Source organism: Kosakonia sp. SMBL-WEM22 (genome assembly GCF_014490785.1).
GTDB lineage: Bacteria > Pseudomonadota > Gammaproteobacteria > Enterobacterales > Enterobacteriaceae > Kosakonia.
Map to the genome: position 1 here is coordinate 115,344 of NZ_CP051489.1, position 41,997 is coordinate 157,340.

General features: G+C 51.7%; 49 protein-coding genes and 1 pseudogene (1 of these 50 cut by a window edge). 12 read left to right on the top strand and 38 right to left on the bottom strand.

The genetic code is table 11. The features are described from left to right. The 11 genes in view from traC to HF650_RS24835 are tightly spaced (at most 32 nt apart) and all read right to left on the bottom strand, a layout consistent with a single transcriptional unit that may run on beyond the window. Nucleotides 1-2,392, bottom strand: the 5' portion of a protein-coding gene (gene traC, locus HF650_RS24785; protein ID WP_187802846.1) for a type IV secretion system protein TraC. 251 nt of this gene lie to the left of the window's left edge; 2,392 of the gene's 2,643 nt are visible here — the first part of the coding sequence; it begins with the start codon at nucleotides 2,390-2,392; its stop codon lies off the left edge, out of view. Between the two features lie 2 nt (nucleotides 2,393-2,394). Beyond that, entirely contained in the window at nucleotides 2,395-2,559 is a 165-nt protein-coding gene (locus tag HF650_RS24790) for a hypothetical protein (RefSeq protein ID WP_187802847.1), read from the bottom strand. Continuing rightward, nucleotides 2,556-3,101 carry a type IV conjugative transfer system lipoprotein TraV gene (traV, locus tag HF650_RS24795; protein ID WP_187802848.1) on the bottom strand — a complete coding sequence of 182 codons (546 nt, stop codon included), beginning with the start codon at nucleotides 3,099-3,101 and terminating at the stop codon, nucleotides 2,556-2,558. Before traV ends, HF650_RS24790 begins: the two co-directional genes overlap by 4 nt. Before the next feature lie 32 nt (nucleotides 3,102-3,133). Next, nucleotides 3,134-3,526, bottom strand: a complete 393-nt coding sequence (locus HF650_RS24800) for a hypothetical protein (RefSeq protein WP_187802849.1) — start codon at nucleotides 3,524-3,526, stop codon at nucleotides 3,134-3,136. Then, nucleotides 3,523-3,693, bottom strand: coding sequence for a hypothetical protein (locus HF650_RS24805; protein ID WP_187802850.1), 171 nt, complete (start codon nucleotides 3,691-3,693; stop codon nucleotides 3,523-3,525). Before HF650_RS24805 ends, HF650_RS24800 begins: the two co-directional genes overlap by 4 nt. Continuing rightward, nucleotides 3,690-4,130, bottom strand: a complete 441-nt coding sequence (locus tag HF650_RS24810) for a hypothetical protein (protein WP_187802851.1) — start codon at nucleotides 4,128-4,130, stop codon at nucleotides 3,690-3,692. Before HF650_RS24810 ends, HF650_RS24805 begins: the two co-directional genes overlap by 4 nt. Before the next feature lie 10 nt (nucleotides 4,131-4,140). Continuing rightward, nucleotides 4,141-5,559, bottom strand: a complete 1,419-nt coding sequence (gene traB, locus HF650_RS24815) for an F-type conjugal transfer pilus assembly protein TraB (protein WP_187802852.1) — start codon at nucleotides 5,557-5,559, stop codon at nucleotides 4,141-4,143. Next, a complete protein-coding gene (traK, locus tag HF650_RS24820) occupies nucleotides 5,556-6,296 on the bottom strand; it encodes a type-F conjugative transfer system secretin TraK (protein ID WP_187802853.1) in 741 nt (246 codons plus the stop codon). Before traK ends, traB begins: the two co-directional genes overlap by 4 nt. 13 nt (nucleotides 6,297-6,309) lie before the next feature. Next, complete coding sequence (locus tag HF650_RS24825) at nucleotides 6,310-6,882, bottom strand: TraE/TraK family type IV conjugative transfer system protein (RefSeq protein WP_346014261.1); 573 nt, start codon at nucleotides 6,880-6,882, stop codon at nucleotides 6,310-6,312. Between the two features lie 10 nt (nucleotides 6,883-6,892). Next, nucleotides 6,893-7,195: a type IV conjugative transfer system protein TraL gene (traL, locus tag HF650_RS24830; protein ID WP_187802855.1), complete on the bottom strand. Its 303-nt coding sequence runs from the start codon at nucleotides 7,193-7,195 to the stop codon at nucleotides 6,893-6,895. A gap of 2 nt (nucleotides 7,196-7,197) precedes the next feature. Further along, nucleotides 7,198-7,551, bottom strand: coding sequence for a type IV conjugative transfer system pilin TraA (locus HF650_RS24835; RefSeq protein ID WP_042718119.1), 354 nt, complete (start codon nucleotides 7,549-7,551; stop codon nucleotides 7,198-7,200). A gap of 197 nt (nucleotides 7,552-7,748) precedes the next feature. On the opposite strand from HF650_RS24835, the gene HF650_RS24840 reads away from it, so the two are divergent. Next, nucleotides 7,749-8,384: an Arc family DNA-binding protein gene (locus HF650_RS24840; RefSeq protein WP_187802946.1), complete on the top strand. Its 636-nt coding sequence runs from the start codon at nucleotides 7,749-7,751 to the stop codon at nucleotides 8,382-8,384. Between the two features lie 39 nt (nucleotides 8,385-8,423). Here HF650_RS24840 and HF650_RS24845 read toward each other — a convergent pair whose 3' ends face one another. Further along, nucleotides 8,424-8,819, bottom strand: a complete 396-nt coding sequence (locus tag HF650_RS24845; RefSeq protein WP_187802856.1) for a relaxosome protein TraM — start codon at nucleotides 8,817-8,819, stop codon at nucleotides 8,424-8,426. A 608-nt stretch (nucleotides 8,820-9,427) separates the two neighbouring features. Between HF650_RS24845 and HF650_RS24850 the strand changes: the two genes are divergently transcribed. Further along, the gene (locus HF650_RS24850) at nucleotides 9,428-9,952 is read left to right on the top strand and encodes a lytic transglycosylase domain-containing protein (protein WP_187802857.1); all 525 of its coding nucleotides are present in this window, start codon (nucleotides 9,428-9,430) and stop codon (nucleotides 9,950-9,952) included. A 32-nt stretch (nucleotides 9,953-9,984) separates the two neighbouring features. Here the strand turns inward: HF650_RS24850 and HF650_RS24855 are convergent, their stop codons facing one another. From HF650_RS24855 to HF650_RS24890, 8 genes and pseudogenes are all read right to left on the bottom strand, one after another. Next, the gene (locus HF650_RS24855; protein ID WP_187802947.1) at nucleotides 9,985-10,803 is read right to left on the bottom strand and encodes a DUF932 domain-containing protein; all 819 of its coding nucleotides are present in this window, start codon (nucleotides 10,801-10,803) and stop codon (nucleotides 9,985-9,987) included. 16 nt (nucleotides 10,804-10,819) lie between these two features. Continuing rightward, nucleotides 10,820-11,101, bottom strand: coding sequence for a hypothetical protein (locus tag HF650_RS24860; protein ID WP_187802858.1), 282 nt, complete (start codon nucleotides 11,099-11,101; stop codon nucleotides 10,820-10,822). 690 nt (nucleotides 11,102-11,791) lie between these two features. Further along, on the bottom strand, nucleotides 11,792-12,142 hold the full coding sequence (locus HF650_RS24865; RefSeq protein WP_187802859.1) for a hypothetical protein: 351 nt from the start codon (nucleotides 12,140-12,142) through the stop codon (nucleotides 11,792-11,794). Nucleotides 12,143-12,245: 103 nt separating this feature from the next. Further along, nucleotides 12,246-12,389, bottom strand: a pseudogene (locus tag HF650_RS24870) (succinate dehydrogenase flavoprotein subunit); the annotation flags it as partial. A gap of 164 nt (nucleotides 12,390-12,553) precedes the next feature. Further along, a complete protein-coding gene (locus HF650_RS24875; protein WP_187802860.1) occupies nucleotides 12,554-13,273 on the bottom strand; it encodes a plasmid SOS inhibition protein A in 720 nt (239 codons plus the stop codon). Further along, complete coding sequence (gene psiB / locus HF650_RS24880) at nucleotides 13,270-13,704, bottom strand: conjugation system SOS inhibitor PsiB (protein ID WP_187802861.1); 435 nt, start codon at nucleotides 13,702-13,704, stop codon at nucleotides 13,270-13,272. The genes HF650_RS24875 and psiB overlap by 4 nt, the downstream gene beginning before the upstream one ends. Nucleotides 13,705-13,746: 42 nt before the next feature. After that, nucleotides 13,747-15,753 carry a ParB/RepB/Spo0J family partition protein gene (locus tag HF650_RS24885; RefSeq protein ID WP_187802862.1) on the bottom strand — a complete coding sequence of 669 codons (2,007 nt, stop codon included), beginning with the start codon at nucleotides 15,751-15,753 and terminating at the stop codon, nucleotides 13,747-13,749. Between the two features lie 68 nt (nucleotides 15,754-15,821). Continuing rightward, nucleotides 15,822-16,109, bottom strand: a complete 288-nt coding sequence (locus HF650_RS24890) for a hypothetical protein (protein WP_187802863.1) — start codon at nucleotides 16,107-16,109, stop codon at nucleotides 15,822-15,824. 949 nt (nucleotides 16,110-17,058) lie between these two features. On the opposite strand from HF650_RS24890, the gene HF650_RS24895 reads away from it, so the two are divergent. The 3 genes from HF650_RS24895 to HF650_RS24905 all read left to right on the top strand — a co-directional run bounded on the left by HF650_RS24895 (nucleotide 17,059) and on the right by HF650_RS24905 (nucleotide 19,985). After that, on the top strand, nucleotides 17,059-18,282 hold the full coding sequence (locus HF650_RS24895; protein WP_187799111.1) for an MFS transporter: 1,224 nt from the start codon (nucleotides 17,059-17,061) through the stop codon (nucleotides 18,280-18,282). Nucleotides 18,283-18,502: 220 nt separating this feature from the next. Beyond that, the gene (locus HF650_RS24900) at nucleotides 18,503-19,393 is read left to right on the top strand and encodes a GNAT family protein (protein WP_187802949.1); all 891 of its coding nucleotides are present in this window, start codon (nucleotides 18,503-18,505) and stop codon (nucleotides 19,391-19,393) included. A gap of 244 nt (nucleotides 19,394-19,637) precedes the next feature. Next, on the top strand, nucleotides 19,638-19,985 hold the full coding sequence (locus tag HF650_RS24905) for a DUF6404 family protein (RefSeq protein ID WP_187802864.1): 348 nt from the start codon (nucleotides 19,638-19,640) through the stop codon (nucleotides 19,983-19,985). A gap of 229 nt (nucleotides 19,986-20,214) precedes the next feature. On the opposite strand, the gene HF650_RS24910 is transcribed toward HF650_RS24905, so the two are convergent. From HF650_RS24910 to HF650_RS24920, 3 genes are all read right to left on the bottom strand, one after another. Continuing rightward, nucleotides 20,215-20,529, bottom strand: a complete 315-nt coding sequence (locus HF650_RS24910) for a hypothetical protein (protein ID WP_187802865.1) — start codon at nucleotides 20,527-20,529, stop codon at nucleotides 20,215-20,217. Nucleotides 20,530-20,749: 220 nt separating this feature from the next. Further along, entirely contained in the window at nucleotides 20,750-21,262 is a 513-nt protein-coding gene (locus tag HF650_RS24915; RefSeq protein ID WP_187802866.1) for a GrpB family protein, read from the bottom strand. 58 nt (nucleotides 21,263-21,320) lie between these two features. Next, the gene (locus HF650_RS24920) at nucleotides 21,321-21,788 is read right to left on the bottom strand and encodes a helix-turn-helix domain-containing protein (protein ID WP_187802867.1); all 468 of its coding nucleotides are present in this window, start codon (nucleotides 21,786-21,788) and stop codon (nucleotides 21,321-21,323) included. Nucleotides 21,789-22,033: 245 nt separating this feature from the next. On the opposite strand from HF650_RS24920, the gene HF650_RS24925 reads away from it, so the two are divergent. Then, the gene (locus HF650_RS24925; RefSeq protein ID WP_187802868.1) at nucleotides 22,034-22,843 is read left to right on the top strand and encodes a chaperonin; all 810 of its coding nucleotides are present in this window, start codon (nucleotides 22,034-22,036) and stop codon (nucleotides 22,841-22,843) included. A 124-nt stretch (nucleotides 22,844-22,967) separates the two neighbouring features. Here the strand turns inward: HF650_RS24925 and HF650_RS24930 are convergent, their stop codons facing one another. The 4 genes from HF650_RS24930 to HF650_RS24940 all read right to left on the bottom strand — a co-directional run bounded on the left by HF650_RS24930 (nucleotide 22,968) and on the right by HF650_RS24940 (nucleotide 25,924). Next, nucleotides 22,968-23,405 carry a GNAT family N-acetyltransferase gene (locus HF650_RS24930; RefSeq protein WP_187802869.1) on the bottom strand — a complete coding sequence of 146 codons (438 nt, stop codon included), beginning with the start codon at nucleotides 23,403-23,405 and terminating at the stop codon, nucleotides 22,968-22,970. Nucleotides 23,406-23,593: 188 nt separating this feature from the next. Next, complete coding sequence (locus tag HF650_RS25480) at nucleotides 23,594-23,860, bottom strand: transposase (protein ID WP_249118881.1); 267 nt, start codon at nucleotides 23,858-23,860, stop codon at nucleotides 23,594-23,596. Continuing rightward, a complete protein-coding gene (locus HF650_RS24935) occupies nucleotides 23,754-24,551 on the bottom strand; it encodes a transposase (RefSeq protein WP_249118882.1) in 798 nt (265 codons plus the stop codon). Before HF650_RS24935 ends, HF650_RS25480 begins: the two co-directional genes overlap by 107 nt. 491 nt (nucleotides 24,552-25,042) lie before the next feature. Further along, nucleotides 25,043-25,924: a hypothetical protein gene (locus tag HF650_RS24940; protein WP_187802870.1), complete on the bottom strand. Its 882-nt coding sequence runs from the start codon at nucleotides 25,922-25,924 to the stop codon at nucleotides 25,043-25,045. Between the two features lie 251 nt (nucleotides 25,925-26,175). Here HF650_RS24940 and HF650_RS24945 point away from each other — a divergent pair, with 251 nt between their 5' ends. Next, nucleotides 26,176-26,508 carry a DUF6572 domain-containing protein gene (locus HF650_RS24945; RefSeq protein WP_094419634.1) on the top strand — a complete coding sequence of 111 codons (333 nt, stop codon included), beginning with the start codon at nucleotides 26,176-26,178 and terminating at the stop codon, nucleotides 26,506-26,508. A 174-nt stretch (nucleotides 26,509-26,682) separates the two neighbouring features. On the opposite strand, the gene HF650_RS24950 is transcribed toward HF650_RS24945, so the two are convergent. Further along, complete coding sequence (locus tag HF650_RS24950; protein WP_187802871.1) at nucleotides 26,683-27,030, bottom strand: DUF6404 family protein; 348 nt, start codon at nucleotides 27,028-27,030, stop codon at nucleotides 26,683-26,685. 287 nt (nucleotides 27,031-27,317) lie between these two features. Here HF650_RS24950 and HF650_RS24955 point away from each other — a divergent pair, with 287 nt between their 5' ends. Then, on the top strand, nucleotides 27,318-27,794 hold the full coding sequence (locus HF650_RS24955) for a GNAT family N-acetyltransferase (protein ID WP_187802872.1): 477 nt from the start codon (nucleotides 27,318-27,320) through the stop codon (nucleotides 27,792-27,794). 646 nt (nucleotides 27,795-28,440) lie between these two features. Here the strand turns inward: HF650_RS24955 and HF650_RS24960 are convergent. Beyond that, nucleotides 28,441-28,662 carry a hypothetical protein gene (locus tag HF650_RS24960; RefSeq protein ID WP_187802873.1) on the bottom strand — a complete coding sequence of 74 codons (222 nt, stop codon included), beginning with the start codon at nucleotides 28,660-28,662 and terminating at the stop codon, nucleotides 28,441-28,443. Between HF650_RS24960 and HF650_RS24965 the strand changes: the two genes are divergently transcribed. Then, nucleotides 28,598-29,191, top strand: a complete 594-nt coding sequence (locus HF650_RS24965) for a LysR substrate-binding domain-containing protein (RefSeq protein WP_187802874.1) — start codon at nucleotides 28,598-28,600, stop codon at nucleotides 29,189-29,191. The two genes, HF650_RS24960 and HF650_RS24965, sit on opposite strands and share 65 nt — an antisense overlap. A gap of 270 nt (nucleotides 29,192-29,461) precedes the next feature. On the opposite strand, the gene HF650_RS24970 is transcribed toward HF650_RS24965, so the two are convergent. Beyond that, nucleotides 29,462-29,866, bottom strand: a complete 405-nt coding sequence (locus HF650_RS24970; RefSeq protein WP_187802875.1) for a hypothetical protein — start codon at nucleotides 29,864-29,866, stop codon at nucleotides 29,462-29,464. A gap of 128 nt (nucleotides 29,867-29,994) precedes the next feature. Between HF650_RS24970 and HF650_RS24975 the strand changes: the two genes are divergently transcribed. Further along, on the top strand, nucleotides 29,995-30,759 hold the full coding sequence (locus tag HF650_RS24975) for a DeoR/GlpR family DNA-binding transcription regulator (protein WP_187802876.1): 765 nt from the start codon (nucleotides 29,995-29,997) through the stop codon (nucleotides 30,757-30,759). Nucleotides 30,760-30,800: 41 nt separating this feature from the next. Here the strand turns inward: HF650_RS24975 and HF650_RS24980 are convergent, their stop codons facing one another. The 6 genes from HF650_RS24980 to parM all read right to left on the bottom strand — a co-directional run bounded on the left by HF650_RS24980 (nucleotide 30,801) and on the right by parM (nucleotide 36,009). Continuing rightward, nucleotides 30,801-31,601 (bottom strand): Cof-type HAD-IIB family hydrolase, encoded by an 801-nt coding sequence (locus HF650_RS24980; protein WP_187802877.1) that lies wholly within the window; start codon nucleotides 31,599-31,601, stop codon nucleotides 30,801-30,803. Nucleotides 31,602-31,846: 245 nt separating this feature from the next. Then, a complete protein-coding gene (locus tag HF650_RS24985) occupies nucleotides 31,847-32,983 on the bottom strand; it encodes an MFS transporter (RefSeq protein ID WP_187802878.1) in 1,137 nt (378 codons plus the stop codon). Between the two features lie 12 nt (nucleotides 32,984-32,995). Next, on the bottom strand, nucleotides 32,996-33,793 hold the full coding sequence (locus HF650_RS24990; RefSeq protein WP_187802879.1) for an inositol monophosphatase family protein: 798 nt from the start codon (nucleotides 33,791-33,793) through the stop codon (nucleotides 32,996-32,998). Between the two features lie 592 nt (nucleotides 33,794-34,385). Further along, complete coding sequence (locus tag HF650_RS24995) at nucleotides 34,386-34,646, bottom strand: hypothetical protein (protein WP_187802880.1); 261 nt, start codon at nucleotides 34,644-34,646, stop codon at nucleotides 34,386-34,388. Next, nucleotides 34,646-35,044, bottom strand: a complete 399-nt coding sequence (locus HF650_RS25000; protein ID WP_187802881.1) for a plasmid partitioning/stability family protein — start codon at nucleotides 35,042-35,044, stop codon at nucleotides 34,646-34,648. Before HF650_RS25000 ends, HF650_RS24995 begins: the two co-directional genes overlap by 1 nt. A gap of 2 nt (nucleotides 35,045-35,046) precedes the next feature. Beyond that, nucleotides 35,047-36,009: a plasmid segregation protein ParM domain-containing protein gene (gene parM, locus HF650_RS25005; RefSeq protein ID WP_187802882.1), complete on the bottom strand. Its 963-nt coding sequence runs from the start codon at nucleotides 36,007-36,009 to the stop codon at nucleotides 35,047-35,049. Nucleotides 36,010-36,340: 331 nt separating this feature from the next. Here parM and umuD point away from each other — a divergent pair, with 331 nt between their 5' ends. Both umuD and umuC read left to right on the top strand, forming a co-directional pair. Continuing rightward, a complete protein-coding gene (gene umuD, locus HF650_RS25010; protein ID WP_187802883.1) occupies nucleotides 36,341-36,775 on the top strand; it encodes a translesion error-prone DNA polymerase V autoproteolytic subunit in 435 nt (144 codons plus the stop codon). Beyond that, nucleotides 36,763-38,037 carry a translesion error-prone DNA polymerase V subunit UmuC gene (gene umuC, locus HF650_RS25015; RefSeq protein WP_187802950.1) on the top strand — a complete coding sequence of 425 codons (1,275 nt, stop codon included), beginning with the start codon at nucleotides 36,763-36,765 and terminating at the stop codon, nucleotides 38,035-38,037. The genes umuD and umuC overlap by 13 nt, the downstream gene beginning before the upstream one ends. 990 nt (nucleotides 38,038-39,027) lie before the next feature. On the opposite strand, the gene HF650_RS25020 is transcribed toward umuC, so the two are convergent. Further along, nucleotides 39,028-40,005 (bottom strand): ParB family protein, encoded by a 978-nt coding sequence (locus HF650_RS25020; RefSeq protein WP_187802884.1) that lies wholly within the window; start codon nucleotides 40,003-40,005, stop codon nucleotides 39,028-39,030. Between the two features lie 7 nt (nucleotides 40,006-40,012). Then, a complete protein-coding gene (locus HF650_RS25025) occupies nucleotides 40,013-41,212 on the bottom strand; it encodes an AAA family ATPase (RefSeq protein ID WP_187802885.1) in 1,200 nt (399 codons plus the stop codon). Nucleotides 41,213-41,997: the final 785 nt, after the last annotated feature.

Genomic DNA, 41,997 nt, shown 5'->3' on the forward strand with positions numbered 1-41,997 from the left:
TGATGACCTCTTTTTCGATTTCAGTGAACTGATCGGGATATTCCGCCAGATACTGTTTGAAGGCCTTTGCATCCTGCAGGAGGGTGATTTTGGTGGAACTGTTGTTCCAGGCCGCTTCCGCCTGCTTACTGGCGGTAAAGTCCTTGATACCCTGGGTGATGGTGATGAATGCGCCACGGTGACGACGCACGGTACGGTAGCCGGTCTCAATAAAGGTGGCAGCGTGCGGGTTAGAGCCCCCGAGCAGTCGCCAGGCCTCATCGATGATGGCCACTTTTTTGATGTTACGCGGGCTGTGATACATCTTTTCCTGAATCGCCAGAATGAGCGAGAACAGGACGGCACTGAGCAGCTTCGGTTTGTTTTCCAGACTGAGCATCTCCAGCACGGCGAAGCGCGTATCTTCGTCGAGTGTCGGCTTCTCTGCGTTGAAGTATTCACCGTATGAACCCCAGCTGCAGTAGGCTTCCAGCAACAGGGCCAGCTCGGCAAGACGGGCCACAATCGTTGGCCGGTCCTGAAACCCGTTGTTGACCTCCGGGCTGGTGAGATAGGCATGGACGTCATCAATGCGCGCCCTGTTCCCTTTACTCTCCCATGCCTCGGTCACGGCTTTCTGCAGGATGGCTTCACATACGCCGTCCAGCGCCTCTGTCGGGCTGGCCAGTACGGCAAGAAGCCGTACAATCCCCTCAGCTGAAACCCTGATATCACGGATGTTGGCAAATGGGTTAAAGCGCAGTTCGGCCCCGTCGAGGTAGACGCCCCCGGCCTGCTTACAGTAGTTTTTGTAGCTGTCGCCCATGTCGATGACCCAGGCAAACCCGCCGGCATTCAGGACATCACGCAGTACCCCCTGAACGAAAAACGATTTTCCCGCCCCGGACGTGCCGGTCACCGCAATATTGGAGTTGGTGCTGCCGTTCGCCTCATCAAACATGTCGAAGAAAGCAGTCTGGTTGCGGTAGGTCGGCAGCGGCATGCCGCGCCGTGACAGATGACGTTCACCCACCACCGGCATCAGGTTGACGGCATTCCAGCTCTTGGCGCGCAGTGTGGCACCGGTGGCTTTCAGGTCTTCCCACATCCCTTCCTGCATCATGAACGGCATGGATGCCAGCCAGTTACGCATCTGCTGATACTGGATAGTGGTCAGCTCCAGCTCATTTTTACGGAAGACGTTAATGGCGGCCAGCTCGCAGGACAGCGCATCTGCGTCATTATCCGGCGTGAACAGGGTGAGGTTAAAATAGTACCGGCACAGGGACACCTCATTGGTGCCCAGCTCCATCTGCATTTTCCGCCATTCTTCCGCCTGTTTTTTCACCCCCGGAAACAGCATGGCGTAGGCCGAGCTGGCTTTTTTGCCGAGATCCATATTCTTGCGCAGCGCCTCGCCCTGGCTCCGGGTCTGCTCTTCCAGCTCAACGGTCCAGGTCAGCATGAAGGGACAGGGGATGCCGAGGTCAGGAAAGCGCAGGTTCTGAAGGTTGTCAGCGCCCTGCCAGAGTGCAAAACGCGTCGGGTTTTTGGTCAGCTGCATGTTCACCACGCGACACGATGAGGCCGCCACGCGCGTCTGCCGGACTTCCGTTGCGTTACCGTCGTTATCCCGCATCTGCTTTTCAATGATGGTTTCAGGTAGCGCAAGACTGATATGTGACGGGCGGACCTTGATATCGATACCCTGATCGACCACCTGACGGTTCATCTCCTCCTCGGTGTTCCACTCATCACCGGCAGGCATGACCTGTCCTGAACGGTAGTTAACAAGTTCACGCATGAGCGAGAGGAAGTCGTTTGCTGTGGTGTTCACCGAGTCGATACGCGCGGCGTTCAGTGACACGCGGATGGTATTGCGGATCTGCTTGAGTTCATCCGTTATTTTCGGGGTGAAGTGACGAGCCTTACGGCCGTACACAATAAATAAGCGGTAATTTCGCAGGTAAAGCGGATACTCCCGTTCATTGGCCAGTCCCTCCACCGCTGATTTTTCCCAGAATGCGCGGGTAATGCGGTTGAGATGTGCGGCCATCGGGCCTTTCCACATGTCGGCGCTGACGCCGCGCGAGATACGCTCCCCGACACACTTGCTGGCGACCATGATGACGGTCACCGGCGTTTTGCGCGGGAGCTTCTTACGCAGCATGTCATCCAGCGCGGCGACCACCTGCTCATTCGCGCCCGGCAGAGGGGCCGCCTCAACGATAAAACCCGCTGAGCCGGCATTGATAAACATGTCGTTGGCATCATCGTAATAACGCCACGGCAGGGCTGCGGTCAGGGAGGGATAATCCCAGGTCTGCTGCAGGTTGGCTTTCGCCGTCGCGGAGCCATCTTTCTGGCCGCCCTTTTTCAGCAAATCCATCATGCTTTCAACAAAGTCAGACATTATTAATTCCTTTCATTCTGGTGCAGGCGGGCTGCGATATCGCCTGGCTGCACCAGGCCTTTCGCAACAAGGGTGTCATACAGCAGGAAGCTTTTACCGGCAGCCGGTTTCCCGGTGCAGATAACGTTGCCGGTCCGGCAGCCACGCCGGGCTGATTTGCGGCTCATTCATCGCCCTCCCCGATAACGCGGAACCCCTCATCCCAGTGAGATTTGTTTTTCACAAACTCCACGACGGCGGGCTGATGAAAGTTGTCGTCGGTGTCAACCCACGGGGCAATCCACAGACGCTGTGTGGCGTCCGGAACACGCTGCGCCGTCACACGCCCTGCGCCGCTGACAGAGCTCGCCGGCGACACATACGGTGTGGTCGGTGCAGTCTGGCCGGTCAGGGTGCTGCGCACCGGTGACGATACGGTGGCGATCGGGCGCGGGGCGATGACACCGGTTGCTGCGACAGAAACGGGGCGGGAAGAACTGACCGCCGGTGCCGTGTTACGCAGTGCCGGCAGGGTTTCACCCGCAGGCTTTTTTACGGCAGCGTCCTGACCGATGTCGTTAATGCTTTTCCCCTTCGCGGCCAGGGCATTGGCCTCAGCGGTGGTCAGGCATTTATCGGTGGCAGTGGCATTACAGTCGAAATCTGAATTCATACCGGCGCAGCCGGTCAGTGCGCTGCACAGCAGTGCAGCACCCACTAATTTATGCATGGATGACTCCGGTTAAAAAAGGAAAAGAGATGTCAGTTGCGAGGCGTGATTACGTGCGCGACACCATAACAAAGCGGGAGCGCACAGGTACTGAGAAACGCCTTCAGGAACCAGTCAGAGGGTGGCCAGGAAAAAGTCCAGTCTGAGTAAAGTTTAATGAGCCAGAAAGCAGCAAAGGCAAGCCAGGTAAGGCCTAACCCCATTACCGTCATGACGGATAAATGCCTTTTTCTGTCGCTGAGATGCACTGCCATACACACCAGGTTCAGAACCGAAAGGACCAGCGCGACCCGCCAGAGTGACCAGTCAAAACCTGTCAGGCCTTTGGGTATCAAAATGGCGTATACCTTCAGGGCGGCCGGGTAAATCAGTAACGGTATCCAGAGCCACTGCATGGCGAAGCCGGCTTTTTTGATGAAGCTCATGATGAGAAATACCCCTCCGGCGGATTGAGACTGCAGGAACTGCACTGCAGCGGTGTTATGAAGTCAGTCTGAGCAGCCTCGCTTTTAGTCGCGCTGACCATCAGCACCAGGGAGGCGAGCAGCGCCAGCGTAACGAGCATGAGGGTGTGCATTGCATAACGGTTCATGGCAGCTGCTCTGCCTTATCCGGCGTATTCGCCTGAGTCTGCGGCGTTGTTTTTTCCGGGTGAAAGACGGTCATGCATTCGCTTTCATACCAGGTCCGCAGGTCGACCGGGTCCATGCGCCATTTACGTTCGATGTTCTCCTGAAAGTGCTGCCAGGCTGCCTTGTTACGGGGCCGGTACTGTGACAGTCGCCGGCGTATCGCCCGTGGCCAGTTATCATTCCGCCATCCTGGAATAAGGAACATGACGCCTGCCACTGTCCCCACCCCCCCCCCTACAAACACAGGCAGATGATTAGCCCCCGCTGCGGATGCCATGACAAGCACAAAGAGCACCACATAAAAACTCACCTGGCGGGGTGTAAAGGCGTTGCGCTCCCATTTCTGAATATCACTGCCAGTCTTGCGAAGAATCGTGATGTTGTAGTCATCATTCATGCTTTCAGCCTCAGTTAATGGTGTCACCCATTTTCAGGCCACGCGCCTGCCGCATGACTTCATCCGGATCGATGTTGCCGACAGATGTCGTGGAGGTTGAGGACGCCGGGACAGCCTGGGCAGTGTTTCCGGTGACGGCATTCTGTGCGGTCTGGCCGGCTTTCTGTGCTTCGGCCAGGACTTTCGCTTCTTCCATATCCTGACGGGTTTCGAGCTGGAAGCCCTTCTGGAACACCACGGTGACCGCATTACCCGCCCCGATATCGATGATGGGGTGATACTGCTCCGCGCGCTTAATCCAGTACTGGCTCAGCGTTTCAGCCGCTTTGCTGCCCCCGCCGCCCAGCCCCTGCCCTAACACATCCCCGGCGCTGACGTTCGCGGTTGCCCCCAGTCCGACAGATGGCGTGGCAGCTGATTTAACGCCCTCGCCAATCCCTGACAGGAATCCGGCCGCGCCGGCATACCCGATAATCTTGCCGTTACGCATGACGGGTGTGCCCTTGATGCCATACTTGCCCTGCCAGCTGACATGGCCTTCGAATTCCATGTCGATATCCTTACCGTTTTTCAGGTTGCAGGCGATGGAGCGTGTCCGCACGTTACCGCGCTCACTGGAGATATCCCCCCAGGCCTCGCCCACGATAAAACAGCCGTTCAGGTCAAATTGCTTGTTGTTCGGCATGGTGGTTTTGCCCAGCAGGCGGATGGTCACGGGTCTGGAGTCCTGCTGGCCGGTGACACTGGCGTTGGCGTCAACACCTTCAATCAGCACGGCTTCCGAGAAGGAGCCGGACGATATCCAGGGCAGCTTTGTGGCTTTCTTTTTCAGGCTTTCATAATTAAATGAGGTTTTCTGCATTCCCCCGCTCATGCGATTACCACTGCCGCCCGGATAGAATCCGGCACCCTGGGTACTGGCAGGACCGGTGGCGGCCGGTGTGCCTGTCGCAGGGGTTACAGTGTACTGGGGGAGTCTGGCCTGACCGGCAGCAACGGGACCCGGCAGTGGTGTGCCGTCTGCGGCAGCAGGAGGTGTCTGCTGTCCGGAGGGTTGTTCGTTGCTGCCGGTGGCACCCGGCTTCGTCTGCATCTGCTCGCTCAGGCGCTGGATTTCAGCGTCCTTCTTCTGCAGCTGCTGGCTGAAAGTGGTTTTGCTCTGCTCGAATGACTGCGCGAGCTGGGCCAGCTGCGCTTCGAGCGCAGACGTTCTGGCCTGCTGCTGTGCCATCGCAGACTGGTTGACCTGCTCGTCAAAGGTGGCGGTGACGACGCCGGTCATGTTGGGCGCGGGCGCGTTCTGCGCCTGCTGTGCTTTGTTATCTTCGGTGCCGAAGGTCAGCACCAGGGCAGTGGTGACGCCTGCAGCGGCCAGGACGCCGATGAGTATGGCGAGCTGTGTGCGGCGGGTTTTCACATTCAGGTTCATGCGCGCGGCTCTCCGTCATAAGAGAACACCACCCACACATACCCTTCCCCGTTCGCGTAAAGCTGGTTCTGCGACAGCATCACGGCCCGGACGCCCTTGCGCCAGAAGTCTCGCTCGCGCAGCTGCGTGGTGACCACGCCGGGGTTTGTCATGCGAAACCGCACAACGCGCAGGTGGGAGCCGGTGAACTGGCGCTCCGGGGTCAGCCTGACGGTGACGGCCGGGTTATAGGCCGGCATGCGGCTGACGGGTAACGCTTTATATCCTTCCGGCACATCACCGAGGGCGATGGTACGGGAGAGGCTGACGAGCGTTTTTTCGTAGCTCTGCCCTTCTTCCCACGCTTTAGCATCCTCACTGGCGACTTTCGGTGCGGTGAGCGGGGTGAAGTGCAGTGTCCTGCCTGTGCCGGGTTTCGGTGTGACGTTGAGGCTCAGCGCCGCACCGCCGGCAGTCTGGATGAATACCGTGAAATTCTGACCGACGAGTGGCGAGAGCAGTAATGCGCCATCGGCAGTGTGGTCCTGGTCGTAGGCACCTGTAGGCCCGCTGATGCTGGTCACCAGTTCCCCGTCAATGATGATTTTGTTGGGGTTGGTGTTACTGAGATTAACGCTGAATGATGCGTCATTCTCAAACGGTATGGCGACGGGTCCGGTGGCGGCCCGAAGGCCGCCTGTGAACATTACCGTTGCCATTAACACAGCAGCAGCTGCCGGTGAAAAACGCTTTTTCATGGGCAGTCCTGATTCAGTTAGTGGTGACCGGCATGAGTTCGGACATCTCATCGAGATTGATGATGCCGTTCTCATAGCGCATCCGGAGCCGGTAAGTGCGTGCCTGCTCCTTCAGTTCGGTGGTGATATTGCCGTTGGTGGTTGAGGGGTGGAGCACGACGTCTGCGTCAATCACGCCGGGACTGACCATGCGCAGCGCGCGGACATCGTAACGCCAGGTGAGGCCTCCTTTTTTAATGCGGTCAGCTTCCACATCGAGCGCTTTTTTCAGTGCGTCGCGGCTCTGTGCAGGCACGTAGTTGAGCAGCATCTTTTGCTGGCTGTCGATGTTCTCGGGGCTGACGTTCAGCCTGAGATACAGGAATGACGTGGCGAACATGTTCATGCCTGCGGTATCGGCAGATGAGGCATCGGAGCTGAAAGGCTGGTTGTAAGACATGGGCGTGGTGATGGTTCTTTGCGTGCTGTAAAAGTGCCACGCAAGAGCGCTGCTCAGAATCGTTGCTGCAGTACATAAAACAGCGAAACTGCCCATCCCGATAAAGGCGAGTCGCAGGTATTTATCCCTGCTTCGCTTGATATCCATTTTCACTTATTCACGCCCTCCAGTGACGGAAACCTGAGTCAGGAATTGACCGGAAGGTCACCCTGAAAATAAAGGTGGGCAGGTACCAGTAACAGAAATTCAGTAACCAGAACGAGCCCTGCCCTTTTTTCAGATACCTGACAATTAACCACAGCACGCCCGAAACTATCCCCAGGGCGGTCGACATATTGCAGACGATACCCAGTAAGGTCAGGGGAGCAATAACGAGGAGTTCGTCGAGGGGGAGACCGAAGAATCGGGCCTGCTGATTGAGGGTTTCCGGGAAGTAATATTTATCTTCTTCCCCGTTCATTTTTAGCCTGCGATGGCGAAGCCCATGCGGGTAAAAATAATGACGATGACGAGACCGAGAAATACCAGAGGGGAGCGGGCTTTAATGTACAGGAATAAAGCGATAAAGATTTCCGCGTAGTAGAAGTATTTCTCAAGTGACGACCCGTGACCGAAAGTGCTGGAAACGGTGGAAGACTGTGAGGCGAGTAAATCAGTGCTGCCCGCAAATGCGTAATTGCAGGCCAGAAGAGAAAGGAGAATTAAACCTCCGTTTTTTAAATACTTTCTCATCTGAATATTTTCACGGGCTTTGCGAAATAAAGACGCTACCGCCCATCCCTTTGTGACCTTAAGGGCATTGTCCTCAGTGAACATGCTTGTTTCTCCGGATGTAAACAAAATGTGTTTGCGTAAGTGCTTGTTTACGCGGGCATAAGTATCTCATAACCCTAAAAAAAAAAAACTGTGAGCTTAGTCACACTTTTCAGCATCATTAGGAATTATCTGACTACCGGCGCAACATATCCTGAGTCATGCAGGTATGACGCCTGTGATGTCAGGGATCTATGAATATGAAAGTAAAAGAGAATCTGTGGGGAAAGCGTGGCCGCCCACGGAAGTTCACTGCGGGCGAAACAGTGGAGTGGCGGCTGCGTGCGCCGGACAATCTGCTGATGGAACTGCGGGTGTGTGCACGAATTAGTGAGAGGAGTGTTAACGATGAAATTATCGCGCGGTTACTTATTTCACTGAATTATCAGCCGCATGTACCTGTTATTAAAACGGTTGAGGGGGAAAGGTTAATTTCTCTGGCAGTAAAGTTTGAAGAGTGGCTGTGTGATTTATTAAGCAATGGTAATGAAGATGAAAATGAAAACAGAAAGGAAAAGGCGCGTGATGAACCTGTCTGGATGTGGCGTGAAGGTATACGGGTGTTAATTCCCGGAAAGACGTCAGGCTACAGCATGCGCATTCCTGAAAATCTTGCCTCTGAAATAAGAATTATGGCGCGGGTGCATAAACGCAGCCTGAACGATGAAATGCTGACAAGGTTGATGAATTCTATGGGTTATTTAACCCAGCGCCTTCTCGACCAGAATGAGGATGCGCAGGCGCTTAAAGTGCTGTGCATGGCATTTGAGTGGTATCTCAGGGAGAAATTATCGGAAGCGGAGGATGTGCCGCTTCCGTGGAATAAACCGGAGTAACCGTGACGGGTCTGGCCGGCGGCTTTGTCGGCCAGATTGTTATTCTTCGTTGGTAAGGAAGTGATGGGCTTCGGTTGCTGTCTCAGCCTGATTAATTGCTGAAATGCTCTGATTAATCAGGTCCTCAAGGCTAATTTGAGCGTCATTTCCTTTGCTCTGTACGTACATCTCACAAACCAGCGCGGTAAGAATCATAATACCCTCCCTCGTGCCGCTGGCTTTCATTATCAGGTCGCGCCGGTAGCCCTCGAGATCGAACTTAGGCCCGTCTGAATCATTGTTTTTATAAACCAGAAGCCCGAGGCGAATAAGTTCATTGCAGGTTGAAGACACGCTGACTTCTGCCGGGGACGCGCCGTTATTTAATTCTTTCTGAACAATATCACGCACTTCCCGCTCAATTTTATCTTTCAGGTAAACGCCTATTCTTCCCATATTAATTCCTGAGTTTCGGTAGTGTCGGAGGCGACACTACGGAGCAATGTCTGATGTTAAAAGCCGGTGGTTATGCAATGGCTGTGTGCTGGCAGAAAAAACCGATTCCGGCGGGAATCTGGTTTATACAGGTGTTCGTAAGCAGCACTAATGCAGCATTAGTGTGACACTGTGCGATATCTATCGCAATGGTTTTAAAGAATATCCACATTCCTGCGATAAACCTGCGACATACCGACACTAACAGGTAATACAATCCTCCGATATATGTATCCTGAACCTCCGACATTATAGTGTCGGATTGTACGATACTTTTGGTTTTACTCTAAAATCCTCACAATTTTACAGGCACAACAACCTGATTCCAAAGGAAAAACCTGCAAGACGAAGTCTTGCGTGGGGTGTCATGTTTTATATGTTAGCAAAGAGCGGCCAATAATAAGCGACATCAGAGCCTCATTAATATCAGAGACTGACTCCGGGCACGTACCCGCAGCGCTCTCTGCGCGTTTGTAAGAGCGGGTATTGATTTAAATGATCGGCGGGGGTATTTTTTATTGCGCTGCTCCAGCGACATTCCACGCGCGCAAAACGCAAAGGTTATAAATATGAATAAACTCGGTCTCATTCTGCTCTGCGCCTCAATGTCCTGCAGCGCCGCACCGCAAATGTGTTTCGACCAGGCAGGGCGGGATTACCAAATCGACCCGCTGCTGCTGATGTCAATTTCTATCAGGGAAAGCCGACTGCGGCCCGCTGCGGTTAATGTGGCGAACAATGACGGTTCGGAGGATGTATGCGGGATGCAGATAAACAGTTCGCATTACGGTAAGCTGAAAAAGTTTAATATTACGCGATCGGATCTGCTTAATGATCCATGCGTGTGCGTTTACACCGGCGGATGGGTTCTTGCGCATAACTTCAGGTCATACGGAAAAAACTGGGACAGCGTGGGAATGTATAATACCGGGCCGTCGAAAAACCTGATCAAACAGCGACGGGCCTATGCCGAGGATATCAGAAATATTTACCGCATTCTGTTGGCCAGAAAATCCATACTGGCGCAGCGTTCTGCACCTGACGAAGAAACGCAGCTGACGGCAAAAATAACGCCTGAGCCGCTGAAAGACTGACATAAAAAACCCGGTTAACCGGGTTTTTTTATTCAGCTTTTCAGCCGGGCAAACTCTTCCGCCATTTTCCACAGCGCCTGGTTAAGTTTGATGTCGCCATCAATCCCGGTCACCGGTCGTGTCGTGGTTTTTTTTCCTTTCGCCGTTCTTCCACGCACGCCACCTTTGATCAGATTCTCCTGCACAATATTAAAGGACGTCCACAAATCGGTTTCTTTGTCATACCAGGCGCGGGGCTGAATTATCTGCTCAGGGGTGACCGGTGATTTATCCTCGCCATATTTATATTCCAGCGCCATCGCGCCGAGCAGGCGACGTTCGGCGCTGTCGAGCTGGATGCTTTTCATTTTTTCCATATTGTCGGCGACGGCATCGAATACGCCCAGCACCTCATATGCTCCCTCGATAACCTGCGAAACAATATCCCCTTTGTGGGGCACGTTAATTTCGCCGAACGACTTCCAGCACACCAGGCCATTTGTGCAGACCTGCCGGAAAATACCGGGGATCATTTTATAACTGCTGGAGCCATCATGGCTGTTCAGCAAAACAATTTCCGGCACCTCTGACCCGCTGTCGTTATTTCCGCGACGCAGCCGGATCATGTGTTTGGTGAAATCCCGGCGCTCCGGATCACGTACCCGTGACTGTCCGGCATAATACGGCTCGAATCCTTCCTCACGCAATTTATCCAGCAGAGTAATGGTCGGAATATAGGTGTAGCGTTCAGAGCGCGACTCATGTTTTTCAACCGAAAATGCGCTCGGCACGACACGCATTAATTCATCGTTTGTCAGCGGGCGATTATTTCGTATCGTGTTTGGCGCGGCGTAACGGGTGGATAAACGGATCATGATTATTCTCCTTTCAGGATAGTAATAAACGGTAAAAGTTATCCAGTGGCAGCGCAGCCGCGACCGGGATATTTTTCAGAAGCCACACGGCGTAATAATCCGGGGCGCATTCCACAAATACATTCAGCTCAACAGCACCAGGGGGAACAGAGAACACCTCCGGCTGCTGTTCATCGCACGCAGCGGAAACCACCCAGTCAAACAAATCCAGGATCTGACTGTCTGTCAGGTTTTGATCATATCTTCCGGCGGTTTCTCCTCCGGCGGTCTTGCCGTTGACGTTTCGTGTGCGCATTCTGGTTTTCTCCTGTGGTGATGGTTAATCCATCTCCCTGGCTGGTACTCTCGCGGCAAAGGGCAAGGGAGCGACGGCAGACGAATGCACGCACGGGTGTCGGCAAAGCCGCAGCGCAAGCGAGCCGGATTTTCGGCGAGTGCGAACGGGTGCAGACGACAGCGCCAGGAGCGCGGCCCTTGCGGGCAGGCGGATGACGGTGCTACAGACAGCCCTCCGCGTGAGTGCCGGCAAGGGGGTGGCATCACCACGCTGAGAGAATGCGCGCACCCGACACGGCGGAACGACGTGGCGACCTTAAAGCCCCGGCCGCGCCGGGGCGATGGACGCGGCGCGACCGTTCCGGTCGCAGCTAGCGGTGCCGTTGACCTTTTCCATCGGGTCCTAGCGAAGCCCGAAACCCGAAGGGGTTCGGCGCCCGCCTGCGGGCGACGGGCGGAGTAGGGCCGACGACCCGGCCGGTACGGACGGGGAGCCGAAGGTGGCCAGCCCCTGACCTTGATTTTGATTTTGTTGCCGGAAACAACCGGCAATGGTGAGCAGCCCAGGCTAATCCTGCGCAACCCCCACAGAGGCAGCAGAACACAGGAGCAGATGAGGGAGAGAGCGGGTGCGCCGCAGGCGTTCTCGCCCTGCCCCGTTCCCCGGAGGGGAACGCCCTTCCCGGCTTTTGCCGTTCCGGGCACGGACTCAGAAATCGTCTTCCTCTTCAGCATCAAAGTGAAATTCAGCGACCCTGAGCAGTTCCGGCAGACCGTTACCTGCCGGGGAGATGATCCCCACCTGGTGGCACAGATGCATCATACTTGCCATGAAATCGACGATCACGCTTCCCACCGGCTCGCCATCTTCTGCCATGCCGGTGCGTTGCGCGAACAACCACAGCGCTTCGGCTGCCAGGCTGACGCGTTGCCGGTTGTCATGTATCACCACGGGAAACTCCGCGATCGGCAGCTGTGCCGCCAGCGCTTCCAGCTCTGTCGCCGGAACTTTCTCAGCCGCAGTGTGTTCCGGGGCGGTATCAGTCAGGTTAACTTTCATTGTTATTCTCCCTCTCAGTGGCAGGCCACCCCCGCAGGGATGGCCGCCTCCCTTATGCCAGACCCAGCGCCGGATACACGCTGCTGCCGTTATCTGCATCCGCAGACGCCCCAAGACCGGAATACACCGTGGTCATGAACTCCTGCCAGCGCCCGAACGGCATGGCGGGGATGTGCGCGGGTTTTCCTGCGCGCAGGGCATTTACAAATGCCGTCGCCTGTGCGACAGTTTGCGGGTCAAATATCACGGATCTCATCCTCCAGTTTGTTTTGACGTGGTCGACACCTTGTCCGTGCCGACCTTTGATTAAGCAGGGCTTAGCCCTGCTTTTTTAATGCCCGGAATTCGCTGAATCCCCGGCAAAAAAAGTGCTGACGAAACTGTCTTCACCCGCCTCATTTTCTGCCGCCCTTATCCTGCGTGGCCCAGCTTGTCCGGCACCTGCCAGCGATCGGCAGCTTTTTCACTGACGCTCATACCGCTCACCACATCCCTCAGCACGTTCAGTACTGACCAGAGCGGTTCTTGCCGGTGCCATTCCAGCTCTGGCAGAGACGAAAAACGTTTCCGCCACTGCCAGAACTGTTCCGCCAGCTCGTACTCGCGCAGTTCATCAGCCCAGCGCGTGTACCACGCCCCCACGTTCTCCGGAGACCGGAAGTTCAGGTCTGCCCGGGCCTGCGCGACCAGACTCTGGTGCAGAATTTCCTCCCGGCACAGGCTTTTATTTTCACGCCGGATCGTTTTATGCAGATGCAGTTTCCCGCGCTGATCCTTCCGGGATGCATTCCGGAACACCACATCCGGGAACAGGCATTCCTGAACCGATGCCGGCAGCGGCGGGTAGCAGTGCTCACCCCGGCTGACCAGCAGGACTTCGAGCGCCTCCTCAAGCCTGCGCAGCGACCAGATTTTAAAATGCGGGTCCCAGCCCAGCCCCGGAATGGCCTGAGCGGTACGGCTGCTGAGACGACTTTCGCCGGTCAGCAGGCGCATGAAAGCGCGTGCATGCGGGTTGTCTTCCGGCAGACGCCTGCGGCTCTCGCGGCGCAGCTCGACCTCTGCCACCGCCTGCAGCGCAGCCTGGCGTGCCGGGTTCAGGGTAACGAGCGCGAGACTGGCGGGGATCATGACATCACCTCCGCATTCATCAGTTCAGCGATGGTGGCCGCAGAGCAGTTAAAACGGTGCAGTCCGGCAACCTGCGCCAGCAGGGCGCTGACGGCCACCGGGTCATGCCTGTCGCGCTGCGACAGGATCCTGACCAGCCCCCCGTCAGCCGCCAGCAGGAACAGTGTCCAGGCCGGGAGCATTTCACCGGGGCTACAGAGGCAGAGAAAGTAACGGTCGGACCGGTCCGGGGCAAAGCGCAACTGGACAGGAAACTGGCCGCCGAACTCACAGCGGTACTCGGCATTCACGCGCCAGCCTGGCGGAACCGGAATGGTGTTCATCACGGCGTCGCTCAGCTGGCGACGTTCTTCATCACCACTCTCACGGACGGCTTCCAGCTCCGCGGGGATCATGCTGTTGAGGACTGCGGGGGTATATTTCATGCTCATGGTGGTTTTCCCGGTTGCCCCGGCGGGGCAACCGGCTCCTGGTTATGCGGCGTTGTGGTCAGCGTTGTGGTCAGCGGTGTCGTTCAGCGTCGCCGGAACATCCGGCTGCGGGCGGGTCATCCAGTCCGGCACCCAGCGGGTTTCCGCGAGGGTGGCGGCAGCCAGCTTCGCGGCCTCGCCTTTTTTCAGCTTCATCGCCTCGCGGGCGCGGTCCTGGTGCCCGGCCTCTGCCAGCGCGTCGCCGATCTGATCCTTGCTGATGCTGCCAAAGTAGTCCGCATCCGGCTGCCACCAGTCGCGCAGGTCGAAGTCCAGCGCGGATTCAAGGGTCTCCAGACTGCTGTCGCCGGTGCGTCCGTACTGCCGTTCCTGCACCCCGTTGATACCGGATGCCACGCAGTAGCTCAGGAGGGTAAGAAGCTGCTCTGTGGAGAGACCCAGCATGGTGCGAAAATCAGTTTCCCACAGCGGCGGCAGGGTCAGCAGCAGCGCCCCCTTCATGTCCTGCATCATTTGCCAGCCAGCGCCCTGCTTACCAGACGGCGCATCTGACGTGAGGGACCAGGTGCAGTCGCGGATGCTGACACCGAGGGGAGCCTGTACCCTGCCCCCGATCCTGCCGAAGACGTTACGGCAGAGCGTCCAGGTCAGCAGGGCCAGCGCCACATGCGGTCTGCCGGACAGCGCAGCCTGCACCGCCAGGGTACGTTCGGACGACATGGCCCGGACCAGTTTCTCGGAGAAGGCATCTGCCGGGATGCCGGGGGTTCTGATGGTGATCACGCGGTCTGTCGCGGGGTCTGTTGCAGGGAGTTCGCTTTCTTCAGCCCCGTTGTCCTGGGCTGGCTCGACGCGTTTCACCCCACGCTGAATGCAGAAGCCGCCGGCTTCATAGGAGACCACCACGCCGTGTGCCGCCTTATACGCCGGGGTGAACAGGCGCGCGCGCGCTGCACCCTCAATGTCCTCGATACGCTGCTGAAGCGCGTTTTCGTCCTCTTCGGTTTCGCTCTCCAGTAACTTCTGCTCAAGACCGACCACCGTGGCCCTTTCCTCGTCAGTCAGTTCAGGCTCAGGCAGACACACGCGCAGGGTCTGTGCATCACGGAGCGTGATTTCATCCATCCGGCTTTCACTCCATGCCCAGCCCTCTTCGCGCTGAAGTCGCGCCGCCTCGCCAGCCAGTTTGTCGAGCAGTAGCCGCTGTGTCAGGAGACGATCAGCAAAGCCCTGACCTTCGTCACTGAACAGGTCACGATCAACCACGCCCCCGGCCGCCACGTAGGCATCCTCCCCGACGAACCGGAACGCGGCAGAAGCCGTGTCCATTTTGATGCTGTTCACCTTCCCCTTCAGCCACCCTGCCGACGGCATACCGCTACCAAAAGCCTCTTTCGCGCTGTTCCAGATGTCCACCTGGCGGGCATGATCGTGTTCAAGTGTCATCACCTGACACAACTCCAGGGTAATGCGGTCGTGCATCAGTTCCTCAATCAGCGCCGGGGCGAGATTCGCCAGGCTGAGGATGCGCTGGACGTGACGGGCAGTGAAGCCAAAGAGATCGCCAATCTGCGCCGGGGTGAAGCCCTGCTCTGCCATCCTGCGGAACCCGGTCACCTGCTCTGCCGGGTGCATTTTGCGGCTTTTTTCGTTTTCAGCCATCGAGGCCGCGACCGCCAGATGCGCCGGGATACGCTTGACCGGGACGAACGGCTCATCAGCCCCGGTGAAGCCTTCCGCGACGAGTACGCCCGTCGCGCGGGTGCGCCCGCTGCCGCACACCACACCGAGTAAGCCGTCCGGATGATCGACAACCACCAGGTTATGCAGGAACCCCAGCGCCTTAATGCTGGCGGCATACCCGGCGATTTCCTCGTCAGTATGGGGCACGATGCGGACGTTATAGTCAGAACGGGTCAGGCGGGAATACGGCACGTATTCCACGGGTGCCTGTTGCAGGGCAGCCTCAACGGCTGCCGGCGCGGCGGCGGCTTTTTTCGTGCGGGCTTTGCGTGTGGCGGGTTTCGCCGTAGTATGGGTGGTGACCATTATTGTTTCCTCTTAGTTACGGTGGTGGTTATGCCGTGGCCGGAGTGCCATCCGGTCACGGCGCTTAATCAGTCGTGGTTTCGCTGCACATCGCGCAGCCGGTTTTCAAGCGTGGCCAGAAACTCCGGCTCAAAAGACCATGCATGCCAGACAAGGCGGCCAAACTGGCGTATCTCAACCTGTACATCCCCGCGTGATGATGCCCGTGCGGTAAAGACGGTCACGCCGTCCTGTAACCGGCGATACCGGGCGATCAGCGCCTTCGCCTGTAAAGCGATGTCTTCCTGCGTGTTTTGATCACATCTTCCGGCGGTTTCTCCTCCGGCGGTCTTGCCGTTGACGTTTCGTGTGCGCATTCTGGTTTTCTCCTGTGGTGATGGTTAATCCATCTCCCTGGCTGGTACTCTCGCGGCAAAGGGCAAGGGAGCGACGGCGCGGGAGGAAGGAGGGGGGCGGAGACAACAGTTTTTGCGGCCCTTCGCAAAAAGTTTTGGCGGAGTGCATTTTACCCCCCGTATGACGACCCGGCGGTGCTACAGCCAGCCCTCCGCGTGGGTGCCGGCAAGGGGGTGGCATCACCACGCAGAGAGAATGCGCGCACCCGACACGGCGGAACGGCGTGGCGACCTCAAAGCCCCGGCAACGCCGGGGCGGTGGACGCGGCGCGACCGGAACGGTCGCAGCTAGCGGTGCCGTTGACCTTTTCCATCGGGGCCTAGCGAAGCCCGAAACCCGCAGGGGTTCGGCCGGAGACTGGAGCCCGCCTGCGGGCGACGGGCGGAGTAGGGCCGACGACCCGGCCGGTACGGACGGGGAGCCGAAGGTGGCCTGTTCCGTATCCTCTTTTGTTTTTCCGGTGTCCGGTTTTTACCGGCGCAGCTGCTGCACAACTTCACTTTCATGTTCACCCGCACCCGCACCCGCACCCGCACCCGCACCCGCACCCGCACCCGCACCCGCAGGATGAAAATCTTTTTGTTGAAGATGGTCAGACTTTTTTTGCCGGAGGAGATGCAAGCAGTTGTGTTTGAAGTCAATACAACTTATGCGAACAACATTTGATTTGAGATGAGATTTAACGAAGTGCAGTGAGGCAGAAGATTATTCAAAGAAAGTCCGCTATGAGCGAAGAGCGGACGCTCAGGCTTCGGGAATACCGCCTGCTTTTTGTGTGATACAATGTTGTATCTGCTTCCACGAAAGTAAATTTTCCAATGTAAAGATTCTGTCTTTTAACAGTTTTTGCTTTCCGCATTGCCTGTGGGCTGTGTGGGCTTCTGTTATTTAAGGTGAGAATCTTTCCTCATGAACACTTTGCTGCTTGCGCTTTTTCGCGCACTGCGTAGTCATGACTGGCTGCGCTTCCTTGGTTTTGCCTATATCCTGTCGTCCCTTGGTAATGGGCTTACTCAGGTCATTGTTTTTGGACAGCTTTTACACTGGCAGGCTTCTCCTGCGACTCTGACGATGGTTTATATGCTGTCAATGCTGCCCAGTTTTATAGGGAGCATCCTGGGCGAAGCTCTGTGTAAAAAGGTTTCACCACTCCGAATCCTGATATTTACAGAGCTGCTCGGCCTGCTTGCACTTGTTTTTCCGTTATATGGTTTGCTACATCATAACGTTCCGGCTCTGCTTGCGGTGCAGTGTTCGGAAGCGCTATTCAGCGGCATGAGTTACCCGGCACTAACGCTGCTGTTTAAACGCGGATTACCGCATGACGAACTACCTGCAGCAACCGCCATGGAAACGATAATTTTTGCCTCACAGGTTTTGCTGGGTACCGGATTGGGCATTTTACTGTTCGACCTGATTTCTCCTTTGAATCTCCTTGCCATTGATGCCGTGAGTTTTGTCGCTTCGGCTGCTTTGCTTCTGACGTCAGCCTCTGTTTTTCAGGCGATGGAGCTGCAACATGAAAAAGCGGTGCCTGACACGCATAAGTTATTCTGGCGATGTTTATCTCCCCTGCAAAAACGAAGCGTTATGCTTTTACCTGCCCTGGCAGCTGTGGGTTCTCCCGCAATGGCGCTTTTACCTGCTCTTGCACAGGAAATAAGGCCTGAAGAGTCAGCCGGGCTGGCACTGCCGCTGCTTTTTGCGCGCAGCCTCGGACAACTCTGCGGCCCGCTAATACTTGATGCTGGTAAATTGCAGCGCTATTCCGCTAATAACAGGCTGTTGTTGCTATGCCTGGGCGGGTACATCGGTAGTTATTTTTTATTACCATTGTCTGCCGGCTTTCCGTACGCCGGGCTTATTATGATTTTCAGTGCACACATGGGTTCAAATATTGTTTTTGCTTTGGGTACGTTCGGCGTACTTAAGAACTTCGCAGAAACCCAGGTCGCCAAAGCCAGTGCACTTACATGGCGCGGACAGGTTCTGACCGCGGCTATTTCTACCAGTATAACCAGTGTGATAGCGCAGAATTTTGGTGCTTTTACTGCTCTGTACAGCATTTCTCTGTTCAGTCTGGGAGGCGTCGGAGTTTTGCTCTGGTTAAACAGGACGCCCAGAACAAACTAACACGGGGTTGTGCGTAGCATCATCAACAAAAGTGGGGAGCAGGTTTCTCCCCACTAGTATAATGTCCGCTTCTGGCACGAAGCGGACAAGACTTTAGCGTTGCACGCGCCATAAACCAGAAGTGGATTCTGTAGTTCCGAAAGCGGCTTGCTGTTTGAGCGAAAGGTAGTGCAATCTGTGTAGCCTGACCTGATCCATGGAATTATGCCAGACAGATATGATGCTAAAATTCATGCTTTCTCAGTATGCTCAACTGCCCGTCCCACAAGTTATCCTCCATAGCTGGCTTGAAAAATGGATTTCTGAGCAGGAAAAATACTGTGTGGATAGTACCTTTTCAGCAAGGTTCCCGTGGAAAGAAACTGGCTTGCCACAGGAGTATTTTTTACAGCGAAAGCTTAATATTGATGGACAGCATTTTCTTACTGGTCCGCGTTACCGTGGGGGCGATATCAATAGACCTTTCATTGACATTGTCGCTTCAGACTCGAGGATAGATTGTTCTGTACTCAAATCTGTCAGCCAGGAGTGGGCGCAGCTAAATCCGCTGTACATTCGAATTCTCACGGCCGGCCATCAAAAAAATCAGGGTATAACAGATCAATTCATCTATGCATCCTGCCTGTCAGGTGCCTCAGAATATCAGGATGACACAGTAAGCCTGAGGCCTGCTAAATACGCCGATTTTGAATGGTGTCGAAAGGCGCTCATGGATGCCTATCAGCATTCGTTGTTAGCTATCCCAGCCTTAAGAGGCAATCTGTGCTCTGTCGATGACCAAGAACTCAGTGATCATATTTCACAAGGCGATGCGCATATTGTTTATGAAGAAGGAATACGCGTTGGACTGATAATTTGCGAAAAAGGAACCGTCGCTTTTTTAAGTGGCTACCGGATTTCTGAAGAGGTAATCCTTCCTGCCTTTCGCGGGCGCTCTCTGGCCTCCCGGGCTCAGCGCCTGCTTTGTAACCATCTTCAACGCTCCAGCCGGGAACCCTGCCTAATGACAGGGACAATCATTCCGGAAAATTTGCCGTCGATAAAGACAGCTGAAAAAGCGGGGCGGACATGCATTCTCAGATTTGAGTTTTTACCTGCGATGTTTAGTTAATCTGCTGAACCTGAACGTTAAATCTGTTGCCGTGTGTTGATATGAAATATGTTTATATAACTCTTTTCTTGTTGTATAAGGCAGACAAGATAAGTAGCGTTAAGGTCCGCTATGAGCGAAGAGCGGACAGCGATATTACCCGCAGTAAATCTAAAGAGTGGACTCTTGATGATTCAAAAGATTAGCTGAAGCAATCATAATTGAGGTTCAGCTAAAAAAATGTGTGTCATTCAGGGAGAAAAAGATGAGTTTTGAGCGAAAAAAGGAACGTGCGCTTGCCATTATGGAAAGTAAAAAAATGTGGCGCAGCAACTATGCTCCGCCTTTGTTGCGTGGATTATGGCGGTTAGGCGTAAAAATTCCGCCATTACCTTTCGTTTCTTTCTGGCGAATCACGTTAATGATGGGACTGATGTATGGTCTTGTATGGGGCCTGATGATGTGGTTTTTCAGTTGGAAAGATATGGGAATGCAGCCTTTGTGGGCAATATTACGGAGCCTCCTGGGTGGCATTCTGTTTGGCGTGATGATGGCCGCGTTTCACGGATGGCGTAAAAAGGTTAATAAACTGCCTGACTGGCAGGATTTGTAAGTAATTTGCAAAGGGCTTAGCATCGCTCAATGTCCGCTTGGAGCGAAGAGCGGAAGTTCGCAGCTCCAGCTACAACATAACTAACATCGAGGTGTTTTAATCAACCGGGAGTAGGTCACACAGGAAACGGCAAGTTCAGCAAACGAGGAGAAAGAACCTGCCTGATCTTGACGTGTCGTCAATAATGTAAATGATCGATATTTGAAGAAAATGCATGTTACCGCATTTCTCAGGTGAATTGTTTTTCGTACTTATCTAAATGCTGTTTAAAAAATTTTTCATAATCTTCTACTGCACTAACCGATATGGTGACTGTTATAGCAGGTTCATCTAGCTCTTGTGACAAATCTTCGATAGCGATAAAACCACAGATTTTTTCTTCATCAGTTTCGCTAATGAATAGTTTACATCCTGTTGTATCGGCATTTGGAAAGTAAAACTGTGTTGGTATTAAATCCCCATGAACTATTCCCATTGGAGGATCACCAAATTCTAATTGAGAAACACCAATAGTTTTGCCTTCTTTTCTAATCTCAAATATCATATCATTCCCCTTGAGCCATTGATGTTTTTGGCGATAACCTCGTTGATAACTAATGTAGCAATGCCTCGAAAAATGAGAAATTACTTTATCAGTTATGTCCGCTTCTGGCACTAAGCGGGCGTTTCATAACGCATAGAGGCAGATCTGTCAGGCAGCTTACTTCTCGGGATTGAGCATTTGCATTGTGTTAAACAATACATCGCAGTGACAAATTCAATATCTATCGTTCCAGATAAATGAGTGCGAGTTGCAGATGGTGCTCTATAAAGTTTGTTTTAAATGCGCTATAACGATGTGCATCGTCCTTATATAGCAATACTGCTGCACGCTTCATCTCAGCGTAAGCCATTGCAATATTTCTGTTTTTCCTCAGATAATCACGAAAAGCAAGATGCCTTAGTATCTGTATATCTCCGACTGAAAACGCATGTACTTGATGGCTACGCTGATCACCGCCCTTAATGAAGTACCGACGCCCTGCAATACCGTTTTCACCGCGAGCAATGTATCCGGCGTTAACCATTGCAGGGATGTATTTATCCAATTCGTTGATATCGTGAACTTCCAGAAGGATATCAATCACGGGTTTTGCTGAGAGGCCAGGCACTGACGTACTACCAATGTGATGAATATTTTTAGCAACGTCACCCAACAGCGTCTTTATGAGAAAACTTTCAGCGTTGAACATCTCAGGCCATTTTTCATCGTATGGCACTACAGCTATTTTACGCATAAATACCTCCTTCTGTTCCCAGAGACTCATAAGATAATATCTATGTTGCGAATCGCTGTTACCGCCGTAGCATCTGCCGCAGCCGCTTCTGTTGCCAACGGCTGATCAGCCCGCGAAAAACAAACGTCCTCATGCCACGAACAAACAGCAGTGCAAACCAGATCCCCGCTACCCACAATGACCATACGCTGGCCGGGGCCGTAAAGTAGTTAAGAACAAGCAGCAGTGCACAAACAACGATAGCTGTAATAACTGACCGATAAAAACGGCCTTCCTCAGCGAGGTTGTTCTTCGCTTCGGCAATTCTCTGGTCGAGCGCGTCATCCCCAGGCGTATCACGTTCAGAAAGATCCGCAACACTCACCTCAAATACAGCTGCCAGGGCGCTCAGTGTTTCCAGGCTGGGCTGATCGCCATTCTCGATACGCTGCACCGTGCGCACACTCAGCCCGGACATTTCGGCAAGCTGCTCCTGGGACCAGGCTCGCACAAGACGCAGCGACCTAAATTTATTGGTATCACTCATATTATGTCTCCGAATGGAAGGTGGTCAGCGCATAGTGTTGTCCAGACAATCCTGCACGACCACGATCATAACCCGACAGTAACCTGACAAAGTTCTGACACGCCACTTTGAGCGAGAAGCAGACTGTTACGCGTTGAAGTTGATTGTATTACTTAGGTAAAAAATTATCTTTTTACTTAAGTTAAGTTGTATCTTTGATAGTATTAAAAAAGGTATAGATAGATTATGCTACTGAGGGAATAAAAATGTCAAAAATTAGTGAACGATGGAAGCACAATGGTATTACCAAAGGTTATTGCAATATTTGTGGAAAATATGACTTGCTCACAAAAGATCATGTCCCTCCAAAGTGCGCCATAACCTTAGGTCCTGTCCTTCAGAAAACAGTTAGCGAATTTTTTAATGCTCAGGAACCAGTTAAACCATTAAATGCTAAAAATGGATCTTATTTCAGAACCATTTGCGGCCACTGCAACAATAAGGTTTTAGGTGGGTTCGATGTTGCAATTGAAAATGTAGCAAACTCCTTTAAAGAACAGTTGAATCAATATATGAATGGTATGAATGTATATCCATTCATTAGAATACCTTTTGATAGTATATCTTTCACTAAGGCTATGATTGGACATGTGCTATCAGCAACTTCAGTTGAAGATTGTAAAAAAGAACCCGTAGATACCCCCTTCTATACACCTTTAAAAGATTATGTTTTGGGTAAAAACCCAAGTTTTGAGGAGACTCATGATATTTACTACTGGTTTTACCCACACAGAATGCACATATCTGCTCAAAGTGTAGCATTTATGAACGAAGGACATGTGGCAATTATTTGTGCTTTACATTTTTTCCCTATCGGATTTATTATCACAATAAAAAATGAAGGAACATATCCTGCTCACTCAACAAAGTTAGATCTTGAAGATAAATTCCTTACATTTAATATGACCTCTATAAATTATGAGTATACGACATTTCCATTTGTAAATCTTAAGGGAAACCAAATGTATGCTATAAGCAACGGACATACTTGTGTGAGTTATCCAATAATTAAGTGACTGGTAAATCATACAACCGGCGCATGTTCACTTTCTACATATACCATCTATATTGTCCGCTCTTGGCACAAAGCGGACCCTCTGTAGATTCACGAAGTATGCCGGGACGAAAAGCAGATCTTTTCTACAAGGTCTTACTCATAAATATCCGGCTAGTACCTTCTGGTTTGCACTCAATACGTCCGAACTCTTTCCAGCCGTGTTTTTTGTAGAACTCAGGGGCCTGGAAGCTTATCGTGTACAAAAATGCAGCAGCACAGCCTCTTTTTCTACCTTCTTCCTCAAAGCGAATAAGAATATCTGTACCAAGCCCCCTTCTCCGCAACTCTGGTGGCAGATAGAAAAGGTCGATGAAAAGCAGGCCTAAAGAAGAGCGTCCTTGCATACCTCCCAGCACTTCACCGGTGTCACTTGATTTCACTAATACGGATAATGGCTGCCGATCGCTTATACCTGTCATTAAGTCGTTAAAATGATTAAGTCCCTCCTCAATAGGCAGCAATTGTCCTGCCCCCGGATTTATGCATACATCCAGACATATCCCTTCGACTGAGCTATTCATCTAACTTACCTTTCCTGGAACAAGTGCTGTTAATATATACATATCCTTGTTTCCAGTACCACGCCGTATGTGTTCTTTTGTGATTTAATCAGCATTGTAATGATCGTTCATTTATGACACACAGCAGACTGTCCGGGAAGCGTCTGGTGAAATCGTTCAGGGTCAGGCAGGGATGAAAGTTTCCATAACTAAGAAACCAGACTGCTCACACCCTCATAAATCCAGTCTTTTTGATCACGAAACATTGCATTGAGTATGGTGACAAATTTCCTTATACAGGCAGTAAGAGCCACTTTTTTCGGTTTTCCTCTCGCGAGTAATCCATCATAAAACGCCCTGATTTGAGGGTTAAAACGAACTGCTGAAAGCATGGCCATATAAAGCGTCGCGCGCAGACCAGACCTGCCTCCCCAGATCGCCCTCTTCCCCCCTGAGTTGTCCGCTGTCCCTGTCATAAGGGCAAACACCGACCAGAGCTGAAACCTGTCGGCGCGTAAGCGAGCCCAGTTCAGGGAGCTGTATCAAAAGAGCAGCCTGCGTTACTGGCCCTATACCTTTTACTTTATCGAGCAACTTACGTTTTGAAGCCAGAGTGTCATCCTGGCGTAGCCTTTGCTTAATCTCGGCATCCAGTATATCAATCTCAGCATCAAGCCATTTAATGTGCCGCATGATCCCCTGCTCGATATAAATGCCACATCGTTCCCTGAGGCGATTGGTTTCCATCACCCGACTCTGAACCAGCTGACGCCGGCGCATCAGCAGTATGGCTAAATGCTGTTGATGCTCGCTTTTTGCCGGTCTGTACTGTGGTGTCATGCGACGGCCATATTCGCAGATAATTCTCGCGTCGATGGGATCACTCTTTGCCACCCTGCCCATGGCTCTGGCAAAGTTCTTTATCTGACGAGGATTAATCACTGCGACTGGCAGACCCGATGCACTCAGCATTAATTCAGCAGTACAGTGATACCGGCCTGTTGCTTCCATGATAATTCCAGCTACAGCAAGCCCGCTGAGTGCTTCATGCAATTCAAGCACTCCCGCAGCTGAATTTTCCAGATGCAGTAACTGCCCGGTAGTGTCGATAAACACTTCCAGGGTGTTTTTGGCTACGTCTATTCCGACAGTGGTTTTATCGCTCATGTTCAGTTCTCCCTGCCTTGCAGATACGGGCTGTTTGCACGCCCGGGCAATTGTTCGGGCTAATACTGAGACTGATGCTGCGCAATGATGCTCACCCTCGGGCTCATATCCCAGGACGACGAACGTGCTGCAACATCAGGTAAAACACAATGAGTGTATACGCTTCTCACTGTCACCCTGAACATACAAGGATGAGGACGAAGTGTACCCTTCAGGACGCAGCGGCCGGGCCAGCGTGAAGGCACGGTGTGGTTGCTTTGTCAGGGGAAGCCAGGTATTGAAAGTCCGCTTTGTGCCAGAAGCGGAAGTTGGAGTGCCAAAGGCCCTCTAAAAGTGATGGCCCGTTTTCCAGGGATACTTACAATCGTACTGGGTCAGGTCGGCTCTCGATCAAGCCATACTGGAACGGTTCTATTCAGAATTTGGATGAAATAAAGAATTCAGATGCGGATCCAATACCATTTGGACTTCTTGTGCAACAGGTGAAATGGTCAGTTCCAGTATTCATATTTTGCCGTCATTACGGCGTTATGTTTGTCCACATACTGTTTATCTTTCTGATCGGTTGGGGTGATTGTTATATTCACATTAGCTTGTGTGCATGCTCCATGTGAGTTCCACTGCTCGCAGGTGGTCAGATTTTTTTCGATAGTGAAATACGTCTGGGTCTTGCTTAGGGTCAACTCACGGCCCTCGTTATCATAGCTAAACTCCTCTATGGTTGAGGGTGATTGGGTTTTGATCAGGCGATGATTGCTATCATAACTATATACAATCGTATAATTATCTATCGGCATACTTCCTTTGCTTGTCGCGCTTGCCAGTAATCCCAATGAATTGAAGGCGTAGTCGATTGTGCTGACTACGGTTTTGTCTTTATTTTCCGGTTTTGTGGCCGCGATGACCGAACGATTAACCGCACGGCTGAGAATCCCTTTATCGTTAAGCAGGTACATTCCCTCAAGAATCTGTCGATATATCTGCGTGATTTTCTCGCTGTTTTTATCGGCTATGACCCCGCTTGAGTCTACCTTGATGCGCCAGCCAGATTCCGTTTTATTCAACTGAATGTCAGAGGTTGCCGTGAAAACGCCGTTCTGGCCCGTTGAGGTTTTGACCTCTTTCATATTGCCGCCAATTAACTCACCGCATTGACTGAAATTGCTTTGAACCGATGTGCGGAGATACCCATCAGGACTATCGATAGTGATTGATACAGATTTGGGAACTTCAGTTCTTGTAGGCTCGTTCAGAAGGATGAAGTTGTTCAGTTGGTTTTTAGCGAAGGTTTCTGTAGTGCATTGTGTTGCATAAGTCTGAAATGTGCAGAGAGATAAGAGAGTAATTAACAATTTTTTATTATTGAATGACATTATTTGTTGTCCTAATAAACTGATCAGTTATCCAGATTTGGTGATGTTGGCGAAGTTTTGCTTCATTGGCTGTTTGTCTGGTTTGACTCACTTGCCAATCAGTGGCTTCACTGTAATCTGGCTACATGCTTTGTACAAGAAGGTCCGCTTCTCGCTCATAGCAGAACTAATGGCAGTGGTCTATGTAAGAAGGTCTGTGTTATTTTTACTATTATAATTAATCATCAAACTTGGGTATAAGCAGGTAAGTTATGTCAGTAGAAGACCTCAACACGATTGACTGTATTGGTATACCGATAGAAAATCCTAATGAGGTGAACTTGGGGATTTCTGATCATCTTGACTGGGATGCCTCTTTTGATGAACATCTGTTTCTGCTCCAGGAAAAATTAAACACATACCTGCGTTTCATCGAGTCGGGAGAAATCTATCAAAGTTTTCCACCTGCTACTCAAACGACAAAAAAAGTCATTGAAATCTTTTGTAAATATCAACCGTCATCTCAAGCAAACCCTTTTCTAAATCATGTCACTGATTGCATAAAAGAGCTGGGCATCGAACTTAAAATTAAGGTAGAAGGATAAGAATCTGCCCTGTTGCTAACTAAAGCATCGGGCTATGTCAGTGAAGCCTGAAATTTTTTCGCAAAGAACTATGAACTTCCGCTCCTCGCTCTCAGCGGACCATTAGCTCAGTAAGCCCTGTACGCATTGTGCCAGAAGCGAATTTTAAGCGATGCTGAGTCGTTTGTAAGTCATTTAGAGGTTTTTCCAGTCAGGCAGATTATTGGCCTTTTTACGCCACCAGTGAAACGCTGCCGTCATTACGCCACACAGAATCCCACCGAAGATACTTCTGAATATCGCTGAGGAAGGTTGAACGCCCATACCTTGCCAAACGAAAAACCACATGACGAGTCCCCATACAAGACCAAATCCGAATCCCATAATTAACGTTACTTGCCAGAATGAAGCGAAAGGTAATGGCGGGATTTTTAGTCCTAACTTCCATAATGCACGCAACAGAGGAGGAGCGTAGTTGCTGCGCCACATTTTTTTACTTTCCATAATGGCTAATGCCCGTTTCTTTTTTCGCTCAAAACTCATCTTTTTCTCCCTGAATCACACTTAGTCTGTTTTAGGGACCTCTGTTATGATTTCCAGCATTCAGATCTGAACTATGAGGTGCAGAATTCACTTGGTATCATAACTCAAAAGAGACTGACTATGTTCGCTGTTCGCTGTTCGCTGTTCGCTCATTGCGGACCTCACGGCGCTTCAGTCGATCCGCTCTGTGCCCGAAGCGGACTTTACTCTTTTGTTTAACAAAAATGTTGAAACAAAATCGTTTCATGATAAATCTATAAATATAAGAAGACGAAAAGGAAAAACAAATGAAAATCAGGCTTGCAGTACCTGAAGAGGCAGTGGAATGCTGGAATATAAGGAATCTTTCTATCCGGGAAGGATGTAAGCCAAGTTATTGTGCCAGAGTGCTTGAGGCCTGGACGCCTGAAGCTATGCCTGAACATTACAGGGAGGTTATTACAGAAAATCCTTTCTTTGTTGTCGACCTGCCTGATGCAGGAATAGTGGCAACGGGTTATCTGGACCTTACCGAGGGTAGTGTAGAAGCTATTTTTACATTGCCGGATTATTTTGGTAAAGGTTTTGCCAGTCTGATTATTGAAACGATTAAAGATGAGGCGATTAAAAGAGGGCTGAAACAGTTAACCTTGACCTCAACACCAAACGCGCAAACTTTCTACGAAAAGCATGGCTTTATGTTTATCAAGGAAACTACATCCCCATCAAGACTTGCCCAAACAGATCTGCGTTGCATGAATATGTCCATTGCATTATCAGCCTAAATTTTTGCTCTCGGCAAGAGAGCTCACCAACGGAAATTTGATCGCGACAAGTTCAGTACGGCAGCTTCGACCCCCTATACTAATTAGGGCTCATTTGTTCAATGTCCGCTTCTCGCACATAATGGCCCCCGCCCTTACCCACGCATAAGACAGTTGCTTGCCGGCGAGCCAGCCCGGCTACCGTGAGGGCACGGCACTTTCTGCCCGCCACAGGCCGGACATCAGGACGGACAGTGGCAGAGAGGTGGAGCGCAGCGACGTCCTTTCAGAACGTATTGCAGCAGGGGAATGTCTTCAGGGGGCATGGCATACCGGAGGGGCGGGACAGGAAAAGTGTCAGCGTGATGCAGGAGAAATAAAGACCGGCAGGTTCGACATCGGACCTGCCGGAAAGGAGTCCTGATTGCGATAATGCATGTCCGGTATGCCTTTTGTTATTGATTTAAGTTTAGGGTAATCAGTATGAATTTCGCCTGGGATACAATTTATTTAAATTTAAGTCATGCTTAACGAGGGCAACGGGTTACTGTCCGGCAGATTACGGGTATCACGCCCGAAGGCGCGATACCTGCGGGCTCCCTGCCGCCCGCGCCGGCGGCCTCCGCATTCACCGGGAAAACCGCCCGACGAACACGGAGGGAATGGGTTACGCGCCTTTCGCCGCGTCGATCGCACAGCGCAGGTGCTCCCAGTTAAATCCGATGTCAGCGTCATGGCTGTCCTCTGCCACTTCCATCGCCTGCCCCACCTGCTCCTCCGTCAGCTGTGCATCGAGCGTGAGAAAATCCGCCTGCAGCCAGAACGTGCCGCAGCACAGGGCGTCTGTTGGGTCATTCCAGGAGCAGTATCCTCTCATCGATCTCGTCATCAAAACCGGAAACGAGAAACTTGACCTGCACAGAATGGATGCCGATCTGGCGGTCAGTTTTGATGATGCAGGACCGGAAAGGTTTCATCAGGAGCATCTGATGAATGAATATATTATCCCGGTATGCAGTCCGGATTACGCTGAAAAATCCAGACTGACTGACCGTCCGGAAAACCTGCAGCATTGTCGCCTTCTTCACGACCGTCAGGCATGGAGTATGGATTCCGGTAATGACGAGTGGCAGTTGTGGGGGACGCAGTTTGCCGTGGATATCAGAGCAGCCTGCAGCACCGAATTTGATCAGGCAGATCTTGCAGCTACCGCTGCGATAAATCACGCTGGTGTCGCCATGGGGCGAAAAACGCTCGTGAAACAGAAAATTACATCCGCCGAGCTGGTTGCACCGTATCCTCAACTGGCGCTTCTCTGCCATCAGCGGTATTACATCAGCACACATGCTGACAGACGATGGCACAAGGTTGAGGCGTTTATCCGATGGCTTAAGGAAACCGCTGCGCAGGAGGCCTGAACGCGTTCCTGACTGCGCTGGAGGTTCGCTTTTAGCGAGAGCAGACCTGAGCTTGCTCGTTTTGCCGGCGTTCGCGCCCGCCTGAACTGAGGAGTACATTAAATTCACCCGGCATGCAGTTACATCTCCATTATTAAATCGCTAATGGATAAAATTTTGTCCAGTTGTAACTTATCCTCGCTAATGTCAGCTCTCCAGCGACATTCCCGTAATCAGTTTCCTGACGCTCCAGAAAAAATTCCACAACGTCGCAAGTATAAAATCAGCACTTTATCGAATAAAATGTACTTTGCTGCTCAGAATACCATTTGTGATATCAAGTATTTCAGCTTTGACAGGAATGCTTCCTGGATGCCCTGAATGAAACTGAATCAGCCAGTAAACTATCATACTGAACAGCTGTTTAAGTTTGCTCCGGGAGACCTTAATGACCCTGCCAGCGGCTGAGGTTAAACTGTTTGCCATCACGGGCAGTACACCGATGATGCACTCCAGAGATCCATCAAGCACGCGTCCAAAGTATTGTCCCAGTTTCCCTGTCTGCGCTTCCGCCACATACTGGCTAAATTGTTCAGCCAGATCTTTGTTTCTGTTACGCATAAACCATTGTTCAGTCATCCTGGATAGATCTTCGACATTTTTATCAAAATCGTGTCCGAACAGTTTATCAGTCATGTTTTCAACCTCAGATAATCAGCAGGAGTTTTACATACGCCGTCAGGTGATGCATGTATTATCATCTTACGTTAATATGCAGCCTTTTGATGTTTTGTGCAATATTGTGATGCTTTTGGAGATAACTAGTGAGTGATTATGATGCTTTTCCGGAGCAGCGTCAGACCCTCATCCAGAAAATACTGGAGGAGTCGGGCAGGGTCGTCGGCGCTGATGTCGCACGTCAGTTGGGTGTGTCTGAACACACCATACGCAGGGATTTGCAGGAGTTGGCCAGGCGCGGAATATGTAAAAAGGTGTATGGCGGAGCCGTAAGCCAGTTTAAACAGTCCGCAAGCTTTGACATCCGGATCTCTCAGAATATCCAGGAGAAGTCCGGGGTGGCGCAGTATTGCGCAGATCTTATCAGGCCGGGCACCTGCATTTTTATCGATGCGGGATCCACCTATCTGTCAATGGCAGGATTTATCCCGCCACAGATGGAGCTTACTGTCGTAACAAACTCTCCCCAGATAGCTGCCGCACTCAGTGGCCGCACACAGGGTGAACTTATTCTTCTGGGAGGAAAGGTATACCCACAGACAGGCAGCGTACTGGGTACCGGCCCAATAAATCAGGTCAGGGACATGCTTTTTGACCAGGTATTTATCGGTGTATGTGGCCTTGATCCTGAGGCCGGTCTGACAGCAGTCTATTATGAGGATGCCTGCTTCAAAAAAGAGGTCCTCAGCCAGGCTAATGAGGTTGTGGCTGCAGTCATAGCAGACAAGATGCCGCAGATAGCAAGGTATAAAGTGGCGCCATGTGAAGCCATTGATATCGTGGTGGTCAGCAGTCTGACAAATACGGAGTCCTTTTCTCGTACTGATGTGCAGTTGCGGGTTGCTGAATAATCCATCTCCTGGCGCTGATTGCCGGGAGATGGCAATACTGCTCAGTTCTGCAGTGCCAGCAGACGCCTTACAGTTTCCAGCACGGCATTTTCGTCATTTGTTCCCGTGATGAAACGTGCCACGGCTTTCGTTTCTTCAAAGGCGTTGCGCATGGCAAAACTGTAGTTCGCTTCCGCCAGCAGTTCGATGTCATTGTGACCGTCCCCGAACGCCATGGTATGTTCTGCTGTGACATTAAGGAGCTGCTGTAGCTTCTGTACCGTGCTGCCTTTATGCACTCCGTATGCGGCGATATCGATCCATGCAGCTTCGGACACCACGATATAAACATCATCCTCAAAAGGACTGAGATGAGGCCGTGTTTGGGGACAGTTTCCTTCCTCGTCAAAGACAGTAATCTTCACAAAGTCACTGGATACCGTACTGAAATCGCTGGTTTCTGTCATCCGAGTGTATGAACGCCTGATTTTATCCTTCAGCCTTTTGGGAGTCTCACAGTGCACAATCGCGCCTCCCGGTGTGCAGGCAATGACGACATGACTGTTGCTCACGCGCCTCAGGGTATTGATTATGGCCAGACCGAGGGTATTTTCAATAAGAGACTGAAAGACAAATTCACCGTTGTATTTGATGCGCGTTGCGCTGTCGCCCACTATCCAGAGATCCTTACTCTGCCCGGCAAAAAGTTCTTCCACCCTTTCGCACTGCTTGCCCGTGCAGGCCGCAAATTGAACGCCCTTTTCTGTCATCAATTGTTTGACTTCTGCAAACAGCTCTCTGTCATATTCGCCCTGGCTGTTAAGAAATGTGCCGTCAAGGTCAGTAATAATCAGTTTAATCAAGTGTCCACCTCTCATAAAGTTAGCGATCAGCGAAGCTGCGGCTGAAGATATTCATTCGTTATGCGCAGAGCGCGATAGCAGGTAAGTTACCAATACATGCTCGATTGTGCAATTTTATGATGTTTTATGTGTGATTTGGGGCGTGCATTTTTCCTGTATCCAGACAGACTGCTGGAAAATACACACACTGCCCTGCATAACCCCTTAAAAGGGGTCATACAGGGCAGTAAGGGCATTTCGCTGTATCAGTATGATGCGCCAGGCTTAAGAAGCTGCCGGATACTGTAAGAAAGCACCAGTGCCATGAAAAGCAGCGCGATAACGAAAATGAAACCGTGTTCAAGTGTGGAGTGATGGGCGATATACCCGATTATTGCGGGTCCGGCGAGCACGCCTATATAGCCGAGCGTGGTGACTGCCGGCACTGCCACTGTCTGGGGCATGCTTTTTTGCCTGCCGGTCTGTGAAAACATGACCGGCACAATATTTGCGCACCCGATGCCAATGAGCAGATACCCCGTAAGCAGCAGCCATACAGGAGTGCTGCAGATGATAATGACAAAACCGGCCATCGCGGCAACTGCGCCAGCCAGAACAACGGCAAGAGCTCCCAGACGCGCCACGATATAATCACCCGTCAGTCTTCCTGCCGTCATGGCGGTGGCAAACGCTGCAAACCCTAGACCTCCCAGTGATTCTGCCACGTTACGGTTGTCCACGAGATACACAGCACTCCAGTCAAGTACCGTCCCCTCGGCCATGAAGATGATAAAGCAGATCAGACCCAGTATCAGCACGGTACCTTTCGGCACAGCAAATGCCGGTCCTTCAGATGGGTTGGCATAAGGGAGGAGCTGCCTGAAACTGAGCAGGAGAAGCAGCAGGACGAGAGTAATAAGCACAAGTGTGGAAGACAGAATGCTTAGGCCTGAAGAAAGAAAACCCGTCATGAGGCCGGCACCGGCAATCCCCCCAACGCTGTACATACCGTGAAAACCAGACATAAGAGGCCGCTGCGCCTTTTTCTCCACCAGAATGGCCTGGACATTCATGGCACAGTCCGTCACACCGATACCGGTTCCGAAAACAAATAAGCTAATCCCCAGCAACAGAGGTGTACTGACGAAAGCAAGAAAAGGCATGGACAGCATGATGACAATGGCAGCAGCGATGATGACTCTTCTGCAACCATACCGTGTCGTCAGCATTCCCGTGACCGGCATGGCAGCCATCGCACCAAACCCCAGGCACAGTAGCAATGTCCCCAGCCCCCCCTCATTTACACTGGTATTAAAACGTGCAAACGGCACGATAACAGCCCATGTCGCCGTCACCAGGCCGGCAACAAAGAAAATCGTCCTTGTTGCGGTTTTTTCATTCATTGTCGTCTTCCTTCATCGCCCGTCATTCAGCACAGTAAGCACTTTTTCATGCAATGCGGCATTCGCACTGGCCACGATGGCCCCCCCTTTTTCTGCTCTTTCGCCCGTGAGTGTGGTGACAACACCACCGGCACTTTCAATAACGGGGATAAATGCAACGATGTCATGGGGCTGGAGAGAATATTCCACGCAGATATCAATATGACCGGCGGCAAGCATTGCCATGGCATAGCATTCACCGCCATAGCGTGTCATCAGGGTCTGCTCATGTAGTACCCCAAAGTGATTGCCTTCATAAAGCGCAACTGATTCCGGTGACGTGGTGTGCAGAATAGCCTGATGAAGTTCGCGGGTCTGCCGGGTTTTCATCATCTTTTTCCCGAAACGGCCGGCAAACCAGGACTGCTCTCCGTCCGACCAGAATCGGTCCCCGGTATAGGGTTGCGTCATCATGCCCATTACTGCTTTACCGTTCTGAAGTAAACCAATCAGGCATCCCCAGACAGGGAGCCCACACAGGAATGGCCGTGTACCATCAATGGGATCTATTACCCACTGCAGATCACCCTGTCCGCTTTCACCGAATTCTTCCCCCAGGATAGCGTGCTCAGGAAAGCGCTCATTTATGATTTCACGTAAATGAAGTTCTGTTTCGCGATCAACACTGGTAACCGGATCGAAGCGAAACCCCTCCTTAGGTTTACTCTCAATATCAATCACATGTTCATTCAGATAACCCGCCAGAGTTCGTTTTTCTGCAGCATCGGCCAGTTCGTGAAGAAATGCAGTGGAGGGAAGTATCGTAGCCATAATCAGCCTTATAATGTGAGATTGTGATTGATAATGATTTATTTTGCTCCTTTATGCAATTTGTTGGATGTTTGCATTTGCAAAGTAAATACTCCATCAGCCTATTACACTCGCCCCACCTGAATCGCCACGGGTTTAACAGACACCTCAGAGTCATTTAAGATGACTTACTCAGTCAGGGAAGTTGAGGTTTGACGATCCTCTTCGTGCCAAAAGCAGACATGAGTAGTTTCGACCAAGATATCTGTAATGTCTTTCCGAGTTCCTTCGCCGCATCATCAGGGCCCCATACAGCCTGAGGTGCGCGCAGTGGGAACACCAAAGCCGCAGCCCGGAGCCTGCGCAGGGACCGGGTGCCGGTGTTCAGCGAAGCAGCCCTTGCGGGGGACGGCTGTATGGCAGCGTCCTATGCGGGGAAGAAGAACCGGGAGACATCACGCCGGAAAGGAGGAAGATGGCGCAGCCCCGTCACGCAGGGCGTGACGGTCATCAGCGTGCCGGTGCAGCCGGCACAGTGAAGCGACCGGGCCGCAGGCCCGTGTAAGCGCATAAAAAAACCCGCCGGAGCGGGTTCAGGGGAACAGGGGGTTTATCACCGACGGGGCGGCTTTTCTTCGTCAAACGCCAGCAGGACGCCCACGATCACCATCAGGCCATAGATAATCTGCAGCCCCACCTTTGCGGCGACCGGCACAGTATCCAGGGCAACCAGCGGAATGATGAAGAGGATACTGGCCAGCAGAAAACCCCGGCCGGTTTTACGCATCCGGGCGTGCAGCTGCGGTTCCGGAACACCGGCCCGCCGCAGGGCTGTGACCGCAATCCCTTCAGCCTTCTGTTTTATCCTGCCCATCAGTCCGTTCCTTTTTTCGTGATGCCAAACATACCCCTGGCATTTTCACGGGTTTCATCTTCCGGAGCCGCCGGTGCAGGCTGTACCCGGCGTGGTGCCACGGTCCGCTCGTCAGGACGGTGATTTTCAAGCCGTTTCATCTCAGCGGGAAACACCGCCTGCATGAGCGTAACCATCTCGTCAAAAGTGGTGTGTTCAGTGAGGAACTCAGCCAGCATGTTCGGCAGCCGCGGATCCTGTTTGCGCAGCGCAAAGCCGGCCAGCAGTGCTGCACGCCAGACTTTCCCGCGCTCACCCTGTGGCAGCCTGTCTGTTTCTTCACACACGTAGCGCTCGGCTGCGTTGCTCTCAGGATTGAGGTAGAACAGGATCTTGCGTCGTGGGTCGGCTTTTTCCATTTTTAACCAATCTCATGCATACCATTTACCAGGTCAAACTGCGTATTGTCGCTGATATAAAAGCGCTCCCCGCGTACACCACACTGTTTTCTGACCGCGTCAGCGATGAGCTCTGCACCGCCACCGATAACCATAACATGAGAATAGCCACTGAAGCTGCTGACAGCATCGGTCACGCGATTAATCAGGCGGTTCTGCGAGTCCTGAAGCGCGGCAGTGACCAGCTCAAGACGTGACGTATCATTCACGCGCCGGCGGAGGAAGTCGCTGTCATTCCGGTGGATGATGATCTCATCCGCGAGATAACTGCTGCTGCGGGTACCGGCAACTGCCAGCGCGGCCTGCACCTCACGGGTCATCAGGGACACGCCCAGCTGGGGATTGCCGTAAATACGTGAAATACCGCGCATGCGGGCCATAACGTGTGAGATATCAAGCGTGGTGCCCCCCAGATCGATAATCAGCAGGGAATCCAGCTCATCCATATCCCGTACAATCCGGTAGCCGGCCGGGATGGACTCCGGCATCACCTGCACACTCCGGACAGTGAAGGTGCGGCCCCCGTTCAGCGTCAGCGGGCGCATCAGGCTCGCTTCCTTGCGACGGATATTTTCGGCTGAGGGCTGGTTGTCACGGTCATAAAATTCTGCCAGCGGAAGGGTCACCACGATATCCACGTCACAGGGCTCCACGCCGGTCTGCAGCAGCGCATGGTGTACCGCCACAACATTCACGTCGCTGTATTGCCAGCCCACGCTTGTGGTGATGATGGCATCCGGGCTGATCGGATCGAAGCTGTAGTGCTCCCCGTTCAGGGCGTAGTTATACACGGTGTTACTGCCGAAGGCGACCGACCATTCGCGCTTGAAGCTGTTCGGACTGATCGCCGTGCGCACCTCGCCTTCGTCTTCGTCTTCCCACAGAACCTTGATGTTGGTCGAGCCGTCGTCCACATAGAATTTCATGCCGTTTCTCCGGATAACTTTAAGTGATAAATAAGAGATAAATAAGAGAATAATAAGGATTCTATTGCAATATCCGGGCACATTACAAGAACTATAAGAGACAAATAAGAGATAAATAATAGCAAATCAAGAGAAGAGCATAAAGAAGTATCAGGTTCTTGCCGGAGCGGCGTGATGACCACATGCTGACGCGACTCCCGGTCTTTTTTCTGTATACCTGCCAGGCAGTTGCCTTTTTCGCTGCCCTTTATCCTTGCTTCTTCCGGAAATCTGTAAATATACTGTTTATACATACAGTAAACTAACAACAAGGGGTGGAGTTATAAACCTCATGATGCTGACCCCGACCGAAAGCGCGCAGGCTCTGGCTCTGCCGCTGTTTCTGGAGATGGTGCCGTGTGGTTTTCCGCCTCCCGCCCAGGACTATGTGGAAAAGGAGCTGGATCTCAATGAGTACTGCATCAGACACCGCAGCGCGACCTACTATCTGCGCGCCCACGGCGACAGCATGCGGGACGGTTTCCTCTTTAACGGGGACCTGCTGGTTGTCGACAGCGCCATGAAGCCGGAGCACGGCGATATCGTCGTGGCCGGTATGGGGGCCGAATTCACGGTAAAGCGGCTGCAGACACGGCCGAAACTGTGTCTGCAGCCCATGAACCCGGCTTTTCCGCCCATTTATCCCGATCCGGATGAGCTCCAGATTTTCGGCGTGGTCACCCACATCATCCACCGCACCCGCGAGGTGATAAAATTTTTGGACTAGCTGACGTGAACAGTTTCTATGCCTCCTGCGAGAAGGTCTTTCGCCCCGACCTGAAGGGCTGGCCGGTGGTGGTGCTGTCGAACAATGACGGATGCTGCATCGCCCGTTCCCCGGAGGCAAAACGGCTGGGCATAAAAAAGGGCGATCCGTGGTTTAAAATCCGCGAACAAACCTTCGCAGAGAAAATACACGTATTTTCAAGTAACTATGAGCTTTACGCGAGTATGAGTAACCGGGTCATGTCCTGCCTCGAGGAGATGGCGCCACGCGTTGAGCAGTACTCCATCGACGAGATGTTTCTCGATCTGCGGGGGCTGGAAACGGCCATCAGCTATGAAACGTTCGGGGCGCAGCTGCGCGCGCACGTTCAGACCTGCACCCGGCGCACCATCGGCGTCGGGATGGGACCGACCAAAACGCTGGCCAAATCCGCGCAGTGGGCCTCCAAGGAATGGCCCGCTTTCCGGGGCGTCCTTGCGCTGACACCAGGCAATCCCGCCCGGACGGAAAAACTGCTCTCCCTGCAGCCTGTCCAGGAGCTCTGGGGCGTCGGCAGCCGTATCGCGCGCACCCTGAACACAATGGGGATCACCACGGCCCTGCAGCTGGCCCGCACAAACCCGGCCTTCATCCGGAAGAATTTCAGTGTGGTGCTCGAGCGCACCGTGCGTGAGCTCAACGGCGAATCCTGTATTCCGCTTGAGGAAGCGCCGCCGGCGAAGCAGCAGATTGTCTGCTCCCGCGTTTTCGGGGAGAGAATTGTCACCCTCGAAGACATGCGGCAGGCAGTCTGCCAGTATGCAGAGCGCGCAGCCGAGAAACTGCGCGGTGAGCGCCAGTACTGCCGGCACATCTCTGTTTTCATCAAGACCTCGCCCTATTCCGCTTCAGAGCCCTATTACGGTAACGTGGCGGTTGAAAAGCTTCTCACCGCTACTCAGGACACCCGCGATATCATTGCGGCCGCCATGCGCGGGCTGGAGCCTATCTGGCGCGGTGGCCACCGGTATGCCAAAGCCGGCATCATGCTGAATGACTTTACCGCCACCGGCTTGGCCCAGCTGAACCTGTTTGATGAGCAGCCGCCCCGCCCGCACAGCCAGGAACTGATGAACGTCCTGGACGGCATAAATCAGTCCGGCCTCGGTCAGGTCTGGTTTGCCGGCCGTGGCATCGCCCCCCAGTGGAAAATGAAACGAGAAATGCTCAGTCCTGCCTACACCACACGCTTGAAAGAGATCCCCCTGGCCCGGATTGGATAAGCCAGGTGGTTCTGGCACCCTGCTCACACAAGCACGGCAGGACGCCGTGCGAAGCTCCGGTCTGATTAACCGCACAGGTCACAACCGGTAACCTGGTGCAGCCGGACAGGCCTTTCAGTCCGGGTGTGACGGGTTGGGCAAGCCCGGAGGATTCCGGGCGCGGCAGTCGCTTTTAAGCAGGCTAAGAACTTTAGGTATTTCCCACTCAGTGTTAAGTCCTAATGTCATCAGGTATATCGCTCTTTTACTTCTTTAGCTGTTTCCCATACAGCTTTCTCACCTGGTTTACTCTGAACCAAAATCCTGTTCAGTTCAGAAAAAAATTCCTGCTTTATTCATATTAAACTGAACGGAAGTCGTGCTGATGAAAAAACACGACTCACCGAAGAGCAAATTCCCTTCACCCCCAGCAGGCTGAACTGTGCAACCGGGTGTCGCATGTCTCCCGTAAGCAGGAGATTTTGCACGCTATATTCTCTTATTTACGCAAGAAATAAGAAGGTACTTTTCCTGCAGAGCTGAAGCACATACGTCAGCTGTAAGACGAAAGTCTGCGGTTGGAAAACTGGTGGCCGAGCTGAGCCTCAGCCTGGGTATGTTTCATGACGCACAGTAAAAAAGAGTGCATGATGGCACGACTGCGTGAATAATGAATCCCCGTGCTGCTGGCACATTATGAGTCCGGAAAGCGACAGCTATGTTTTGCGTTGCATGTCAGCCGCAGCTTGTTCCGTACTATTCTACGACGCCGATGGTGAGAAGCTTAGCCTGAGTATCCGCTAATATTGAAAGCTAAACTGAAAATAGGAACAACTAGGACCAACTAGGCAGGCTTTATTTTGGGTTTGAAGGGTTTGGCAAGCCCGGAAAATCCGGGCTCGGTTTGGGAAAGACATCATGAAATAGTGGCGATTTCAGAGTGAAATCATGAAGAAAAAACATTTTAAATCAGGCAATTAACTACGTAATTTCACTGGCGAAGAATCACCTTTACGCATCATTAGAAAGATGTTTTTGAAGAGCTTTCGCTACAGCTTCATCGATCTCGTCCTGCAGTTCTTTCGATAATCGATTGAATTCGTAAACAAACATGCGCCCTTTATTACGCTTTCTGGCAAATCGGTCTTTGTCCGGGAAAGACCACAGGTTCGTTACAACTGCTTTGTCTTTGCCTTTAAGAGAAGCCATAGCTGCGGTTTCACGGGTCAGGATCTTGATAATCCTGTTTTTAACTTCGTCTTCAGCAAGCGAGGCATCAGCTAGGATGATATTAATTTCCGGTGCAGTTGTTTCGAGCAAGGCCTCAATAGAAAGGTCTTTAGCCTTGAGCATTTCTTCCAGCGCACCTAACGCCTTGTAATCTGTAAATCCTAGTTCCGACTGAACCGGGAATATCGAAACTAACAGGGCTGATACAGATGCAGCCTGAATAGCGCGCGTAACTTTTGCTTCCGACAATCCTTCCAACCTGGCAATATCTTTCTGGCTCATGCCCGTGTTTTTGAGCGTTAAAAGACGTAACCCGATCTCACGGATATTGTGCTCTTTGGCAGTCTGGATATCTCTAGCCAGTTTCCGCGCTTCATCGGTAGATATAGGCGACTTCGTCACCATGATATTTAACGCGGTATGGCAAAGGATAGCGGATGCTCGCCGTCTGGAACCATCGATTATCTCAATGCCTTCTTCACGCTTAATACCAATACACGGGAAGAACTGCTGCAATCGAAGAGTGGATGTAATGTCCTTCAGGGATTCAGGTGTCAGACTAGATTGATCGCGGCCATTCGTCTCCTGCAATACGTATGTCTTGCCTTCTACTTCATTTGCAGGAATGGTTTGCAAAGTGAAGACGGCTTTCCGTCCAGTAGAAAGGGTAAAAATTTGCTCAAGCGCACTGTCTGATAAGTTATTAGTCATTGCAGACGGGTTAAAGGTCCGACCAATGGTTGCTCTTTTCGTGCTCATAAGTCCCTCAATTTGCTCGAATAAATTCAATACGATCAAATACAGCTTTTGCAAAATCTTCTGCTGCCAATCTGGCATTTCTCAGAGCTTCGTTGCTGCCAATATAAGTCGATGGATTAGCAGATATGACAGTATCAAAAGACTCTCCACATCTTTCGAAACCGTCCAAGCGGGGCAGGGCGACATCCAGCATGTCACCCCCAAAAATTTCTTTAGCAAGGCTATGGCACAATTTATGGTCTGGTTTATTAGAAAGCTTGGACATGAAGCCAATGTTGCCAACAAGGTGACATGGATAACCTGATTCAGTGATGATATCCACCAGTTCAGGTAGACGGGTCAAATACTTCAGTGTCGAGTGAAAATCTACCTGTGCAGGTGGCACCGGAGTCAGAAGTAAATCCGCTGCGGCAATTGCATTTTTCAAAAAGGCATCAAGATGGGGTCCACTATCGATGAAAATGAAATCGTAATCGTTCTTGAGCTTCGCTATTAGATTTTCTTTCAGGACAGCATGTTCGTTCTGAGTAGGTAGATGTTGGGCACATAGTTCTGTCCATGCTGATGCTATAAACGCATCGTCGATGGAAGCAGGGAGAACATCCACACCCGGGACAATAGAAGATACGATAAACTCATCAAGTAGTTCTTCTCGCGTAACATTCTGCAGCATTGCCTGCGCTGCGGTAGTTTCGACTATGCCAACAGCCTGTGTATGGTTTAAAAACATCGTTGCAGATGACTGGGGATCCAAATCAATAACTAGAATCCGCAGATCTTCAAAGAGCAAATGAGGATGCGTACGTAGGGCATGTGCCAGAGAAACGGTAGATACAGTTTTTGAAACCCCACCTTTTAAATTTCCTACAAAAACGGTAAAGGCTTCCTGATGCCTGTCCCTGTATTTCGGGACTCCGCGGTGATGATAAATATCGATAATGTTCTGAATGGACATTGCATATTTGGAGGATGTCCCGGCTGGTCGTTTATCAAAGACATAGCCTTTTTCTTCCATTTCATTTACTGCGTAATCCACGTTTGCTCTGGTGAGCTTTGGCAGTTTAGCCAATGCTGCTTTCGCATATACTTGATAGTAAACATTTTCTTGCAATTCTTCTTTCTGAGCCCGAATCTGTTCTGTCAGACCAATGAGCATTTTTTCAGAACGTTGCGCTACTTTAAGTAACTGTGATGAGTTGTTCATCAAAAGTTCCCTTTATGCAGGATTAATGAATTTAATCAAGAATGCTACACACAAGAAACAAAGTAAACATATAACCCAAAATTTTAGCGTAAAGATCAGATGTTTGTTCTCATTGGGATTGGTGAGCGAGGTTTTCAGATTGGCTCGATCAAGCATTCAGGATTAAAAGAAAAAAGCGGCCTAGAAGATTGACCTGAAACCGGTCAAACAGAACGTAGTTATATAAGGTAAGGCTATTGGTGATCGAGTTCCTGAATTAGTTGCAGTGTGAAATAGTTAGCACGGCTAATTGTGCGCAGATAATCTGAGGCTGAGCATAGTTTGATCAAAAAGCAGATCCTCTGTTTTTCCATTGGATAAGACCACAGAAGACCAAAAAAATACTGTCACTCTATGGCGTTATCCACTTATCCACCGAGTAGATCCAAACAATAATGATCCTAAGTAGATCCACTATAAGATCCAAATAGATCCCCGATCGCTGAGAGCCGCGCCAGTACTGGGCTGGGAGGGGATTGTCATAAGCTATAAAGAGAAGAAGATAAGCTATGACAAGCACCATATAAACTACAAGGAGATAACTCTATGCTGTAGACAGTAAACAATATAAGCTATAGTCAGATAGCAGCGGTAAGCGGCTGTATAACTTGTGTCTAAAAACCACTCTATTTTTCATTGAGCTACGATGTGTTTTATTACATCAGAAAGATTTCGTTGCTCAACGATCCACAGATCTGGAGCTCGTCTTGGAAAACGAAAATAAAGATCTTAAAACCCTATTTGAAGAG

Coding starts and splice junctions, on each gene's coding strand:
- HF650_RS24790 (WP_187802847.1), bottom strand. CDS start 2,559: ATGAGCCGCAAATCAGCCCGGCGTGGCTGCCGGACCGGCAACGTTATC.
- traV (WP_187802848.1), bottom strand. CDS start 3,101: ATGCATAAATTAGTGGGTGCTGCACTGCTGTGCAGCGCACTGACCGGC.
- HF650_RS24800 (WP_187802849.1), bottom strand. CDS start 3,526: ATGAGCTTCATCAAAAAAGCCGGCTTCGCCATGCAGTGGCTCTGGATA.
- HF650_RS24805 (WP_187802850.1), bottom strand. CDS start 3,693: ATGAACCGTTATGCAATGCACACCCTCATGCTCGTTACGCTGGCGCTG.
- HF650_RS24810 (WP_187802851.1), bottom strand. CDS start 4,130: ATGAATGATGACTACAACATCACGATTCTTCGCAAGACTGGCAGTGAT.
- traB (WP_187802852.1), bottom strand. CDS start 5,559: ATGAACCTGAATGTGAAAACCCGCCGCACACAGCTCGCCATACTCATC.
- traK (WP_187802853.1), bottom strand. CDS start 6,296: ATGAAAAAGCGTTTTTCACCGGCAGCTGCTGCTGTGTTAATGGCAACG.
- HF650_RS24825 (WP_346014261.1), bottom strand. CDS start 6,882: ATGGATATCAAGCGAAGCAGGGATAAATACCTGCGACTCGCCTTTATC.
- traL (WP_187802855.1), bottom strand. CDS start 7,195: ATGAACGGGGAAGAAGATAAATATTACTTCCCGGAAACCCTCAATCAG.
- HF650_RS24835 (WP_042718119.1), bottom strand. CDS start 7,551: ATGTTCACTGAGGACAATGCCCTTAAGGTCACAAAGGGATGGGCGGTA.
- HF650_RS24840 (WP_187802946.1), top strand. CDS start 7,749: ATGAAAGTAAAAGAGAATCTGTGGGGAAAGCGTGGCCGCCCACGGAAG.
- HF650_RS24845 (WP_187802856.1), bottom strand. CDS start 8,819: ATGGGAAGAATAGGCGTTTACCTGAAAGATAAAATTGAGCGGGAAGTG.
- HF650_RS24850 (WP_187802857.1), top strand. CDS start 9,428: ATGAATAAACTCGGTCTCATTCTGCTCTGCGCCTCAATGTCCTGCAGC.
- HF650_RS24860 (WP_187802858.1), bottom strand. CDS start 11,101: ATGCGCACACGAAACGTCAACGGCAAGACCGCCGGAGGAGAAACCGCC.
- HF650_RS24865 (WP_187802859.1), bottom strand. CDS start 12,142: ATGAAAGTTAACCTGACTGATACCGCCCCGGAACACACTGCGGCTGAG.
- HF650_RS24875 (WP_187802860.1), bottom strand. CDS start 13,273: ATGATCCCCGCCAGTCTCGCGCTCGTTACCCTGAACCCGGCACGCCAG.
- psiB (WP_187802861.1), bottom strand. CDS start 13,704: ATGAGCATGAAATATACCCCCGCAGTCCTCAACAGCATGATCCCCGCG.
- HF650_RS24885 (WP_187802862.1), bottom strand. CDS start 15,753: ATGGTCACCACCCATACTACGGCGAAACCCGCCACACGCAAAGCCCGC.
- HF650_RS24890 (WP_187802863.1), bottom strand. CDS start 16,109: ATGCGCACACGAAACGTCAACGGCAAGACCGCCGGAGGAGAAACCGCC.
- HF650_RS24895 (WP_187799111.1), top strand. CDS start 17,059: ATGAACACTTTGCTGCTTGCGCTTTTTCGCGCACTGCGTAGTCATGAC.
- HF650_RS24900 (WP_187802949.1), top strand. CDS start 18,503: ATGCTAAAATTCATGCTTTCTCAGTATGCTCAACTGCCCGTCCCACAA.
- HF650_RS24905 (WP_187802864.1), top strand. CDS start 19,638: ATGAGTTTTGAGCGAAAAAAGGAACGTGCGCTTGCCATTATGGAAAGT.
- HF650_RS24910 (WP_187802865.1), bottom strand. CDS start 20,529: ATGATATTTGAGATTAGAAAAGAAGGCAAAACTATTGGTGTTTCTCAA.
- HF650_RS24915 (WP_187802866.1), bottom strand. CDS start 21,262: ATGCGTAAAATAGCTGTAGTGCCATACGATGAAAAATGGCCTGAGATG.
- HF650_RS24920 (WP_187802867.1), bottom strand. CDS start 21,788: ATGAGTGATACCAATAAATTTAGGTCGCTGCGTCTTGTGCGAGCCTGG.
- HF650_RS24925 (WP_187802868.1), top strand. CDS start 22,034: ATGTCAAAAATTAGTGAACGATGGAAGCACAATGGTATTACCAAAGGT.
- HF650_RS24930 (WP_187802869.1), bottom strand. CDS start 23,405: ATGAATAGCTCAGTCGAAGGGATATGTCTGGATGTATGCATAAATCCG.
- HF650_RS25480 (WP_249118881.1), bottom strand. CDS start 23,860: ATGACAGGGACAGCGGACAACTCAGGGGGGAAGAGGGCGATCTGGGGA.
- HF650_RS24935 (WP_249118882.1), bottom strand. CDS start 24,551: ATGAGCGATAAAACCACTGTCGGAATAGACGTAGCCAAAAACACCCTG.
- HF650_RS24940 (WP_187802870.1), bottom strand. CDS start 25,924: ATGTCATTCAATAATAAAAAATTGTTAATTACTCTCTTATCTCTCTGC.
- HF650_RS24945 (WP_094419634.1), top strand. CDS start 26,176: ATGTCAGTAGAAGACCTCAACACGATTGACTGTATTGGTATACCGATA.
- HF650_RS24950 (WP_187802871.1), bottom strand. CDS start 27,030: ATGAGTTTTGAGCGAAAAAAGAAACGGGCATTAGCCATTATGGAAAGT.
- HF650_RS24955 (WP_187802872.1), top strand. CDS start 27,318: ATGAAAATCAGGCTTGCAGTACCTGAAGAGGCAGTGGAATGCTGGAAT.
- HF650_RS24960 (WP_187802873.1), bottom strand. CDS start 28,662: ATGACGAGATCGATGAGAGGATACTGCTCCTGGAATGACCCAACAGAC.
- HF650_RS24970 (WP_187802875.1), bottom strand. CDS start 29,866: ATGACTGATAAACTGTTCGGACACGATTTTGATAAAAATGTCGAAGAT.
- HF650_RS24985 (WP_187802878.1), bottom strand. CDS start 32,983: ATGAATGAAAAAACCGCAACAAGGACGATTTTCTTTGTTGCCGGCCTG.
- HF650_RS24990 (WP_187802879.1), bottom strand. CDS start 33,793: ATGGCTACGATACTTCCCTCCACTGCATTTCTTCACGAACTGGCCGAT.
- HF650_RS24995 (WP_187802880.1), bottom strand. CDS start 34,646: ATGGGCAGGATAAAACAGAAGGCTGAAGGGATTGCGGTCACAGCCCTG.
- HF650_RS25000 (WP_187802881.1), bottom strand. CDS start 35,044: ATGGAAAAAGCCGACCCACGACGCAAGATCCTGTTCTACCTCAATCCT.
- parM (WP_187802882.1), bottom strand. CDS start 36,009: ATGAAATTCTATGTGGACGACGGCTCGACCAACATCAAGGTTCTGTGG.
- umuD (WP_187802883.1), top strand. CDS start 36,341: ATGATGCTGACCCCGACCGAAAGCGCGCAGGCTCTGGCTCTGCCGCTG.
- HF650_RS25020 (WP_187802884.1), bottom strand. CDS start 40,005: ATGAGCACGAAAAGAGCAACCATTGGTCGGACCTTTAACCCGTCTGCA.